Genomic DNA, 54944 nt, shown 5'->3' with positions numbered 1-54944 from the left:
GTATTCCGCTCCGTGTGCTTCCAGCAACCGCAGGGCCCTCGCACGGACCTCTGGATCGATTTTCTTGGGCATGTGCTCATCCTTCCTGACTCAGAAGGAAGCGGCATCAAACCTAGGGTGATTCATATCGTCATCGGTGCGGTCTCGTCGTCACTGGCAGGGGCGCTGGGTATTGGCGCGTTTCCTTTGCTGCTCATGGCAGTTTTCGTTGGGGTGTGGTCGTCCTTTCTGTGGTTCGGCAGCACACGCGTCCCGCTGCGTCCGATGCTGTGGGGCGTCATGACCGCGAACGTGGTGGTGGCCGGTTTCGTCGTTGGGCTGGCCTTTGTAGTGCCCAATCTTGTACTGGTGGTTGCGGTCGTCGCTGTGGCAGTCGAAATGGTGGGTTTTGCCGTCAGCCAGGCCTGTGCACTGTGGCGTGTGACGGCCTGACCTCCCGCGGCCGCTATCGAGCCCACAATCAAAACCCAACAGGGCTGCTGAGTACAGCTGGAACCCACAACCAGCCCATGATCCGTCAGGGATCAGCGGCGGTTCCGTTCTTGGTGATCCCTGCCGGTCGGTTTTCGAGCCTTACGTCGTCCCTGGTTCGGTTTTACGTGAGGGGAAACGCAGTTCGGGTCGTCGAGCTGTCAGGTCCATCGGTGCGATCTGCAGGGCGGACGGTGGTCGGATGACTCAACCCCTGGCCGCGACCAGATCCAGTGCGATATCGGTGATCAGATCTTCCTGTCCGCCCACGAGCCCTCGTTCACCGACTGCGAGCAGTATTGCGCGAGTATCGAGTCCGTACTGTTTCGCTGCCGCTTCGGCGTGACGTAAGAAGCTCGAGTACACCCCGGCATACCCGAGGGTGAGAGTTTCACGGTCTACCTGAACCGGGCGGTCCTGCAGCGGACGCACGATATCGTCCGCGGCGTCCTGCAAGCCGAAGAGATCGCAGTTGTGCTTCCACCCGTTCAGGTCTGCGACGGCAACGAACGGCTCGATCGGACAGTTACCAGCCCCCGCTCCGTGACCTGCGAGCGACGCATCGACCCGCATGACTCCCTCTTCCACTGCCACAACCGAGTTGGCCACCGACAGCGACAGATTCTGGTGAGCGTGAATACCGATTTGGGTATCGGCCTCGAGCACGTCCCGATAGGCACGGACGCGGTCACGGACACCATTCATCGTCAGCCGGCCACCGGAATCAGTGACGTACACACAGTGCGCGCCATATGATTCCATCAATTTGGCTTGCTCCGCCAGCTGCGCCGGCTCGGCAAGATGAGACATCATCAAGAATCCGGATACATCCATCCCCAGCTCGCGGGCTTTGCCGATGTGCTGAGCTGAGACATCGGCTTCGGTACAGTGCGTCGCCACCCGTACCGAGGTGACTCCGAGCTTGAAGGCGTGCTCGAGTTCCTTCACTGTCCCCACGCCGGGAAGCAACAGTGTCGTCAGCTTCGCCCGATTCACCACCGCAGCAGCGGCTTCGATCCACTCCCAATCGGTGTTACTCCCTGGGCCGTACGTCAGACTGTGGCCCGCCAAGCCGTCACCGTGGGTGACCTCGATGGCATCGACACCGGCATTGTCGAGGGCGCTCGCAACGCGCGCCACGTTCTCTGGGGTGATGCGATGCCGCATCGCGTGCATGCCGTCGCGCAATGTGACGTCCTGGATGTACAGGGCGGCACCGTCGGCCGCGTTCGGACGTGTCTTCTCGGTCATCGTGCTGCCTCCAGCGTCGTGTTCTGGGCGATTCTCTCCGCGACCTGCAGTGCAGCGGAGGTCATGATGTCGAGATTGCCCGCGTAGGCCGGCAGGTAATGGGCGGCGCCTTCGACTTCGAGGAACACCGATACCTTCCACAGGCCCGGGCCCTTCTCCACTCCTCCGGTCAGCGTCGCGACCGACTCGGCATCGTCGAGTTCGGTGAACTGCACGTCCTGCTTGAGCCGATAGCCGGGTACGTATGAGGAAACCTTGAAGACCATCGCCAGAATCGATGCCCGCACCTCGTCCTGGTCGGGATTCGATACCAACGCCAACACGGTGTCGCGCATGATGAGCGGCGGCTCCGCCGGGTTGAGGACGATGATCGCCTTGCCGTGTTCGGCGCCGCCGACCTTCTCGATGGCTTCGGACGTCGTCTCGGTGAATTCGTCGATGTTCGCGCGTGTGCCGGGCCCTGCGGACTTCGAGGCGATCGACGCGACGATCTCCGCGTAATGCACCGGCGTGACTGCCGAAATGGCGGCGACGATCGGGATGGTCGCCTGACCACCGCACGTCACCATGTTCACATCCGGCGCGCCCAGGTGTTCGTCCAAGTTCACCGCAGGCACCACATACGGCCCGATCGCCGCGGGCGTCAGATCGATGAGCCTTTTGCCGTACGGGCGCAGAGCTTCCTCGTTCGCGACGTGCGCTTTGGCGGAGGTGGAGTCGAAGATGATGTCGATGTCGGCGAAATCCGGGTGATCGATCAACCCTTGCACACCGGAATCGACTGTGCTGATGCCCATCCGGCGCGCTCGGGCGAGTCCGTCGGATGCCGGATCGATGCCCACCAGAACGGCGATCTCGACATTCTCGGCGATGCGTTTCAATTTGATGACCAGGTCGGTGCCGATGTTGCCCGATCCGATCACCGCTGCTTTGGTCCGGCTCATGTTGTCCTGCTTTCGTTTCGACGAAAAGAGTGTCAAGGGGTGAAGGTCGCGGTGACGTCTCCGATGCCGGAGATGGAGGCCCGGTATGTAGATCCCGGCGTGACGGGCACCATCGGTCCCAGCGCGCCCGAGAGGATCACTTCGCCGGCTCGAAGTGGCGAGCCGTAAGCGAGGCTGGTGTTCGAAAGCCACGCGAGCGCCTCCCATGGACTCCCGAGGCAGTCCGATCCCTTACCAGCAGAGACTGGTTCGCCGTCAGCTGTCATGGTCATGGTGACCTCGGCAAGGTCCGGGGCGTCGACCCGAGGCAGCGAGTCGCCCAGCACGTAGAGACCCGAGGACGCGTTGTCGGCGACGGTGTCTGCGAGACTGATGTTCCAGCCCTCGATACGGCTGTCGACGATCTCGAACGATGCGAAAACCTGATCGACGAACGCCGGGGCCTGGGCTGCTGTGATTGATTCGGTGATGTCTGCGACCAAGGTGAACGCGATCTCTGCTTCGATGCGCGGCTGCAGCAAACGTGAGGTGTCGACCGCGCCGTCGCCGGAGCAGTCGAAATCGTCGAGAAGCACACCGAAGTCCGGCTGATCAACGCCCATCTGCTTCTGCACCGCAGGCGAGGTGAGTCCGATCTTCCGACCGACAACTCGGCGCCCGGTTTTCAGAAGCAACTCGATGTTGATCGACTGAATTCGGTATGCGGCGTCGATGTCCTCGCGGCCGATGAGATCGCGGACCGGTGTGCAGGGGGTTGCAGTGTTCGCTGCCACCCGGAGCCGGTCAGCAGCCGTGCTGATCACGTGTTCTTCCACCGTTGTCATGCGTAGAACGCTAGGCGTCCGGCACCACGCGGCCTAGGATCCATCCCATGAAACGGGATGATATGTCGTTGCTCGAGCGATACACCCTGATTCTCGACTCGTTTCCAGCAGGTGATGCACTTGGTCTTGACGACATCACCACGAGAACGGGTCTGCCCCGTTCGACCGTGCACCGGATGTTGGTCGATCTGACTTCCGTCGGTTGGGTTCAACGTACGGACAAGAAGTTCGAACTGGGAATCACCCTGTTCGAACTCGGTGAAAGAGTGTCGATCAAACATCGACTGAGAACAGCGGCAATGCCCTTCATGCATGATTTGTATGCGGTAACCGAACATACTGTGCACCTGGCCGTCAGAGACCAGATGGACGTCGTCTACGTCGAGAAACTGCAAGGCCACACACCGATGGCGCTCCCCTCTCAGATTGGAGGCCGCTTGCCACTCACGTGCACAGGAGTCGGGAAGGCGTTGCTCGCATTCGAAAGTCCGGAGTTTCGCGACGCGGTTCTCGCCCGACCCCTGCGCTGTTACACACCACACTCGATAGCCGATCCGAAAGTACTCGCTCGGCAACTCGATGAAATCCATCGCACCGGAGTGGCAATCGAACGCGAAGAAGCTGTCGAAGGCGGATGTTGTGTAGCGTCACCGATTTTGCTCGCCGGTAAGCCGGTCGCGGCGATGTCGGTATCGGTCCCCACCGCCGGTTTTCGACCTGAACTTCTGGCACCGGCGGTCAGAACCGCAGCCCTGGCACTTGCCCGTTCACTCTCCAGGGCGAATGTGCGATCCGACGGTTGAGATTCGTTCTTGCGCGCACAGTCGACTGTTCACTCAGCCGCAGACACTCGTGATCAGGCAGCGAGTGTGTGCCCGGTCGCACCGGATCCGCGAAGAATTTGCTGCCACTGCACCCGAGCAGCGGCAGGGTCGGCGTCGACGCCGAATGCAGTTGCCTGGGCGAGTAGTTCGAGCGCAGCGCCCGCGGAGATGAGACCGACTCTCTCTCGGTGGGAGATGGCGGTGAGCTCGGCTCGGGCGTGAGCGGGGGAGTAGCCGCACAGCTGGACGAGGGTGTGGACGTCGGTGTCGATGTGGCGGGCATAGGCATCGGACATGGTGTCTCCTCTTCCAGTGGGGTCCGTCCATCCTCTGCCACCCGGCCAGTGATGTGAACGGTTGCGATCACCGTGATTTATGACCGCTATATGTCCGTGGGAGCAGAGGCCGATCGGTGTGCGCGTCGACCACGAGGTCAGCCGGTGCCCGTCACGTGCAAAAACTTTGCAGGTTGATCTCACACGTAATGGTGACGGTGATTTCTTACATGTTTTTTCGTCGATGCCGTGGTCTCTGCTTGACTGGTCGTGTCACTGCGGGCGCGAGGGGGTCGGCTCGGTAGACGTACCGGGCTGCGGTGACGCTCGATCTTGAAGAAGGCGCGCCCAGACCATGCGACAGTTTTCACGATGGTGGAACCACCCTGCCGACTACGACTGGACCGTTGCGTATCACCGCCGGGATCCTCTGCTGCGCTACATGCATGTGGCGCTATGGTCGTGGTGCTGGTTGTATGCCGTGCTCGCTCTCCTGGCGGCGCATACGCCTGCCGGCACTCCCGACGGCGTCGGTCGAGTGATCGCGTACGCGCTCGCCGCTACCGCCGCCGCCATCGGATTGGTATGGCTGCGAGGACCATGGCCGTCCCGACTCCTGTCGCGGGTGTTCGTGGCCTACCTCGAAATCGGCGCGGTCGTGCTGCTGCTGTTGCTTCACGACCCGTTCGTGGCGCTCCCGTGTTCGGCGGCACTCGGCGTTATTGGCAGATATATCGTGACGTTCCACAGTCCGCGGATGTTTGTCGCGCATCAGGGACTGTCGGTGACGGCTGTCGGTGTCCTGTTCTTCGGTGCTGTCACCGCTCCCGACGCCGATGTCGTGCTCGCTTGCGCGTACCTCGTCGTACTGACGCTCGTGCTGTTCTCGGCGCCGATACTCGCAAATTTTGTCCTGCTTCTCCTGCGGCGCGACGCTGCGTCCGCGTCCTACGACCCACTGACCGGCCTGCTGAACAGGCGTGGATTCGATGTTGCGATCGCCGAACGGTTGCGCGGCCCCGCCACGGTGATGGTGATCGATCTCGACGATTTCAAGCTCGTCAACGACGAATTCGGGCACTCGCACGGCGACGTGGTGCTGAGGGAGGTCGCGGATGCTCTGCATTCGGTGTTCGGTCCGCCTGCTTTCACCGCGCGAACCGGCGGCGAGGAGTTCGTCGTGCTCGATCAAGGCACCGCTGCCGAGGCGATCGAACGTGCGCACCGGCTTCGACTGCGTTTTCACGATCGCGAATCCGGTGGAACGACGGTGAGCATCGGCGTCGCCCATATCGGTGCGGACGCGTCCATCGGCGAATTTCGACGTGCCTGCGACAGGGCCGATGCTGCGATGTACACGGCGAAACAAGCTGGCGGCGACTCGATTCACGTCGACGACATGCATGAAAACCTCGGTGAGGGCCAGTCGTAGCACGACCCGCCCGGTGGGTCGCTGAAGATCCACCGCAGGACGTACGTGCCTGCAGCCCTTGGCTTCAAGGACCACCGAGACGATGACGGGCTAGCCAGGCAGCTTCGCGACGGTCAGCAACACCGTGGACGCCTCGATCGCTTCGAGCGCATGTCGGGAATTCGGGACGACGATCAGGTCTCCACCGGAGCCTTCCCACGCGTCCTCGCCTGCGGTGAGACGGACGCGGCCGTGCAGAACCTGAAGCGTCGCCTCACCGGGATTCTCGTGTTCGCTCAGGGTCTGACCTGCAGCGAGGGCAATCATGGTCTGACGCAGAACATGTTCGTGCCCCCCGTACACGGTGTGAGCGCTGCGTCCACTGGACGCGCGTTCGGCACTCGCGAGCTGTTCGCGGGCCAACGCCGTCAACGACATTTTTTCCATGTGAACTCTTCTCTTTAGTCGATGAAGCTGTATTACAGGGACTGTCTATAGCCGAAGAACTCGTGGTCTTCGTTGTAGCCGCCGAAACCGCCACCGACAGAGTCGAAGCTGGCGACGAACTCCACGCCTTTGATCCATTTGACCTGTTTGAACCCGAGCTGTGTTTCATTGCGCAGCCGCAGCGGCGCTCCATGTCCGAAGGACAGTGCCTCACCGTTCATGTCATAGGCCAACATCGATAGGTGGTACGCCATCTGATCGATTGGGTGGGTGTCGTAGTAGACGCCGCCGTCCGGGCCGTCTCCAAGAGAGTAGAACACGACCCACTTAGCTTCGGGATGTGGGCGGACTTGGTCCATGATGGTCTGCATCGACACTCCACCCCACTTCGCGACGCCGGACCATCCTTGGATGCAGAAGTGCTGGGTGATCTGTTCATGGGAGGGCAGGGCGCGGAGTTGTTCGAGGTCGAAATCTCGAGGGTTCTCCACGAGACCATTGACCCGTAGCCGATAGTCGACGAAGTTGTTTTCGCGTAGAGCGTGAAACTCGTCGGAGTCGGGATAACGTCCGTTGTGCCAGAAGTACGGCGAAATATCGGCTTCGGTGTACTCGCCGGGCCTGGCGTCGACATGTTCGAACAGGCGCTGAACTGGTCCGATCAACGCGAACCCGACTCGCTGCACGAGTCGCGGATGTCGCAGCGTGATGGGAGTTGCTGCAACCCATCCCGCGATTACGACGACCATCGATAGCGCGAAGATACCGAGGCCGACCCAACTCTGGTCATCTCGTGCGGCGTATATGTGATTGAGGTTGCGGAGCAGACCGGTGGCGAAAACCATCGCGACATGGACGACGATGAAGATCAGGAACCAAATCAGCACCAGGAAATGCAGCGAACGGGCAGTTTGGATGCTGAATATCTTGCTGATTCGGCGAAACCGAGTGGACAGTGCAGGCGACATTCCCAATCCCGTGATCATCGCTGCCGGCGCTGCGACGAATACCGTCAGGAAGTACGCCAGCAGTTGCAGGCCGTTGTAGGCGACCCAATGGCCCTCGAGTGGCCAGTCCAGCGACAGGTACTGAATGAGCACGGAGACGGCATTGGGGAAGACGTCCCAGCTGGTCGGAATCAAATGCCGCCATTGCCCGGTCGCGAACAACAGCACATAGAAAATGACACCGTTGAGCAACCACAGCATGTTGGTGCCCAAATGCCACCACCGCGCCAAACCGATCGAGTGCCGAATTCCGGGTAGTCCGACATTCCCCGGCAGGGAAATCGAGTCTTGCTTCGCAGTCCACAACGGATCTGGAGGAACGGGCTTCTGGATTCGGAACCAGTCGCGGCCCGGGGTGCTGTTGCGGGTCCAGTAGAGCCGCGGGTGATCGGTGAGGATCTGCACTCCCGACCGAATGATGAAGATCATCAGGAACAGATTGAGGAAGTGCTGCGCGCCCACCCACGCGGGCATGGCCGAGGCCTCGCCTGGCGCGGCCTTGGAGGTGCCAGGATACTCCTCGATGAAATGCTGTCCAAAGTCATTGCTGCGCAAGCCTTGTGCTGCGGCCACCGCCGCGATGAGGACTACGAATCCGATCGGCAGCAACCACAGCAAGTTGAACCAACGGTTGGTACCGATCCGCATCCGTGGAGCGACGCCGCTGGCCGGCTGCACCGAACCAGCCCAGGTGGACGGGTCGACCAGATCTTCACCCGACGTCAATTGGGAGCGAAAGCTCTCGTGGTCCTGCGGCGGCTCGATCATCAGCGCACGTCCAAACGTTGCGAGGAAAGGTCGCAGATGTCGTCGCCTACAAGCCCCCCTCGATAGGCTCACCCTAGTCTCGTGAGCTGACTCTCGCGCCGTGGCATCTATTTGCGTGACGACCATGTATTTGAGTGACGCCCATGGACACGCGCAAGCTGCCATCCACGTGGCAACTCCCGCATTTCGAACACCACACATGTTGTCTCTACGGCAGTGGGTCTGCCGAAATCGGTAGGGCACTGAGGGTCCGTACCACGGCGTCGAGGGCGTCTGCTTCGACGTCGGCGCGGGTGAACGCCGGCGTGCGAACATGCCCTGACCGGGATGACCATCCGGTGATCACGTGATCGATCTGCTGGTCAGTCAACGCCCCGCGCGTCTGCGCTCGTAACGCCGACGCTGCGATGCGATCACCCGGGGCGCGCAGCAGCCACAGTGATGGTGATTTGATCTGGAGGCGGGCTCTTTGTCGGGTTCTTCGAGCTCCATCGGCAGGGGTGTCACCCGCAGCAGTCGCAGCGGTGCTCATCCGATTCAGCTCGCTCGGCTAACGGCGACGCGCAGCAGGTATCTCCCTTCCAGGCATTCACACCCTCCTTCGTGGCGAGACCGGCAATGACCAGGGCCGCCAGCGGGTCGGCCCACGACCAGCCGAAGAGACTGTTGAGGAGCAATCCGATCAGGAGGACGGCCGAGAGGTAAGTGCACAGCAAGGTCTGCTTGGAGTCCGCAACGGCGGTGAGGGAACCCAACTCGCGTCCAGCCCGGCGCTGCGCCCATGACAGCGTGGGCATGATCGCCAAACTAACTGCAGCAAGCGCAATTCCGATCGGTGAATGCTCGGCGGCACCGAGACCGAACAGTGCGCGCACCGCATCGATACTGACGTAGGCGGCGAGCCCGAAGAACGAGAACGCGATGATCCGCAGCGCGACCTTCTCTCTGGTCTCGGGGTTCTTGGCGGAGAACTGCCACGCCACAGCCGCTGCAGAGGACACTTCGATGATCGAGTCCAGGCCGAACCCGACCAGCGCGGTGGACGACACCCGAGCACCCTCGCCGATGGCAATGACCGCTTCGACCACGTTGTAGAGGATGGTTGCGGCGACGAACCAGCGTATTCGCGTGGACAGTGCAGCGCGCCGCTCGGCGGAAGGCGGACCCACCGTCGAAGACATGTTCAGGTCGGCGGGCATCAGCAGCAGTCCTCGCTGGTCGATGCCGGGCAGCAGGTTGGGTCGACAGCGAGGACAACGTGCAGCAAGTCGTCCAGCGCCTTCCCGATGTTCGCATCGGCCAATTCGTATCGGGACCTACGTCCGTCCGGTACGGCAACGACCAAACCGCAGCCACGCAGGCATGCAAGGTGATTCGACAACTTCTGCCGCGTCACGCCCAGCGCGTCGGCCAGTTCGGCTGGGTATCTCGGCGTGTCTTTCAACGCCAGCAGTACCTGGGTTCGGGTTTCGTCGGACAGCGCGTGGCCGAATCTCGACAGCACCGAAACGCGGGTCATCAAGTCCATAGCCGAGATAATACATTGAAAGCTGTATTCAGGGAATCGTGAATCCTTCATGTCTTCGGGTGGCCGAACTGCCCGGCCTGTCCGGCGGACGAGTTCGCGCTTGCGGCGCGGCCACGCACATCACGTCGAGGTCCCTTGCGGACACCGCGACTCCTGGTTGACGTCATCGAGCAAGGCAAGCAATCCAGCCGAGTGGGTAAGCTCCCCAGGGTGACTGCGACCGCTGTTCGACGCCTACTCGCGTCCGTCACCATTGCCCTCGGTGCTTTCGTCGCGACGCTGGCGCTGACGACGATGGTGTCGCGTCACTTGATTTTCGTGCCCGACAGCAATCGCTTCGATGTCTTCTTCTCGGGCGCCCGGTCGGCATCCGCGCTGGGTGCGATTGTCGCAGTTGTCGTCGCGACTACGGTCAGGAGTCCGAGAAATGTTTTCGTTGCACTGGGATTCGGAATCACCCTGCTGCCCATCACTGTTCTGCTCGAGACCTCCTCGCAATTACATCAGCGCGGACTCGCCGGCGGACTGATGCTCGGGGGCTGCGCAGCACTCACCGGCACGCGCGACCGTCGTATCCTGCAGTGTGCCTTGGCGGTCGGCGTCGTGTCTGCGTTCACTGCGGCAGGGCCTCTGGAGTTCAGTCGAATTCCGGAACGATACGCCGACTACCTGGAACCAAGTCCCCAGATCTACCTCCTCGTCTTCTTGGGTGTCTTCGCGGCCCTTCTGGTGCTGTCGGGGGCGCTGTCGATGTTCGACGCACCACTAGTCGAGAGTCAAGGAACCAGCCGGGTACTGCTGATAGGCATCACTGTTCCCGTCGCATGGCTTGTGCTGTATTGGCTGTCCGTGCGCGCGGTAGGGTCGGTCGGCTCCGGCGGGGCGATACAGGATCGGTGGTTGCTCGGACTGGCGATCATCCCGCTGCTCGTCGGCGCGGCTTTTGCGCTTCCCGGTGTATCGGGCTCCGTCGTCCTTGCAGCCCTTGCCTATCTGGCGACATCTTCGACGACGGCCTTCGGAGCGTCGGCGGCCGTGGCGTCCATCGCCGCGCTGCTCGCCGGTGCCGCCGTCGGGTGGCGTCGGCTATCGCCGTTGACGGGAATGGGTATTCTTGCGTTGGTCGCCGTCGCCGGAATATTCAGCGGATATCCTCTCGACGTGATCGACGGGGTTGCGAATATTCTTCTTCTGCCCTTCGCAACAGGGTTGATCTTTGCTTCCTTGGTGCCGACGACGTCGCCAGCGCTGACGATTTCGGTGACGACTCCGATCGTGATATCCATCCCGATCGGCGGCGACTTCGGTTGGACCGCCTACACTCCGCTTACACCGATCGAACGAACCTTCTGGCCGAACACATGGCAATGGGCGTCGTCGGGCGTCGCCGTTCTGTCGGTCCTGGTCGCGGGAGCTGCACTCGTTCTCTTGCAGAGACTTCGAGGGCGTGAGTCGGCCGCCGCATGAAGTACCGAGTGGCACGACCTGGATACAATAACCACGACCCTGCACATCCCGAGGCGCGGTGAGTGCATCGCGTCTTGAGGTGAGGTTGCTCTAGGGTCGAGACATGGAAACCGAGGTCGAGTTGGCCTACGCCGCCCGGGCGGTTGAGTATGTAAGCCTTTTCGATTCGATGGACTCCGTTCATCCATCCGATCGCCAGGTGGTTACAGATTGGGCAACACAGCGTGACGGTCCCCTGATCGATGCAGGCTGCGGCCCTGGCCAGTGGACGAACTATCTGTCAGGCCTCGGATGTGATGTGCGCGGAATCGATCTGACTTCTGGGTTCATCGAACACGCTCGTAAAACGTATCCTGACAGGCGCTTTGACGTAGGGACGCTGACCGCGCTCGATACTGAAGACCGCAGTGTGGCCGGAGTGCTTTCCTGGTACTCGCTGATTCACCAGGAACCGGGCAACGTGCAGGATTGCCTGGTCGAGTTCGCCAGGGTGATCCGAACGGGAGGCGGGCTCCTTGTCGGGTTCTTCGAGGGACCATCGGTGGAGAGCTTCGATCATGCCGTCGTGACCGCATATCGTTGGCCCCTGCCTGTGATAGCCGAACTCGTGGGGCTCGCAGGCTTCGAGGTTATCGAAACCTACACTCGCACAGAGCCAGAACACCGCCCGCACGGTGCTATCAGCGCGATTCGCCAGTGAATGCCTGAGTCGCATAGGACCATGCTGGTTTCCTGATCGGCTCGTGATCGCTCGGTCGGCGCCTCCTCGCGCTGACCGCGGTCACCGCTACTACTGCGGGGTCAACCTCCGAACACCCCAGTAGCCCAGCAGTGCAACGGCTCCGCTGACCAGCAGCATGAGCCCGGTCTCGGTAGCTTGGAAGCGCCAGTAGCTACTCTCGGCGTGATACTCGATTTCGAAACGATCGATACCCTGGGCGCGGATGCAGTTGTCGAAGGCATCGGATTCGGCTGCGTATTCCGCCTGGAGCCGGCTCTTGTACAGCTCGTCGTCCTCGCCTTCTCGCTGTGTGCGGTCCGACGGTTCAGTTGCGCAGCTATCGAAGTCGGCTTTCATTCGTGAACCCGCGGCGTCGACGTAGCCCGCTTTCACCACCCACGTCCCGTCGTCCGTGTAATACGGGTTCGGTGGGTATGACGACGAACGCGAGAGTCCGTCGATCGGTTCGGCCAGGGCGACGGGTTCCGCATAGTCGTCGCGCACCACCAACGTCAGCACCACGGGCACTGCCAGGAACACGAAGAACGTGGCGAGCATCGCCAGGATGACGTGGCGGAACAGGATCGCTGCGGTGCTGGCCACCAGCAGCGTCAGCAACGTGTACCCGCCGAGGGCGAAGCCGGTGGTCTCGAAGTGAGGAAAGTCGAACAGCGAGAACTGAATCGAATGCATCGGATCGTCGGCGCGGTAGTCGCGGGAATTGGGTCCGACGGTGGATGCCAACCTCAGCGCCATCCCGAGCCCCACCATCGCCAGCGAGATCGGCACGAACACGACGGTCACCCGGGTGAGGTACCACCGCGCTCGGCTGGTCGATTGCGTCAGCCCGACAACATGAGTCCGCTGCTCGATGTCTCGGCCGAAGGTCGGCGCTCCGACGAAAATGCCGAACCCCAGAGGCAACAGCAGTGCGAACAGTGTGGTCAGGGTGAACGCCGTCTCCGATCGGCACGGACCCACATCGTTCCATCGCGAACAGATACTGCCGAATTCCCATGACTTTGTTTCGTTCACGGCAAATGTAGAGGCGATCAAAGTGACAGCGATCATCACTGCGACGATTGTCAGGGAGACAATCAGAGCGCTCCGATGCTGCCGCCACACCGACCAGATCAAGGTCGGATCCGCCTCACCAGCGGAACCGATGCCAGGGTCAGAACGATCGAGAGCAGCAGGCACAGTGCAGCTTCGGTGAGTTGGAATCGCCAGAACAACCGATCCTCGTGGTAGCGATTCTCGAAGTGGTCGATGCCGTTGGCCCGCAAGCATTCGACGCGGGCCTGCATGGCCTCGCGGTTGGCTGTGCTCACCCGATCATTATATGCAGCAGTAGTTTCGGTGTCGTTGGGCTCGGGCCATTCGTTGGGCAGTGAGGTGCAGAAGTCGTAGTCGACAACGATCGTCCGACCTTCGGTGTCGACGAAGTCGGACCCGACCGTCCACCGAGGATTGTACGAGTTGAACGAGGACGAATAGTTCGACGACGAGTAGCCATCGGCGGAAAACCTCTCCTCGAGCGTGAGCTCTTCCACTTGCGTTGTGGCGTAATGCTGCCGAATCTGAACCGGAAACAGGATCAGAGCAGTGACGATGACGACGAGCGTCGCGATCATCGCCCCGATCGTGTTGCGCAGCACCAGAGCCGCGGTGCTACCGATGGTCAGGCCCAGTGCTGTATAGCCCGCGGGTACCAGTCCCGACATACTGAGCGACGGGAACTCGAGCCTCGAATCCGTGTACCCGGCGAATGTGAATCCGCCCGAGAACGAGTGGAACTGCGACCAATACGCCACCAGTCCCAGGATGAGCATCGCGAGAACCACCGGGGAGAATACGACGAGTATCCGCGTCCAGTACCAACGCTGCCGGCTCACGGACTGGGTGAGGCCGAGGACGTGAGTCCGGCGCTCGATGTCTCGGGAGAACACCGACACCCCGACGAAGACACCCAGCATGACAGGCAAGGCGATCGTCGCCAATTTCGAGAGTGTCAGCGTCGATCCGAGCAGGCACTGCGTCGTCGACACACCGAAGCAGTCGAAGAGCCCGAATCCACCGGAGCGGTCGCCGAGGGCCAACGTAAATGCGGCGATGACGAGTGCCAGCAGTAGCGGCGTCAGCACACCGGCAAGGATGGTTGCGCGGAATTGCCGCCACGTCACCCAGATCACGAGCCGCTCCCAGCGCTGAGATGGGCGAGGACGACGTCGTCGAGCGTGGCACTGTCGATCTGCCACCCAGTGGTGTGCTGCGGCCGCACCCCTCGGACGACCACTGTCGTACCTCCAGTCCCGAGTTCTTCGGAGATCACCGTGCCCACTCCGACGACTGTCGACGGGTCGCCAGTGCCGGACAGCACGTAATGCTCTGCGGTCAGTTCGTCGAGGGAGCCGGACAGTTGAATTCTTCCGCCCTGCAACAGCATCAGTTGATCGGCGACGTCGGCCAGTTCGGCGAGAACATGAGAGGACATCACGATGGTGGTTCCGTTCTCCGCGGCATCGCGCATCAACGTCTGCGCGACGGCGCGTCGGGCAACAGGGTCGAGATCGGCCAAGGGCTCGTCGAGCAGCAGGACTTCGGGTCGACGGCCCAGCGCCAGAGCCAGGGCGACGCGAGTGCGGTGGCCGGGGGACAGCGATTTGATGCGAGTGGACTTCGGTACCCCGGCGGCATCTACCAGTGCCGTCGCGTAGGCGTCGTCCCATTGCGTGTTGGTTGCGCGTCCGAACCGCAGCGTCTCGGCCACCGTGAACCGTGCATAGAGCGGCTTGTGCTGCGCCAGATAGGACAGCCCGGGTGCGATTCCCTGCTGGCCGACGGCATGTCCGAGCACCGAGATGGATCCACGGTCCGGCATCAGTAGTCCGACGGCAAGCGACATCAACGTCGATTTGCCTGCACCGTTGGACCCTACGAGCGCGGTGATGCTGCCTCGCTGCACGTCGAAACTGCAGGCATCGAGCACCTTTGTTCTCCGAAACGACTTGTCGACGTCCGTCATGGACAGGACCGTGTCGGTCATCGTTCGCCAGCTCCTTCGGTGTCATGTAGAGCGGGGGGATGTAGAGCGGTGTCATGTAGAGCGGTTGGGTACCGGTTGTCGAGTGCGGAGGCGACAAGCGCCTCGAGATCGGATCGGTCCAGACCTGCTGCGTCGGCGTGTGCGACCCACCGATCCAGTTCGCTTTGTAGTGCGGCCTTTTCGGCCATGCCCGGTTTGGCGAGCGAGGTGACGACGAATGTCCCGATCCCTGGCCGTGGTTCGACCAGCCCGTCGCGTTCGAGTTCGCGATATGCCTTGAGCACGGTGTTCGGGTTGATCGCGAGGGCGCCGACGACGTCCTTGGCGGTGGGCAGCTGGTCACCGACCGACAGTTCGCCGAGGCGCAGTGCCTGTTTGGTCTGCAGGACGAGCTGAACGTACGCGGGGATGCCGGAGCGCCGGTCTATCCGGTACGCGACCATATGTGCACCATTCCACTAGTGGGTTAGTGGAATGACTGTAAACCAATCGGTCGGGTTTTCTTAGTGTTCCCCCGGACCTTGGGCGGCAGGTTCGGTTTCATCAGCCCAAAGACTGACTAGCGATGCGTAATTCGTCGAGCGCGGCCACAGTGAACGGTGCGAGAGCGGCGTCGGGGCTGTGGTCATCTTTGGACCACTCGGCGTACGCCCGCTTGAACGCGAGGACGCCCATTTCGGCTGCGAGGTGCGCGGTGGCCTCGGGCACGCCCCGGGCCACGAGGGCGTCCGTCATCGCAGTCGCGAGACCGACGCTCTTGAGTGCGTCGCGTTCCTGAAGTTCGCTGCTCGCTGCGATGGCTGCTTGCAGTCGAGGGGCGAGTTCGCGGTTCATCTGGCCCATCGCGCTCGATGCGCGCTCCAGTCCAGAGGCCACGGCGTCCAATGGACTGGCGCCTGCAGGTGCTTCGCCGACGCCCTCGGCGAGCAGTGTGCTCAGTGTTTCCTGTCCGGCGACGAGCAATTCGCGCTTGTCGGGGAAGTAGCGGAAGAACGTACTTTTCGTGACGCCGGCACGCTCGGCGATCTGCGCGACGGTAGTGGCGTCGTACCCCTGGTCGGCATACAGATCGACTGCCGCGACGACGAGACGCTCGCGTGCTCCTGGTTCCCATCGTGCCATGGACCGATTCTAAGCGATGGGACAAGAGTCCCATCGGGTGCTACGTTGATGGGACATAAGTCCCATCACTTTCTCGGAGGATCCTCATGCGCGTATTTGTCACCGGAGGCACCGGTTTGATCGGATCTGCCGTCGTCGCCGAGCTACTCGACAACGGCCACACTGTCCTGGCTCTCGCCCGGTCCGACGCCTCGGCCAGTGCGGCCACCGCGGCAGGCGCGGAGCCGCTACGGGGAGGGCTTGCCGACCTGGAAGTGCTTCGCACCGGGGCATCCAAGGCCGACGGAGCTATTCACCTGGCGTTCAGTAATGACTTCAGCACCGCCGATGCCGTCGCCCGTTCGGTCGCCGAAGAGACCGCGGCCATGATGGCCATCGCCGAGGAGTTCGTTGGCAGCGATCGCCCGTTCGTTACCGTGTCCGGTACACCGTGGATACCGGGCCGTGCCTCGATCGAGAGCGACCCATTGCCGATGGATGGACTGGTCGGCGGCCGTGGTCGCACGGTGACGGCAGTGTTGGACTTCGCCTCGCGAGGTGTTCGTGCCTCGGCTGTGCGAATGCCGCGGACCGTGCACAACGAGGGCGACGGCGGATTCGCCGGTTTGCTTACCCAGAATGCCCGTCGAACAGGTGTTTCCGGCTATCCGGGCGATGGCACTCAGCGTTGGCCCGCCGTGCACGCGCTCGACGCGGCAACTCTCTTCCGGATTGCGTTGGAGCAGGCGCCTGCCGGTAGTGCGTGGCATGCCGTCGCCGACGAGGGCGACGCGGTGCGGGACATCGCTACAGTCATCGGCAGGCGTCTGAATCTTCCGGTCGAATCGGTCGCGGCAGAGGTCTTCGGTCCGCTTGGCGAGATCTTTGCAACCGACCAGCCGTCATCCAGCGCTCACACGCGTGAGGTTCTCGGGTGGAAGCCGATGCACCCGAGCCTGCTAGCAGACCTCGAAAACATTGCGCCCTGAGTGCAGAATCGGAACCCACGAGCTCTTCGCGTGAGGTCGGGCGCTGCGCGCAACGTGGCCGTGGGGGAGGCCGACAGCGCCGCCATGGTGTCGGATAAGTCGCGGAGCGGACGCACGTGAGGGTCGCAGATTCGGGCGATCTTGCCAGCGGCAACCGCGCTGCCCGCGTTCAGTCAATTGGGCATGGCGCAGATTCTCATGGCTATTCGACACGATTTATGCAGCGTCGGCCAGACCTGCAGTCTGCACGGCGACTTGTAGGAGAGATTTTCTGCTTGGTGCTTGTTTATCGTCTGTTCATGCCTCGTTGCCCCAGCGGCGAACTGGTGATTACTGCTCGGGTGTGTGAGACCGACAAACTGTCTATCCGGTGGTGAATGCCGCCGCGCACGTTATCGCCGTGCGTTCATCGGAGCTCGAACAACGGCTATCCACCGCTACCCTTTGACGGATCGGATGTTCGGTTTCGAGTTGGTAGGGACGGGAAGACAACGCTATGCGGATCACTGTGTTCGGGACCGGCTACCTCGGCGCGACCCATGCTGTGTGCATGGCCGAGCTTGGGCACGACGTACTCGGAGTTGACGTCGACCCGGCCAAGCTTGCCAAGCTCGAAGCCGGTGAGGTTCCGTTCTACGAGCCCGGGCTGGAAGAGGTTTTGCAGCGCAACATCGCCGCGGGCCGTCTGCGCTTCACCTCCTCTTACCAGGAGGCAGCTGACTTCGCCGATGTCCACTTCCTGGGCGTCGGCACTCCCCAAAAAAAGGGTGAGTTCGCTGCCGACATGATTTATGTCGACTCGGTCATTGAGACTCTGGCACCTCTGCTTACCAAGCCTGCCGTCATCTTCGGTAAATCCACCGTCCCCGTCGGCACGGCCGCGCGTCTCGGCGTGATGGCTCGCGAACTCGCCCCTGCCGGCGAGGGTGTGGAAATCGCCTGGAACCCGGAGTTCCTCCGTGAGGGCTATGCAGTCAAGGACACGCTGCATCCCGACCGTCTGGTCCTGGGCGTAGACAAAGCGCGGCCGGGCAGGGCCGAAATTCTGGCTCGCGAGGTCTACTCGCAGCTTCTCGACGAGAAGATTCCGTTTCTGGTCACCGATTTGGCGACTGCAGAGCTGGTCAAGGCTTCTGCCAACGCATTCTTGGCTACCAAGATCTCGTTCATCAATGCCATCGCGGAGGTCTGCGAAGCGTCCGGTGCCGACGTGAAAATCCTCGCGGACGCGATCGGCCACGATGACCGGATCGGCCGCAAGTTCCTCAACGCGGGTATCGGATTCGGTGGTGGTTGCCTGCCGAAGGACATTCGCGCGTTCATGGCTAGAGCGGGTGAGCTGGGCGCCGACCAGGCACTCACCTTCCTTCGCGAGGTCGACAGCATCAACATGCGCCGGCGCACACGGATGGTGGAACTCGCGCGCGAAGCCTGCGGTTCGCTCCTAGGCGCTCGCGTTGCCGTCTTGGGTGCGGCGTTCAAGCCAGATTCCGATGACGTCAGAGATTCACCCGCTCTCAACGTCGCCGGTCAGATCCAACTCCAGGGCGCCGCGGTCAGTGTGTACGACCCGAAAGCTATGGAGAATTCGCAAAAACTGTTTCCCACGCTCAGCTACAGGTCGTCTGTGTTGGACGCGTGTGAGGGAGCCGATGTAGTGCTGGTCCTAACCGAGTGGGCAGAATTCAAGGCACTGAAGCCAGCTGACCTCGATGGTGTGGTTCGGGTCAAAACCCTGATAGACGGGCGCAACTGCCTGGACCCGGAGGAATGGCGGGCCGCGGGATGGACATATCGCGGTCTTGGGCGTCCGTGACGGGTGTGCTGCCTGCTTGACTTCGTAAAACAGTTGGTGACGCTACAGCGTCGCGCAAAGAGATCTATTGTCGTTCAATCGAATTAATAACCAAAGTCGCGCCGCTGAAATCCATGAAAAACCGTCAGAATGACTGATTGACAATACCGGCCGAGCGTCAGGTGGGTTTCGCAGTATCAATAGGACGATTATGTGAATATCGATCGATCTTTCTTGTTTCCGTCAGGTAAACGATCGCGGCAGAGCCGCCGCGGTTGTGAGCAAGTGCAGAAAACTGTTGCCGTGCAGTGCTATTGAACAGAATATACCCCAGCTGTTGAGGCTGTAACGAAAGTCGAATTCTGTCGATGCACTTTGCGTTGGGAATTCTCTCCAGTACGCCTTCACGCGTGTTCGTAAGTGTGGTAAACAAAGAGGGGTCGACGTAATCATTCTGTGATGTGAACCACTTGGTGAGTCGTATCCCGGTCGACGTGAGAAAATTTGAATGCTCGAGTAGCGGACGAGGGACCGGTCTCTTCACGTCAATGCAGATGTGGCTGGAGAAGGTTCGAAATCGAACCACGACCGACGGTCGCAAACTGCCGGAGTTGATCTAGGAGGGGGAGTCGGTGGCAACACTCGGATCAGTGCAGCAGACTCCGCAGCGGTTGACTGCTGAGAAGCAAGCCTGGCGCGTGCGACGCCTGACGTCTCGCCGCGTGTGGGAAGACCAATACATCGACAGGCTTCGAGTGACGGACGTCGTCGCGATCGTGCTGTCAGTCGGTTTCGCGCAGATGGTTCGCTTCGGCGAAATCCAGGCCGACGGCATCAGAGCAACGATGAGTTACACCGGAGTGTCCGTCGCGCTGGCCGCACTGTGGATCGCATTTCTCGCGATCTTCCGCACCCGTTCACCCCGGGTCATCGGAAACGGTGCCGAGGAGTATCGCCGAATCGTTTCGGCGACGTTCCGCCTCTTCGGCGTCATCGCCATCCTCTCCTTACTTTTCAAAGTCGACATTGCCCGGCTGTACCTGGCCATCGCACTACCGGTCGGACTTCTGACCTTGCTTCTGAGCCGTTGGCTTTGGCGCAAGGGTGTGGCGTCGCAGCGAAGCAAGGGCAAGTACCAGACAGCTGTCCTCATCGTGGGTAGTCGCAAGGCGGCTGTGTCGATGGCAAAACAGTTCGAGCGATCTCCCGCGGCCGGTTACAGCGTCGTCGGGATGTGCCTGCCAGGTTACGAGCCGAAGCGTGACTCCGTATTCGTCGACGGATACGCGATCCCCGTGCTCGGCGATGAGCACAGTGTGGTCGAGGCCATCGAGGCTTCGGGGGCCGACACAGTCGCAGTGACAGCCACAGAGCATCTAGGCACCAAAGGCATTCGCAAGATGGTGTGGGACCTGGAAAAGAAGAACGTAGACTTGGTAGTTGCACCAGGTGTGGTCGATGTTGCCGGCCCCCGCTTGGTGATGCGTCCTGTGGCGGGCTTCCCTCTCATTCACGTAGAGAAGCCTCAGTACAACGGTGCTACCCGCTTCAGTAAGACTGCGTTCGACTTCGCGTTTGCTGCTGCGGTAATCCTAGTCATCTCCCCGGTGCTGCTGTTGACCGCACTTGCGGTGAAGGCGACGAGTCGCGGGCCGGTCTTCTACAAGTCGGAACGTATGGGCATCGACGGCAAGCCGTTCCCGATGATCAAGTTCCGCAGCATGGTGCAGAACGCAGACAAGCAGGTCGACACGTTGCTCGCTCAGAACGAGAGCGAGGGCGGCGTTCTGTTCAAGATGCGTGATGATCCTCGGGTCACGAAGGTCGGCAAGTTCATGCGGCGCTCCAGCATCGACGAGCTTCCCCAGTTCCTCAACGTCCTCAGACGTGAGATGAGCGTTGTCGGCCCAAGACCGCCCTTACGCCGAGAGGTTGAAACGTATGACGGAGACGTTCGTAGACGACTTCTTGTCAAGCCAGGTATCACCGGACTGTGGCAGGTCAGCGGGCGTAGCGATCTTTCATGGGAAGAGACTGTGCGATTGGATCTCTCGTACGTCGAGAACTGGTCGATGGTCGGTGATCTGCTGATCATTGCGAAGACACTGAAGGCCGTGGCAGGTAGTGATGGCGCGTACTGACCGGGTCTGATTTCCATATCTGGTGGCAGTTCGGTAAGACAGAAGGCGAGCCAAATTCTCAAAGGTAGGAAGGTTGGGGCGTTGAAGAAGAAAACCATCGCGATCATCGGCAGTCGGGGGTACCCGAGTTATTACGGTGGATTTGAGACATTGGTTCGTCGACTTGCGCCCTATTTGGCAGATCAGGGTTGGCAGGTGGCAGTGTACGGACGAAAGGGTGCCACTAGGCCTACAGATCCGTTGTTGGATCGCCGAGTCAAGTCAATCTTGACGCCAGGGATCGAAACCAAGTCATTGTCGACCCTATCGTCTGGACTGGGTTCGAGTTTGCACGCCGCTTGGGAAAAGCCCGATGCAGCTTTAGTTCTTAACGTCGCGAATGGGTTTTGGCTACCGGCATTGAAGTCTCGTGGAATACGAACAATTGTCAATGTCGATGGCATGGAGTGGGAGAGAGATAAATGGGGACGTACAGCGAAGAAGGTGTTCCTCGCTGGGGCGAAGTTTACCGCGCGTTATGCAGATGAGGTAATTTGCGATTCGATCGAAATCCAGCGGCGTTGGGATGACGAGTTTGGCCGCAAGGGGATCTTTATACCTTACGGGGGCGATACACCTCACGAAAACATAGGTGTCGGAGCACTTCAACCGAGAAAATACGCCTTGATGGTCGCACGGTTTGTGCCCGAAAATACTGTCGCGGAGTTCATAACTGCCGCCGAAAGAATCAGTCGTAGTCACGATGTAGTAATCGTTGGCAGCTCCGGATATGGAGGCGAATTGGAAGAACGTGTCAGGCAGTTAGATAAAGAATCAAACCGAGTTCATTGGATGGGCCACCTCAGTGATGACGAGAAGCTCTTTTCACTATGGAGTAATGCTGGCGCCTATTTCCATGGGCATAGTGTGGGCGGGACCAACCCCGCGCTTGTGCAGGCTATGGCATGCGGAGCGCCTATTGTCGCCAGGGACACGGTCTACAACCGCGAAGTAATCGGATCGGCTGGATTATTTTGCCAGCCACAGCCGACCGAGATTGCTAGCACCATAATAACGCTGTTGGGTGACTCAGATCAGCAAGAGAAACTGAGTAGTTCTGCGACTCTGCGCGCAAACACGGACTATTCTTGGGATGATATATGCCAAAGATATGACTTGGCCATAAGCGACTTGCTCGCAACGGCGCAGGGACAGTATGCATGAGCGTGGTTGATCGACTTGCGGGCAGACTAATTTCATCCGTGAAAGGCAAAGACTATAAGGTTGACTCTGGTATCGAGCCTTCCTATCTGCTTCGAATCCTCGCAAACCGAGCGCTAATGAGAGCCAATGGTATACGTTTATTCCGGAGAACGAAAGATGCTCCATTCGTAGCTATTAGCGCGCGGATAATCGCGAAAAAGAAGATTAGAGCACTAAAGAATGTAACCTTTTCAAGCGGATCTTTTGTCGATGCGATGTCTGTATATGGCGTCCGACTTGGCAGTAATACCACCATCGGAAAAAATACCCGAATTGAGTGCACCGGGAGTCTGCAACACCTCGGGAGCGGTCTGATTGTTGGTGACAACGTCGGATTAGGTACCGATTCGTTTTACGGTTGCGCTGGCGGAATCGAGATAGGCTCCGACACAATTGTCGGAAATAGCTGCTCGTTTCATTCCGAAAATCACATCTCTACATCACTCGACGCGCCAATTCGAGAACAAGGTGTTAGTCACAGCGGTATACGGATCGGGTCTGGTTGCTGGATCGGGGCGCGGGTAACAGTGTTGGATGGAGCGCAAATAGGTGATGGATGCATCATTGCCGCTGGCGCAGTGGTAGTGGCCGGTGCGTATCAACCGAACTCCGTATTCGGTGGAATACCGGCGAAATTGTTGAAGACGCGCTGATGGAAACCAAACGCTCTCTGAAAATACTGATCTCGCATCCGTCCCCCGATTTGTATGGGTCAGATCTCCAGCTATTGGAAACAATCGAGGGTCTGACTCATGCAGGGCACGCTGTGCACGTTGCGCTGCCTGCCTCAGGTCCACTCGAAACGCTTATTGCCGAGCGTGGAGGAGTGGTCAAACTTGTAAAATTCCCTGTAAGCAGGAAATCGCTACTCAGCCCAAGAGGATTACCAAAGTATTTTATTGATACATTTATTTCGCTATTTGCGATCTGGCGGATGATGCGAGCAATAAAACCCGAAATCGTCTATGCCAACACGCTGACTACCCCGGTTTGGTTTCTTGCCGCAAAGCTATACGGAGTACCGTTGGTTTGCCATGTGCATGAAGCAGAAGAATCAGCACGCAAGTCGGTTGCGTTACTATTGACAGTACCTCTTTTGCTTTGCAATGCTGTAATTGTAAACAGCAAGGCTTCTCGGCAGGTCATCGAAATGGCCGTCCCGAGACTTCGGTCTCGTATCAAGCTCATCTACAATGGAATTCCCCATTCGGGGCAAAAGCCCGCGCCGGTGGGTAACGGTTTCGCCGGCCAAACAAGAGTGGTCATGGTTGGCCGACTATCTCCGCGAAAAGGAACCGATGTCGCCCTGGAAGCCGTCGCGAAGCTGGTTCAAACCGGCAACGACGTATCACTCACGCTTTGTGGCGACATATATCCGGGGTACGAATGGTTCGCAGCTGAGCTGGAACGCAGAGCGAACGCGCCTGATTTGCAGGGCCGCATTAATTTTGCTGGCTACAGAGATGATGTCGCGAACCAACTGGCGCTATCCGAAGTTGTTATAGTGCCTTCTCTAACTGAGCCGTTTGGCAATGTAGCCGTTGAAGCGCAACTTGCAAACCGGCCAGTGGTTGCATCAAACGTGCAAGGATTGGCTGAGATTATTACTGACGGGTCAACCGGAATCTTGAGCGAACCTGGAAATCCAAGTGCTTTAGCAGACGCCATCTCCAAATTGATGACTGATCGTGACCAAGCGCAGAGGATGGCGGATGCCGCGTATGCATCAGCAACAAGGCGGTTCAGCGTTGCGCGATACCAAGCCGACATCGTTGAACTATCGGAACAGACAGCTTCTGGCAACTCAACCGGTGGTATAAGGCGGGCTAAATGAAAGAGACGATGGCTGCTAATGCAAAACCCAATTCGGGGCTGCCGCTAGGCGCTGAGGGTAAGGTTTCCGTCTCAGTGGTTATGGTCACCTACAACAGCAGAGCGTTGCTGGAACATATTTCCGCTGAACTGTTTGCCACCACCGGAATTGAAGTCATTGTGGTCGATAACGATTCTCAAGATGGTTGTGCTGATTTCATACGTACAAACCTTCCTGCTGTGCAGCTTATAGAAAGCGGCGCTAATCTAGGATTTGCCAAAGCCGTGAATATCGGAGTTAAGATTGCAAAAGGCGAAACGATCGTATTGCTCAATCCAGACGCGTCAATCAGCCCTCATAGTATTCTAGCTTTACATAATTTATTGAAAATTGACCCTGAAATTGGTGCCATCGCCCCCTTGCTTCACCATCCAGGCCGGCAGTTGGCTGTCCGAGAAGCAGGAATGAAGCCGTCGCTTTGGAGAATGTTCTGCCACTATTTCGGTTTATCGCGACTCGTCTCTGGTAATAGATATTTCCGCGGTATGTACATTCTTCGTAGCCAACAGTTTTCTACCATAGACGTGGACTGGGTATCAGGTGCGTGTGTGGCTATTCCGGCCCAGATTTGGAAAGAGCTCAACGGCTTGACGGAGCGCTGGTTTATGTATGCCGAGGATGTCGAGTTCTGCCTTCGAGTCAAAAGCTCCGGCCGGAGAGTCGTCTTGTCTGCCGAAATTCAGGGGGACCACGGTTTGGGGCAGAGCAACAGTGAGTCAGACGAGCGTCCAGGTTCAGAGTGGCTGGTTAACCTCTACGATCTGTATAAGACGGATATTTCCCGATCGAGACTCCAAAACGTGGCGTGGAAGTATGTATTCGCAACCGGCATGATCCTACGAGCGGCGGGGCACGCGGTCCGCGCTATATTGCAGCGAAGATCATATTTGGAAAATTCGGACTATATAAGGTTCGCTTTTTATAGCACAGAGGTACTTAGGCTCAGCTCGAAGGCTGGTCGACATGCCTAAAGTTGGCTACACCAGCATTGTTGGTCAAAAGAAGTTGATCTTCCCATTTGCGGGTGCACTGGTAATTCTGTTATTTATTGTCCCACTATTCTTGGGGTACATTACAGTGTTGGCATTGCTGGTGACCGCGACCCTTTTCTTGTTATCAACGGTCCATCCGAAATTTGCTATAACCCTTTGGCTGGTCGTATGTGCTTTCCTACCATTTTGGTTCGGAATAAATGACCCGTTCTACATGCCGGCGAGTTCTATTGCAGGCGTAGTGGTTTTAGGCGGCGCATTTCTAGGAGAGCGGTGGACACTATCCCGTATCGATCTCTCTATATATATATTCTGCGCGTTGTGCGTGGCGTGTGGCCTGGCTGGTATTTCTCGGCCGGGTGACGTGACCAACGTCGTGACACAGTGGTTGTTGTCTTATCTAGTTGGGCGGTTGCTAGTCCAGAGGGCTGGTCTTGAGTTCACATTCCGCGCAATTGCGATCATTTTTTCGGCAGCGGCATCATTTGCAATTCTAGAATTCGTTTTCGATTGGAATCCTTATTACAGCTTGGTAGTTGACAACACGCAGTATTTAGCTTGGGGGCATGAACAGGACCGGGGTGGCATTGTCCGAGCTGAGTGGGCCTTCGGCCACTCCATTGCATTGGGATGTTCGCTATCGCTCGCAATTCCGATTGTATTTGCCGCAAAGTTCCGCCCGCTCTATCGCGCGGCAATGGTTGCAGTTCTCTTGGGTGGGACGGTCGTATCATTCAGTCGATCAGGTATGTTGAGTGCCGTACTGGCAATCATATTGTCATTATTCTTTTACAAGAGTGGCACCCGGTCCAAGGGCAAAGCAGCATTGGTTTTTGTTTTCGTAGCGGTCGCGTGGTTTACAATCCCGAGCATCGTAAAAGTGTTTGGGGCGGAAGGTCGCCGCGCAACCATCTCATCGGATTACCGTCTTACTCTAATAGACTTGATACCATCGATGAATCCGTTAGGGCTCGCCAATGGGTATACGGAGCCGTCGCAGGGAGAATTCTATTTTCAAGGATATCAATCAATTGACAGCACGTACGTTCTGCTTGGAGTTAGCTTTGGATACGTAATCGCGGCGCTTGCATTAGTGGGCACAGGGTGGTTGTTGTGGAGCGTGTTGCGACGAACTAAATCCGCTCCGGCTGTATCTCTGGTTGCGGTCACACCCGCCCTATTTACCGTGGCTTTGATTACTCAATTCGGGTCCTTGGTGTGGTTCTTTGTCGGCATGGTTTCACTGGTCGACCATCTGGGGAAGAAAGAACTATCCCGTAACCCCGAGATTTCGTCAACATTAGCTAAAGCTGTTAGTTCAAAGCAGTCGATGGTTCCCTCAGCTATAAGCAACGCTTCAGTAGGAGACGGTAATGCCAATAGAGAATAGAACGCGTGTCCTCGTGCTATGGGCAGATCCGCGCGCAGAAAACTTGGGATTGCAAGCTCTCGCGGCGGGGGCGGAAGCTGTTGCAGGCAGGGTGTGGGGACCGTGCGAGGTCATCTTCCACACACACAACTCCGTTGGAACGCCACTAACGAAGAGGTCGGTAATGCGCGATTTCGGACGGCGAAATGGTGCGATTACGGCGATGTTTCGCGACTTCGATGTTATTCTCGATACCGGAGGTGGGGACAGTTTCACCGATATATATGGTATTCGTAGACTGCTTCTGATGAGCTATGTGAGAAGGGCCGCCGCGAAAGCTCGGCGACCACTCGCTATGACACCGCAAACAATCGGGCCCTTCGAGACACGGCTTGGTCGCATAGTCGGGGGTCTGATGCTGCGCAATACAAAGGTGGTGTGCACACGGGATCCGGAGAGTAGCAGCTGCGCGAGATCGCTCGGCCGAGACCCTGATGTCGAGTCTACGGACATGGCTTTTGCCCTCGGTGGTGTACAACGTAGGCAACAATATGACGTAATAGTCAATGTGTCGGGTTTGCTTTGGAATGCAAACCCACATGTTGACCATCTTAAGTATCAGAATGACGTGGTTAGTCTTATACAAAGATTAGTCGCTGCTGGTCGCAGAGTCAGTCTGTTAGCTCACGTTCTGGATTCGCCGTTGTTGGACAACGATGTTCCAGCCGTCAGAGAAGCTGCGGACGCTTGTGGTGTGCCGGTGGACGTCCTCATTCCCGGAGGCTTACAGGAAGTGCGAGAGATGTTGGCGCAAGGAAATGTCCTGATTGGTTCGAGGATGCACTCCGCGATCAATGCTCTTGGCGTCGGCACTGTCGCGATATCATGGTCCTATTCGCGTAAATTTGCGCCACTGATGAAGGCCATAGGTTGGGATCACACAGTGGACCTAGCGTCCGTCGCGGACCCTGTTGGTGTCACGCTCGAAAAACTGGAGCTAGCTGAGTTCAGTAAGATGCAGCGCTCTGCAGCGTTGGTCGGTGTTAGCACTGCTTCTCGTATTGACACACTCGTGAATTACAAGGGGTGGTCCTTGATGTCTAATCCTGATCATGCATCCCGATCGAGTAGCGCGTCATGATGAGGGGTATTTCGTCCAAATATCTTCCTTATCAGTCTGTTTTCGGCCGTTTGATTGAGCGACTCTATGAGAAATTGCCACTTCGATCGAAACTGCTTCAATTGGTGGTTGGTATGGAAGGTGGTCAGATGTATTCGGCGACTTTGCGTAGGATTCTTTCAAGGTATTTCGGTGTTGAGGTAGGTAATTATAGTTACGGATCGTTGCTCCAGCCTGGCAATGCTGACCGATTGACGGAAATCGGTCGCTATGTATCAATTGGCCCGGGAGTGCGCAGAATCGGCGCGGCGCACCCGCTTACAGACATAAGCATGCACCCGTTTTGGTATAACGCAGCACTGGGTTTCGTCGATTCGAGTGCGGATGTATATCGCTCTAAATGTTCGGTAGGGCATGATAGCTGGATTGGTGCAAACGTGGTCATTCTTCCAGGATGCACATCAATCGGAATTGGTGCGGTGGTCGGAGCGGGATCGGTTGTAACTCGCGATGTGCCGGCGTTCACCATAGTTGCGGGTAATCCGGCCAGAATAGTTCGGTCTCGGTTCGACTCCCAAATCGTGGATCGTGTTTTGGCTTCAAACTACTGGGAGCTTGAGCCTGCGTCGGCTCAACAACTTCTGGCGTCGTTAGCGACCAGTGGCGAAACATCGAAAGGCTAGCGCGGTTACCGTGCCCAGCTTGAGTGTAACGCGGTTTAATTCGCCGCTCCTGATATCCGTCAGCCGTGTGTTGATGATGTTGATTGCCCTTGCGACGGCTCCGATCATCTCAAGGGAGTTGGGGCCCTCAGGTCGTGGGATTTACGCTTCGTGCTTGGCGGCGCTTAGCCTTACCCCGGTAATAGTTGGTCTTGGTGTACCGATGGCCGTGCGTCGAATGGCATCGGTGAGCGATGTGCGGCCAATTCTTCGAGTTGTGTACAGGGTCGTCCTATTGTTGGTATTCCCCGCGTTCGCGCTCGGCGCGATCTCGTCAATTTTCTTGATTCCAGGACTGTCAATGGTAGAGCGCAGCTGGTTTTTGGCGGCTGCTGCTTGCTCTGCGTTTTTCGTGCTCGTCCTGTGCGTTCAGAGCATTTTGATCGCACAACACAGATTTGTCGAAATCGCGTGGCTTCAATTTGTGCAACCGGGCGTGATTGCGATTACTGTCCTTGTAGGATGGTTACTGTTCCATGTTTCGTTGCAGCTTTTGCTGGTTGCATACATTGCCGGAACTTTGGTTGCTGCTTTGTCGTCCATTTTGCAGGTCAGGGTTTCCTTTTTTGGGAGTCGACTTTCGATGAAAACCCTGAGTGTGGAGGGGGTGCGATATGCGGGAAGCCAAATCGCGGAGACCGCGAGTAATACGGTTGTATTACTGTTTGCAATTGTAGCAATGGGCGCTGCCCAGACTGGATTTCTCTCGGTTGCGATTACCCTTGCTTCGCTCCCTCTTGCTGGTGGTTACGCGATTGGGTCTGGGGTGTTCAAAAGTGTCGCGTCGGCGACCCCGGCCGGGCTTCTTTACGTACGCGCTTTGGCGGTTCGAACAGCGGCAATAGGCGGTATGTTGGTCGCGTTACTATTAGTTCTTGTAACTCCATTTATTGTGCCGTTTTTATTTGGATCGGAGTTTGAGGATGCTGTAATTCCGGCGATGGCGCTAATATGCTTTTCGCCAATCGTTGTGGTGAACTACGTTGCGACTCAGGTGCTGGGCGCGGAGGGGCGTGGGGGCCAGATGAGCACATGGCAAATTTTGGGTGCGGTGTTAAGTGTTTTGGGATTGTTTCTCTTCTCGCCAGCTTTCGGCGCACTTGGAGGCGTGTTCGGTGTAGCTAGCGGGTGGTTGGTGACCTTCTGCGGTACCTTGTTTGCACTTCGAGTCGGCCCGTCAGTGCTCAGATTTCGAGTCGCTGATATCAAGGCGAGCTTTGATCTGTGCGTAAAGGGTAAGGTATAGATGGATAGTTCGTCAGTCTCTTGTTTGGCGTGAACGTATGAACGTACCCGCGGCCGCCCGAGCTATCCGTCTCTTGGCTGTGAAAGTGATTCTAATTAGCGAGTAACCGCGATATACGGGTATCCGCTTGCCTGCGAGCCGCCGGCCGAATAGACGTCCGGCAAGTGTCAATTTGCGATCAGTCTGGAGTGGTTGTACGGCAGCAGCAGCATGTAAGTCCAGTGGTGATCGTGAAATGATTCCTTCAGATGCCGCGAGTTCTAGGATTTCGGCGCCTCTTTTCGTCCTCGCTATCACTACCGATCTGCCTTCGGCATTTTCGAACACCGGATACCCTCTGCTATCTACATCCCAATAATCGCCAACTGCAATGTCGGAGTGGCCACCTGTACCGTCTACGCAGAGTTTGCAACGCCATTGAACTGTTCGGCCTAGGTATGTTCCCCAGGACTCGTCGTAGGACATTGTTCGAGTTTGTCCATTCCGGAGCCCGATACGAAATGTGCCTGGCCAGCCGTCGCCGCGGTATTTTAGGGAGGTAATTTCAGGCGGTGGTGCTTGCAGGAGTTCTGCCAGAGAGTCTGTTGCAAACTGGCTGGGTGTTCCCGCGCAAAAGAACGACAGTATAATCGGGCGGTCGGTAGGGCTGATTTTCATGGCGTCTGACAGCTGTACGATCGCTGAGGCCTCGCATGGCTTCCCGACAATAGTAGTTTCTGCAAGGAGGTTCATGTTCAATAATGGAGTATTGGCTACGGGGGCATACCGGGATCCGGCGGCCGCTAGTGCCGCATCGCGAGACGTGATGTTCAGTGGAACCGTTCTCCGGGGGTCTGTCTCGTCACCTTTACTGGCTATGACTGTGGTTGAACGTTTTGTATCAATTAGCCAATTGCTTAAGGCGGTAATAACTCCTGCGCTACTGCCGGCATTTCGTACTTCGGGATCGATGGCCCATGCGACCCAGCTTGAAACATAGGGCCCGAAAACGTCATCCTGTCTAAGATTCGCGGATTCCGGTGCGATCACCCTAATGCCAGGGCACATTTTTTTGAAGATGGCAGCCTCGCGAATAGCATTCGCTCCATCGGCATCCTGCGGCGCGAGTTGAGGCCGTAGAAATCCATCTTTGGCGATTTCGAGACTGATTCGAGTGGAAACCAAAGCGCATCCACCGCATCCACTGCAATTGTCATTTTTGAGTACTGTGGCTACTGCAGATGCGAGTGGGTCGGTATTCAAGTTTAACCCCCTGGGACGTAGAATTGATTTCGCGCGGGTTCTGAGAGTGTACCTTGCAATGCGACTTAGTGGCTCGGTGCCCGACCTTGTTGGTTGGGGCATTGCTCTGTTGGTGGAAGATGATTTGCGTGCTTATTTGGCCGGGGGAAGCGAAGTCCCGCGAGGTCTGGAAGACTGCTGTCTCATGCGGGGAATCATTTTGGCGGGCGGGACAGGTTCGCGTCTTCATCCGATCACGATGGGCGTCAGCAAGCAGCTCGTCCCGGTCTACGACAAACCAATGATTTACTATCCACTCTCGACGCTGATCCTGGCAGGCATCCGCGACATCCTGATCATCACCACACCCCAGGACCGCGACCAGTTCCAGCGCCTCCTCGGCGACGGCTCCCAATTCGGCATCAACCTCACCTACAAGGTCCAACACGAGCCGAACGGTCTCGCCCAGGCCTTCGTCCTCGGCGCCGACCACATCGGCACCGAGGGTGCCGCGTTGGTGCTCGGCGACAACATCTTCTACGGCCCCGGCCTCGGCTCACAGCTCGGCCGGTTCAGCGACATCGACGGCGGCGCCGTGTTCGCGTACCAGGTCAAGGACCCCTCCGCGTACGGCGTCATCGAATTCGACGCCGACGGTACAGCGATCTCGCTGGAGGAGAAACCCAAGGTCCCCAAGTCCAATTTCTCCGTCCCCGGCCTGTACTTCTACGACAACGACGTCCTCGCCATCGCCCGCGACCTGCAGCCGTCGGCTCGTGGTGAATACGAGATCACCGACGTCAACCGTCACTACCTCGACGCAGGCAAGCTCACCGTCGAAGTCCTCCCCCGCGGCACTGCCTGGCTCGATACCGGTACTTTCGATTCCCTGCTCGACGCCTCGAACTATGTACGCACCATCGAGCAGCGCCAAGGCATGAAGATCGGCGCCCCGGAAGAGGTGTCGTGGCGCCGCGGGTTCATCACCGACGACGAACTGCGCGAACGCGCGGAGAAGCTGGTCAAATCCGGATACGGGCAGTACCTGCTCGAACTCCTCGATCACGGTAAATGAGAGATCTGTTTCGATGACTTTTCGTGAATTGAACATCAAAGGTGCCTACGAGTTCACTCCCCGCCAGTTCGGGGACGATCGAGGTGTGTTCTTCGAGTGGTTCAAATCCTCCGCCTTCGCCGAAGCCGTGGGACATGAGCTTGAACTGCAGCAGGCGAACTGCTCGGTCTCCGCAGCCGGAGTGCTGCGCGGCATCCACTTCACCGATACCCCGCCCGGGCAGGCGAAGTACGTCACCTGCGTCAAGGGCGCGTTTCTGGATGTGATCGTCGATCTGCGCGTCGGGTCTCCGACGTTCGGGCAGTGGGACAGTGTGCTCATCGACGATGTGGACCGCCGCGCGGTCTACCTCTCCGAAGGCTTGGGGCACGCGATCTTGTCGCTCGAGGACGGTTCGACGGTGATGTATCTGTGCTCGATCGAGTACACCCCGACCTTGGATCGGGATGTGAATCCCCTCGATACCGGCCTCGGGATCGACTGGCCCACCCTCGCCCTCGACGGCAGCCCCCTCGAGTACCAACTCTCCGACAAAGACCGCGCTGCGCCGTCACTGGCGCAGGCCATCGAGGCCGGCTACCTGCCGAAGTTCGACGGCTGAACAATTCCGAATTGCAGCGTCCGTCATGCCGTCCGCCCGGTGGTTCCGAGGACTGTCGGGTGACAGGTCCGAACTTAACCTCGCGCTGATCGACTGCTCATTCGCTTGAACAAGAAGTCTTTGATTCCCTGTGCAAACGCATGTGCGTTTGCACAGGGAATCGGATCAGCACTGCGGAACGTCGACCATCACCGTCGGCGTATCAATGAGCGGCTGGACCGGGACAACCGCTTCACCCGGCACCGAGGGCTCTTCCAATTCCCAGGTGACAGTGGATGATTTGCCGGGAGGGATGGTGAGGTACGCAGCCTTGACGGGACGTCCGAGTTCGGTTCCGCCCTGGACCGCGAAGGCATTGACGCCGTCGACCGACATCTTCGTGATCTTGGCGCCCTGCGTTCCATACAGGTACGCGATCGATTCGTTCGAGCCATAGGGAACACCCGGCTGGAAGGTGCTGGCGACGTACTGGGTTAGCCCATCGGGGTTGACGTTGTTGGTCAGCGTGGCCGTCACCGTCGACTTGCGGGTGTCGCCGGTGCAGGACTCGGCCGTATACGAGATGTCGCGTGTCAGATAGTAATCCAGCTTGTTACCGCCAGCATTGTTGACGATCACATTTGCGTAGGGCGCTGGGTCTACGGGCAGTGTATGGCCGACCTTGGTGTCTGCGAGGATCTCTTGCTCGGCCGGATCTGCACTCCAGACCGAAAGGCGGCCCTCACTCCCGGCGCGGCCGACAGCGTCGAGCAACTGCCTGGTCGGGGCGACTCCGGTGGTCATCTTCGTGACCACCGCGGCCGCGATTTCCTGCAAATATGCTTTGCGAGCGACCTGGTCGTCACCGAATCGTGAATATGCCGTCGACAGAGTCACTTCCACCACATTGTCACCCGAGATAACCTCGCCGTCGGCGAGAGTCACCGGCCCCGTCGCATCGAGGATGTAGCTCAGCGCGACCGGATCGGTGGCGATGGCGCCGTTCAGTTGCTCACCTGTCTGCTCCGTCCACATCGACGACCAGATCTGGCCCGCATACGGAAAGTTCGGGCTCGCATTGGAATTGCGGAAATCTACGGTCGTGTTGCGCGGACCCCACAATGCTCTGTACTCGGGTCCGAGGTCGATGGGTTGTTTGGCGAACTCGAGCTCGTTGTTGCTGCCGAGCGTATCGACGCGCGCGGTGCCGTTCTCGGCGCGGATGATGCCGTATCCGCCGAGCAAGCCGCCAGTCCCTCGGGCCTCGGCATTGGTCTGGAACGCCAGGAAGTACGAGCGGGGACCGTTCGCGCCCATCATCGTCGGAACAAGACGACTGGCGGTGTAGGTATTGGTGAGCAGGCCGGCCACATCGTGTGTCTGGTTCTCGAGCTGCACCCGAGCGTCCTGAACGACGCCGAGGTAGGCCGGATCTTCGATCGCCTGAGCGCGAGCGTAGAGATCCTCGGCAGCAGCCGATGTCTGCGCCAGCACAGGTTCTGCATCGATGAGGGCCTGAAGGTTCACGCGCCCACCACCTTCGATGACGGAGTCCGGCGAGATCGACGCGCTGGCCTCCGACGCGGGCTCGAGAACGTCGACGGCGAGGCCCTTGACCACATCGCTGATGTCGGCGACGGTCTGCAGTGGGCTACCGAGGAACGGGATGGAAGCGGCGATATCGAACGGGATCGAGGAGGCGGCGTCCTGCGCCTTGGTTGCCGACGCGATTGCGTCCGCGGCCGCCGCCTGGGCTCCGGGGACATCACCGTCGAGCAACGCGTTTTTGGCCGATGTCGCGGCATCGCGCGTCGTCTCCAAGTTCGATTTTGCAGTCAGCGCTTCATAGCCGAGCCACACCACGAACGCGATCAGAATCAGTACGACAACCAGTAGCGTCCACAGAATGGGACGCTTCCTGCTCTTTCGAGGCGCCGGATGAGTGTCGGTACTGGTAGTCATGTCGCCTGGGCTCCTCAGGGTGGCCGTCGCTCGACGGTTGCTGCGTACTGATTGATCTTGCTCGTGGAAGAGTAGTGGGTCGCGGCCGAGAAAGCGCGGATGAGGTCTATGTAATTCACATGAATGACGTCTTCCGGAGCGAAACCTGCAATTGAATGAAAGCCGACCGACAAGTAGCGAAATCGTAACGTGATGGTGTCTGCAGTCGATACCAAGTAAGTCGTGTTGCGATATATCGACACCATCGAAGACTCGAGTGCGAACGAGGGGAATGAGTGGACGTAGTTGACGGCTCGGCCGATTCCGGAGACTCCAGAATTGGCTTGAGTGCCGCGGACAGGGCTGCGAAGGCAGCGTTCGACCGTGTAGTGGCGGCATCTACCCTGCTCGTTCTTGCGCCGGTCCTGCTGGGCTGCTGGACCTGTGTGAAGGTGCAGAGTCCGCGACGCCGTGCCGTCCGCGCTCTCCCCCGAATGGGTTTCCGAGGTCGGCAGTTCGGCCTGTTGAACTTTCGCGCGCCCGGCCCTGACTGCGACGACAGCCACATGACCCGCCATGGCCTGGTCCACCTGCCGGAACTGCTGAATGTGATGCGCGGCGACATGAGTCTGGTGGGCCCACGACCACGGCCGGTGAAGGCACCTCGTTCCGACCGTTCGGCAAGCAGTCGGTCCTCGACCGGGCACAGACCGACTGGGGTAGATCTACGGCCTGGCATGACCGGACTGTGGATGCTGATGGACCGCACCGAACTGACCCCAGACGATCTCGCCACGCTCGATCACGAGTACGTAGCGTCGTGGTCGCTCGCCCGCGACATTCGTATCTTGAGACTCACTGCGGCGAGGGTTCGGTACCGAAGAAAACCCAACTGACGCGTCTGTGCGAATAGCGCAAAACATGCGTCCAGACCTTTTTCTGGACGCAATCCGAGATATAGCCGAATTGGCGACGTTACATAGTCGAAATATATCCGGACCATTTCCGGCAAAGTGGAGCAGAGAGCGCCTATCCACTAGTTTGTACCGAGGGGGCGCTGAGATCAACGGTGCTGAGCGACAATCGGTGGAACCACCATCAACCCGTCGTCGGTGACCGTTGAAGAGGGGTAGCAGGTGCCAGAGGTAAGAGCGTTCGGTTCGGGTCATTCTGCAGGTTCCACTCCTGCCGGTCCCGACATCGACCACGGCTACTTTCCGCTCTCCGCTGCCCAGATGAACATCTACTTCGCGCAGAAGCTCGCTCCGGAAGTACCGTTCACCGTCGCGCAGTACGTGGAAATCCACGGCGACATCGACCCCGCCACGCTGATCCGCGCCACCGACATCGCCTGCCGCGACCTCGAGTCGCCCGGGGTGCGGCTCACCGAGATCGACGGCCAACCACTGCAGCGATACGACGACAACGTTCCCTACGCCATGACCTACCGCGATCTACGAGGCGAAGTAGATCCCGTCGCCTATGCGCAGCAGTACATGGACGAGCACTACAAAAAGCCCCTCGACCTCGTTCGCGATCAACTCATCGTCTCCGAGATCATTCAGGTCGGTGACGCGCACTATTTCTGGTACAGCCGTGCGCACCACGTCGTCATGGACGGACTCGGTGCGATTTCCGTGCAGGAGCGCACCGCAGCGGCTTACACGGCGATCGTCACCGGAACCGAGCTTCGCAAGACACGGGCTGTCAGTGTCCGCGAGATCTACGACTACGAGGTGGCCTACCCTGGATCCTCGCGTTACGAGACCGACCGCCAATACTGGCTCGGCCGCCTCGATGGACACTCCGAAGCGCCGCGACTCGCTGGAACGCCGCGATCCGGCGCCGTCCCCAGCAGGGTCTCGGTGAGCGTCGGCGACGTACTGGACCCCGAGATCTCCGCGGCGATGGCTGACGTTGCCCGCCGCTACAACTCTTCGGACGTCCCGGTGGTGCTTGCCGCCTTCTCGCTCTACCTCGCCAGAATGACCGACACCGAGGACGTCATGCTGAGCCTGCCCGTATCGGGCAGAGCCACAACCAAACTGCGCGACTCCTCCGGAATGATGTCCAACATCGTGCCACTGCGCATCGGCGTCGAGTCCGGCGTGACCGTCGAGGAACTTCTACGACGTATCCAGGTGGAACTCACCGGAGCCCTGCGGCATCAGAGGTTCCGCGTCGAAGACATGCAGCGTTCCGCCGGAAGCAGTGTCAGTAGTGCTGCTGGGCGCGGAGTATTCGGTCCGACGGTCAACATCATGATGTACAACAGCACAATTCGGCTCGGCGACGTCATCGGCGAGTACCGTGTGCTCTCCAGCGGACCGATCGACGACATGATGGTCAACGTCTACCCCGGAGTTGCAGGCGCCAGCACCCGCGTCGACTTCCTCGGCAACCCTGCCGTGTACAGCACCGAAGAGCTAGCAGCGCATCACGCTCGCTTCCTGGATCTGCTCCGCGCAGTGGTCGAGGCGCCAGACGGACTGTCGGTATCGGACCTGCAGGTGCAGGGCGCCGTGCCTGCGGACATCGAACTGGCCGACACCCGCACCGCCGCTCCTCAATTACTGACGACTCTGCTCGCGAGCACTGCCGTCATCTGCGCGGATGGCGTCGACCATTCAGCCTCCGAGTTGACGAACGTGTCGAAAGACGTTGCTGCCCAGCTTGTTGCGCGTGGCGCTGCTCCCGAGGTGCGCATAGCGGTGGCGCTCGACCGTTCGTATCACTCCGTGCTGGCCATGTGGGCCGTCGCGACTGCAGGCGCATCGTTCGTGCCGATGGACCCGGCGGATCCCGCCGATCGCATCGCATCGCTGATGCGGGATGCGAACGTAAGGTTCGGGATGACCAGCCGGGCAAAGGTCGAAGCACTCCCCGGTACCTGGATCGCCGTGGAGGATCTTCTCGCTGCCCAACCTGTCCTGAATGAGCATCAGCTGCCGGAAGTCGATCTCGACAACGAGGCCTACGTCATCCACACCTCCGGTTCCACCGGAAAACCCAAGGCCGTCAGCATCACTCACGACGGGCTGTCTCAGCTCGCCGCAAACGTGATCGAACGGTACGGGGTGACCGGGCGGTCGCGCGTGCTACACCTCGCGTCCCCGGTGTTCGACGCGTCCGTGCAGGAAATTCTGATGGCGTTCTCGGCGGGTGCAACGTTGGTGATCGCTCCCGCGGACGTGTACGCCGGTCCCGCGTTGGCCGAACTACTGGCCAGCGAGCGCATCACGCACCTCGTGACCTCGCCGACGGTGTTGGCGACCCTGGCCCCAAGCGACCTGGATTCGGTTGAAGTGTTCGACGTCGGCGGTGAAGAATGCCCACCCGCACTCCGCGACCGATTCGCCTCGACCGAGCGGACCATGCTCAACGCATACGGGCCCACCGAAGCAACGGTCGTGGCGACGGTGTCGGCGCCGATGGCTGCCGGGGAGCGCATCACCATCGGCGGACCGCTGCCGGGAGTGCGCGCTGCGGTACTCGACTCCCACCTGCGGCCCGCGCCGAGCGGCGGAATCGGCGAGCTCTACCTCGGCGGCGACGGCATCGCCCGAGGATACGACGGCCAGGCCGGTCTCACAGCGGAGCGGTTCGTTGCCGGCCCAGGTGGTGTGCGGCTGTATCGAACCGGAGATGTTGTTCGACGGTCCATCGATGGAGTCACCCTCGAATACCTCGGCCGCAGCGACTCGCAGGTACAGCTGCAGGGCCGCCGCCTCGAACTCGGTGAAATCGAAGCGGCAGCAACAAGTTTCTCGGGCGTGACCGCTGCGACGGCCGCGGTCCGTGAGGATCGACTGATTCTCTACGTCACCGGCACGAGTGACGGCCTGGACGCACACCTGCGTGACCACCTTCCCGGATGGATGGTTCCACGCCACATCGTCGTACTTGCAGCGATGCCGATGACCGCGGGCGGAAAGCTCGACAGACGTGCACTACCGACGCCGTCCTTCTCGGTGGCCAGAGAATTCGTCGAACCCCGGACCGACACGGAACGTCTGGTCGCAGCCGTGTTCTCGGAGGTTCTGGGTGCCGAACGTGTCGGTCGCGAGGACACGTTCTTCGAACTCGGCGGCGATTCACTGAGCGCGACGCGCGTACTGGCGAGGCTGGGTACCGCGGTGTCGCTACCCGCGCTGTTCGACGCTCCGAGCGTCGCAGCGGTGGCGGCCGCGATCGACAGTTCTCTGGCCCAGCCCGTGTCGCTTCAGCTATTGGACACTGTTCTGCCCGAGCGGATACCACTGTCCTACGCCCAGCAACGGATGTGGTTCCTCAACCAGTTCGACGCCAGTTCGCCCGCCTACAACATGCCCGTAGCGGTGCAACTGCAGGCACAGGCCGATCCGGTACTGGTGATGTTCGCGCTGCGCGACGTGCTGGAACGTCACGAATCGCTCCGCACCTACTTTCCCGACGACGGCAACGGGCCACGCCAGGTGGTGCGCCCGTCGGATTCGGTTCTCGTCGACATTCCCACGCAGACAGTCACTGATCTCGATGACGCCATCGACGCCTTAGCGGCAGCGGGATTCGACGTAGCAGCCGAAGTGCCGATCCGCGCAGCCATCCTCGCGCCCGAGGGGCGAGCAGAGATTGTTGTGGTCATCGTTCTTCATCACATCTCGATCGACGGTTGGTCGATCGACCCGCTGGTGCGTGACTTCACCATCGCGCATGCTGCCCGCAGCGCAGGGCACGCGCCGACGTGGCCGCGTTTACCCGCTCAGTACAGCCAGTACGCGGTGTGGAACCGGGCTGTAGTCGACGCCGTTGCGGACGAGCAATTAAATTATTGGACAACGGTATTGGGAGAGCCCGGCGGGATGCTGGCAGAACTGCCGACGGACAGACCGCGTCCTGCAGTGCAGTCGATGACCACCGAAGGTGTGCCATTCCGTGTCGATGCCGACCTTCACGAGCGCCTCCGCGACGTTGCGCGGACGTTGAACGCAACCACCTTCATGGTGGTCCACGCCGCGTTCGCCGCTGCGCTGAGTCGTTTCGGAGACTCGCCAAGAACCATCGTCGGATCGCCCTCCGCGGGCCGTGGACACGAGGCGCTCGATGACATGGTCGGCATGTTTGTCGGCACGGTTCCACTGGCGGTGACGGTGAATCCGAACGGCACCTTCACCGAGCTCGTCGCGGCCGTGCGGCGCACGGACCTCGATGCCTTTGCGCATGCGGACCTGCCGTTCGAGCGGATCGTCGACGCGCTTGCAACCGACCGATCCCTCGACCGACACCCGCTGTTCCAGGTCATGCTCGCGTTCGACAACGTGCCCCACCAGTCGGTGGAGGATCTGCCGGTCTCGGTACTCCCGGTAGAGACGCACACCTCCGAATTCGACCTCAACCTCGTACTCACCGAAACGGCCGACGGCATGGCCGGGCAGATCGAATACGCGGTCGACCTGTACGACCGGAGCACTGTCGACGGTTTCGCGAAGGTATTGCTCGGCGTGATCAGCGCCGTTGCCGAGAATCCTGATGTGATCGTCGGCGATCTGGCAGTGGCAGAACGGGAACGTGCGCCTGCCGCCGCGCCTCGCGGAACTCTGGTGGACGTACTCGGGACTGCTCGAGATGTCGCGCTCGACGGCGTCGAGCGCGTGACGTATCACCAACTGGACCAGCGCTCGAACAGGCTTGCACGCCTGCTCATCTCGCTCGGTGCCGGGGCGGAAAGTCTCGTCGCGTTGTCTCTGGAGCGGTCGGCCGACTACATCGTCGCATTGTGCGGCGTCGCGAAATCCGGTGCAGCGTTTGTCCCGATCGATCCGCACTACCCCACGAGCCGAAGAGAACTCATGCTCGACGGGATCACACTCGGGTTCGGCGGCACCGAGGCCGGCGTCCGCTGGATCAACGAGTCCGACGCCGCGGAATTCAGCAGCGAACCCATCGCCGATGGTGATCGCACGGCGAACCTGCTGCCCGAGCATCCGGCGTACGTCATCCATACCTCCGGCTCCACCGGCACCCCGAAACCGGTCACCGTGACACACGGCAGCGTTCATGCGCTTGCCGAACAGGTTGTTCCGCGCTACGGCGTGACTCCGGATTCTCGGGTGCTGCAAGGATATTCGACCAACTTCGATGCAGCGATTCTCGAACTCGTTCTTGCCTTCGGGGGCGGGGCCACCATGGTGATCGCACCACCGGAACTCGTCGAGGGCGACGCCATTGCGAGCTTCCTCACCGAGCAGTCGGTGACGCACTACCTGTCGACGCCTGCGGTGCTGGCCACCGTCCCTCCCGTCGCGGGTATCACCACCATTGCGGTGGGAGGCGACGTACTCGGATCGGACGTGGTCCGGGAGTGGTCTCCGGGTCGCCGAATGTTGAACGCCTACGGCCCGACCGAGGCAACCGTCGTCGCGACGTTGACCGACCCCCTCGATTCAGCCGGTCCGGTGACGATCGGGCGCCCACTCGATCACGTGTCGGCCCAGGTGCTCGACCGCAGACTGCAGCAGGTTCCGGTGGGCGGTGTCGGCGAGCTGTACCTGGGAGGCTCAGGGCTGGCACGCGGCTACGGCACCGGAGCCGCGCTGACAGCTGAACGCTTCGTGGCCGCGCCCGGCGGTGTGCGCGTCTACCGTACCGGCGACCTCGTCCGGCGCGGCGCCGGCGGTGTGCTCGACTACCGCGGCCGCATCGATACACAAGTCCAGATACGGGGCGTGCGAATCGAACTCGGCGATATCGAAGCTGCCCTGGCCGCGCATCCCGACGTGCGCGGCGCAGTCGCATCAGTGAACGACAACAGAATCCTCGCCTGGGTGGTGGGCCTCGACGAACAGGCCGCCAAGCGGTGGCTTCTCGAGAAGCTGCCGCTCGCCATGGTGCCGTCCGTGATCACACCGATCGATCGGATTCCCCTGACATCGAACGGGAAGGTCGACGTTGCAGCATTGCCGTCGCCGCTACCGGCCACAGGAGATCCGACCGCAGTGCGGACGCTGGCCGAAGAGGTCATCCTCGGCATCTTCGCCGACACCCTCGGTGTGTCCGATCCGTCCGCGGACTCGAACTTCTTCGTCCTCGGTGGAGACTCACTCGTGGCCAACCGCGCCGCCACGAGGATCGGCGCGGCACTGGGAACCCACGTTCCCGTGCGAACGCTCTTCGAATCACCTACCGCGCACCTACTCGCCGCCGCCGTCGAGAAGCTGTCAGAAGAATACGTACCGCTGCCAGCGTTGGTGCACGACGTCGGAGCCCGAGCTCAGTCGCTTCTCGCGCCCGCCGAACGCCGACTCTGGGTGCAGAACCGGTACGACCCGACCTCGACGGCCTACAACATCGCCTTCGAGCTGCCGCTGCCGCCCGACACGGACCTCGATGTCCTGCGCACCGCCATCGCCGACGTCGTGGAGCGGCACATCCCGCTACGCACCGTCTACCCGTCGACCCCCGCTGGGCCCGCCGCCGTGCTGATCGACGCGGAGACGGTGGTCTCTTCGATGAACGAGCGGCACTCGGATGCAGCAGCGCTGGTGACCGAAGGATTCGACCTGACGGTCGAGCCGCCGGTGCGGATGGCGGTGACCCGGCGCGGCGACGAGTTGCTGCTCACCGTCGTCGCGCACCACATCGCCGTCGACGGCTTGTCTCTCGCTCCGCTGGCTCGTGATGTCGACGCAGCGTTGACTGCCCGGTTCGCAGGGGTCGTCCCCGAGTTCACCCCGCTTGCAGTCGATTACGCGGACTACCGAGTGTGGCAGCAGGACGTCCTCGCCGCCGTCGCCGCAGAACAGCTCGACTATTGGCGAGTTGCCCTCGCCGGCCTGCCCGAGTACCTCGATCTCCCGACGGGTACCCCGAATCCAGCTGAGGACGCCACACCGATCGAGTTCGGCGTCGACGCCGACACTCTCGCCGGCATACGGTCCCTGGCCCACCGGCTGGGAGCTACCGTCTTCGTCGTGGTGCATGCAGCCCTTGCCGCCGTGCTGGCCGAGGCGAGCGGAACCCAGGACATCGCCATCGGTACGCCCGTGTCCGGAAGAACCGAATCGGCGCTCGACGACCTCGTCGGAATGTTCGTCGGCACTGTCGTATTGCGAACCGCCGTTGCGCCGACCATGACGTTTGAAGAGTTTGTCGTCGAAGTCCGAGATCGCGACCTGGACGCATTCGCCAACGCATCGGTGCCGTTCGAATGGGTCGTCGATGCTGTGAATCCCGCGCGCACCGTGGACAGCCACCCGCTGTTTCAGGTCCTGCTTGCATTCGGGCAGCTCGACTCACCGACATTCGAATGGGGCGGCGATGCCTCGACACCGCGTCGAATCGAAATCGCGTCAACGCAATTCGACCTCGAAGTGGTCGTCGAAGCCACTGCCGACGGCCTGTTGGGACGACTCGGCTACTCCGGGGAACGGTTTTCGCGTTCTGTCGGCATCGGCCTTGCCGAGCGGTTGACGGCAGTGCTCGAACTGATCGCAGTCACACCCCAGGTCGAACTGGGAAGCGTCGACTTCGTCGTAGCCGACCGAAACGCTGTTGGCCATCGCGACGGAGCCGACGAGTACTACACCCTCGGGGCGCTGTTCGGGCGGGCCGCTGTGCAATGGCCGGACAATGTCGCCGTCATCGACGGCGACATGTCGATGACCTACAAGGAGCTTGATCGTCGGTCAACATGCTTGAGCAACAGTCTTATTCGGGCAGGTGTCGGATCGGGCAGTGTGGTAGCGGTCGCCCTGCCGCGGTCGGCGGAGCTACTGATCGCACTCTGGGCGGTGGCGAAGACCGGCGCAGGGTATCTGCCGATCGACCCGACACAACCCGCGGCCCGAGTCGAGGAAATCTTGACGCATGCTCGCCCTGCTACCGGAATCGCATCGGCAGGTTTCGCGTCGGCGCACGAGGGCTGGCTGGATATCGCGGGCCCGTCGGAGGGTACGCCTGCGACGTCCAGTCTCGTCGAGAACCTCTCCCTACCACAGCTTCTCGACAGTGTCGCCTACGTCATCTACACCTCGGGATCAACTGGGGTACCCAAGGGTGTGCGGGTGACGCACCGAGGAATTGCCGACCTGGTCCAAAGCCAGCGAGAATTGTTCGACGTCGAACCCAGCTCACGCGTTCTCCACTTCGCATCGCCCGGCTTCGATGCCTCCGTGTTCGAGATGCTCCTCGCCGTCGGGGCAGGCGCGGCGGCAGTGATCGTGCCTGCCGAGGTATACGCCGGACGCCAACTCGAGGCGCTGATCGACAAGCATTCCGTCACCCATGCGTGCCTCACGCCGACGGTTCTGCAGGTGACCGATCCGAACGCCACCCCGTCCCTCCGCGTTGTCATCATGGCCGGCGAGGCCGTGAATTCGCAGCTGCTGCAGCGTTGGTCGCCCGGCCGAGCAGTGTTCAACGCCTACGGCCCGACCGAGACAACGATCATGGGTACCTGCACGACGAAGCAGCCGCGAGGAGGCGTCGTGACCATCGGCGAGCCCGTGCGAGGGTTCGATGCCGTCGTTCTCGACGCTCGTCTGCGTCCAGTCGGTGCCAACGTGGTGGGTGAGCTGTTCCTTGGCGGTGCAGGGCTCGCGCAGGGGTACATCGGTCAGCCGGGTCTGAGCGCAACGCACTTCGTGGCCAACGCACTGGGAACGCCTGGCGAAAGGCTGTATCGCACCGGCGACCTCGTTCGTTGGATCGAGATGGACGGACGCTCCGAGCTCGAGTTCGTGGGCCGGGCAGACTCCCAGGTGAAGATTCGAGGACACCGCGTCGAGCTCGCCGAGGTGGAAGCCGCCGTGCTGAGGCATCCTGATGTCCAGCAGGCCTGCGTCGTCGGGCATGCAGGAACACTCGCGGCGTACGTCGTCGGGGATGCGGAACCGCGCGCCGTGCGAGCCTTCCTGGCTCGGACAGTGCCTGCGTTCATGGTTCCCAGTACGGTGACGGCCGTCGATGCTCTTCCGATTACGCTGTCCGGCAAAGTTGATGTGGCCTCGTTGCCGACGCCGTCGCTGCCGTCGGCGGAGTGGATCGCGCCGTCGACCCCGCTCGAACTCCTCGTTCGCAGCGCCTTCGCCGACGTGCTCGATGTGCCGGTCGGCAACATCGGCGTCGACGACAACTTTTTCGATCTCGGTGGGCACTCGCTGTCTGTAGTTCAGGTGACAGATGCACTGGGGGAGGAGCTCTCACGCCCCGTTCCCGTCAGCGCACTGCTGATGTTCCCGACGGTCGGGGCCCTTGCGTCGAAGCTGGAGGCGGGAGCGGACGGTGTTGCCGCCGATAGTGATCTTACGAGCGGTGTCTTCGACGTTCTGTTGCCGCTACGCGCTGATGGCACAGGAGCGCCGCTGTTCTGCGTGCACCCCGCCATCGGAATCGCGTGGAGTTACCTGGCTCTGCTCGGTGAGACGGATCGCCCCGTGTACGGGCTGCAGATACCTGGCATCGCTGACGACGAGCAATCTCCTTCGTCCATCGAGGAATTCGCGAGCCGGTACGTCCGCGAAATTCGGGCCGTTCAAGCCCACGGGCCGTACCACCTGCTCGGGTGGTCGCTCGGCGGCGTCATCGCACACGCCGTGGCAGCGGAATTGCAAGCCGAGGGTGAAGAGATATCGATGCTCGTGGAAGTCGATTCACTGCTGTCGGCGCCCGCAGATGCGGCAGAGTTCGGCATCGAAGATTTGGCTTCTCAACTCGGAGTCGCGGGCAGCTCCTTCGAAGGCATTGCGGCGCAACTTCGTTACGACAGAAGTGAACTCGGATTCCTTGGTGCAGGTCACCTCGAGAAGATGTACGCCCCGGTCGCCGAAGCGCCGAGGTGGGTGTCGTTGTATCGGCCTCGGGTATTCAAGGGCGAAATGACCTACATGGCCGCCCGGGACTCGATCGGTGCGGGCCAATGGAACGACTTCGTCGACGGGCCGATCACGGTCCACCGCGTCGACGTCGAGCACGAGGACATGTTGGGTGAAATAGGCGCCCGCGCAGTAGGCCGAGTAATCGGCACAGTAGCGGTCACGGAAGGAGTGGCACGATGAGAGCTCTCGAACCGTACGTGGAAAACGTGCAGGCTCACTACGATCTGTCGGACGAGTTCTTTCGACTTTTCCTCGATCCGAGCATGACGTACAGCTGCGCGTATTTCGAACGCGACGATATGACGCTCGAAGAGGCGCAGATTGCCAAGATCGACCTCGCTCTCGGAAAGCTGGATCTGCAACCGGGCATGACATTGCTCGACATCGGCTGCGGCTGGGGAGCATTGGCGCAGCGGGCGGTAGAGAAGTACGACGTGAACGTAATCGGTCTGACGCTGAGCCAGAATCAGTTCGACCATGCTCGCACCGTCTTTGCGGACCAGCCGCGCACCCGAACCGTCGACATCCGGCTGCAGGGCTGGGAAGAATTCGATCAACCGGTGGACCGCATCGTCAGCATCGGTGCGTTCGAGCACTTCCGGCGGCAACGGTACTCGGCATTCTTCGAGAAGTGCCGCTCGGTGCTACCGGCGGACGGCCGAATGTTGTTGCATACCATCGTGATGAGACCCATCGCGGAGGTACTGGCAAGCGGGGTGGTCTTCACCCGAGACGACGCGCACTTCGTGCGTTTCATCATGCGGGAGATCTTCCCCGGCGGCCAGTTGGCGCAGTCCGACATGGTGGTCGCCAAGTCCGTGGAGGCAGGCTTCGGTGTCGAACGCCAGCATGCACTCGGCCCGCACTACGCGCGCACGCTCGACGAGTGGACCGAGAAACTGGTCGCTGCTCGCGAGGATGCGATCGAGCTGTCGTCGGAAGAGAACTACGACCGCTACATTCACTACCTCACCGGATGCTCGTCGCGTTTCAAGGACGGCCGGATAGACGTCGTGCAATTCACGCTGAAACCGGAGTCGACGAGCATGAGTTGACGCACCGAGAAGGCCGATGCATGTAACGATAGAACAGCTTACGAACTCATTAGGGAGCCCCAAGTGGAAATCCAGGACTACCTCCAGATCCTGCGAACACGATGGATGATCATCGTCGTAACGGTTGCAGTCGCGGTGCTGGGGGCACTCGCTGTTTCTCTGCTCACGACGCCGACCTATCAGTCGTGCAGTCGAGTCTTCGTCTCGACGTCGGGCGGATCGACCGTGACCGAGTCCTACCAGGGCAACCTGTTCTCGCAGCAGCGCGTTGCGTCGTACTCCGAGCTCGTTACCGGTGAGACGCTCGCCGCACGGACCATCGACGAGCTCGGTCTCGACATGTCCCCGTCTGCGCTTGCCTCGAAGGTGACGGCGAAATCCACGCCGGACACCGTGTTGCTCGACACCTGCGTCGTCGACGATTCACCCGCTGTGGCCCGTGACATCGCCAACTCCCTGGCGACCCAGCTGACCACTCTCGTGCGTGAGCTGGAAACCCCCGAGGACGGCGGATCACCCGCAGCCGGAGTCCGGCTGGTGGAGCAGGCACAGGAATCGGCGACGCCGATCAGCCCGAAGACCACACGCAACCTGGCACTGGGCGCGGCTGTCGGCCTGCTGCTCGGCATCGCTCTGGCGGTGCTGCGCGATCGTCTCGACAACACCATCAAGTCGCGTAGCAAGCTCGAAGCCGTCGCCAAGACACCGCTCGTCGGATCTCTGCCCTTCGACAAGACGCTCAAGGAAGCCGCGATCGTTCAGTTCGGCGTCGCGCACTCGCCGAGCGCCGAGGCATACCGAGAGCTCCGCACCAACCTCCAGTTCCTCGAAGTCGATCACCCGCCGCGCGTCATCGTCGTCACCAGCGCTGTGCCTGCCGAAGGCAAGACCACCGTGGCAGTCAACCTTGCGCTCGCACTCGCCGAGGCCGGACACCACGTTGCGCTCGTCGAGGGCGATCTCCGACGCCCACGCGTCTCCAAATACATGGGTTTGATCGGTTCCGTCGGCCTGTCCACGGTTCTCGCCGGTCAAGCCGGCCTGTCGGACGTGATGCAGCCCACCAGTTTCGAAGGCCTGGAGGTGCTCGCGTCGGGTCCACTGCCGCCGAACCCGTCCGAGCTGCTCGGCTCGGAAGCGTCGAGGCGGATCATCGAGGAACTGCGCGGTCGCTTCGACTACGTCATCGTCGACGGCGCACCTCTGCTGCCCGTGACGGACTCTGCGCTGCTCACCACCCACAGTGACGGCGCGCTCATCGTCGCGCGATTTGGACATACGAGCGAAAGCGAGGTCGCCCGGGCTGTCGGAAACCTGGAAACGATCGGCGCGCACATCCTCGGCGCCGTGTTCACGATGATGCCGAGCGGGCGCAAGGGCGGCGACAACTACTCGTACTACTACGAGACGGACAAGTCGATCCCTCGTCAGACACCCCATCCTGTAGCACCGGGAACGGTGTCGACAGCATGGGATGGAACCAGTTCGACTCCGGAACCCGCTGCACCCGAGGCACCCACCGCGGCGCATGGCGCCGCAAGATCAGCGGCCGGTGCCGCGTCGACGTCGGTCTCAACCCGCACGTCTGACTCGACGCCGCAGAATGGCACCGCACCCACGTCCAGAAGATACAAAGAGTGAGAACTGCGGCAATAGTTGTCGGTGTTGCGGTCGTCGGCATCGCATGTGCGGCGCCTGCAGCCGCAGCACCGAGTGCAGTGGTCGGGCCCGGAACGGGATACGTCACTACCGGAGGGCTCGACGACTTGACGGCATGTTCCTTCGCCGCAGTCGGATACGACGCCGCAGGCCGACTCATCGGACTGACGGCAGGGCACTGCGTGCTCCGCCCCGGGCTGCCCGTCACGCTGATCGGCAATCCGGGGGCAGGTCCGGTAGGAACCACCGTCTCCGCGCACTGGGGTCCCGACTACGGCGTGATCGAACTGGACCCGTCCAAGGTGATCCCGGTGCCGTCGACGGGAGGAGTCACCGTCACCTCCATCGGTGATGCTGTGCCGGGGCAACCTGTGTGCAAGAGCGGTGCAGCGACCGGAACCACCTGCGGCACCGTACTCGAGGTGCGGGCGGACAGTGACATCCTCACGGCGACGCCGACACTCTGGGCAGATTCCGGGTCCGGCCTCGTCAGCGGTACAACGTTGGTGGGTATCGCCAGCCACGCGGATTCGGTACCGGTGCTCAGCCCGACGGCCTATGCATCGGCGTCGGCATCGTTGGCGCAACTCAACTCTCGGGGCGGAGTGGGAGCGGGATTCGTGCCGGTCGGGTAGTGCGCTTACCGGCCATACCCCAACGCCCGCCGAACAGCGAGCGCCGCATCGAGGCTCGGATGTTGGGGGTGGCCGGGCAGCGTCAGATAGATTCCGCCGTCGACCTTCTCGATCGAGACCTCGTCGGGCATTGCCCGACTGTCGAGTTCGATGTCCTCGCTCAGATACGTCAGCCAGCCGACCGGGATTTCCCGGTTGGCCGCCCTGTGCTTCTGTGCCCGCAGGAACCTCTCGGAGACGGTGGTTCCGTGCTGGGGCTCCCAGCTCGACACGACGGCTTTCAGTGAGCCCGAGACAACCGTCGTCGACGGTGAATCGTGCCGATCACCGAATGGGGAGTCGGCGAGATCTAGGGAAAGATGGTTTCCGCGCCGAGAGGTGACCCCGCAGCTCAGTGAATAGGGGAGCGGACGGTCGTGGTGCAGCCGGATCAGGCTGGGGCTGAAACCACCGCCCGGCACGACACCGGCAGAGCGGCCGCGGACGGCACTGGCTTCGACGAGCGCGGTGAGGCCGTCGAGATCGCCCGTGACCGGAATCAAACCATCGCGGCCGGTGATGTTCTCCGGCATCGTGAACCAGCCGGAACAACCCGCAGCCTTCGACGGGATGTCGCGAAGCGACTGCTGCAGACGCCGGGCGCAGCCGCTCGCAGTCTCGGCCCTCGACGCCCAAGAGGCAGTCACAGCCAGCGATTCGACGTTCACAATTGACTCACAATCGGTTAGACGCGCCACCGGCCCAATCGGTTCCATCCGCCGTGGATCGTTAGCGCGACGTTGTAGATGCGGCGAGGGGCAAGTGAAAGTCGATGGAACCGATTGCCCTCCTGGTGCGTCGAAGCTGTATGTAGGGGCGGTGACGGCGCCAACTGCGATCGAGGGAGCAGAATGCTGAGAGTCGACTCGGATTCGTTGCGTGCGCTGGCGTCGGGACTCACGGACCGAGCCGACGACATCAGCGAACTGGACCCGGTAGCCGTGGTCGAACCCAGTGCCAACGCAATGCCCCAGTCGGCGTTCGGCGCCGCGGCGGCCAATACTGCTCTCCCCATTCTGGCCGCGTACCAGGCGATGGCCGAACGCATCCAGAACATGGCCGACGCCGCGACGGTCAGCGCCCACAGTTACGAGCAGGCAGAAGCTGCATTCCGCGCGCAACTGACGCAGTACTTGAACGGCAGATGATGGCGGCCTCGGTCTCACAGGTGCGCGGATGGACCACGTCCGTACTCACCGAGGTCGCTGCAGACGTCGTCGACATCAACGAGAGGTTCGACGACACCGTGAAACACGTCGAATCGGTCACGTGCGACACTCTCGCCAACTGGGAAGGGGACGCATCCGTCGCCGTCGCCGCACGGACACTCGCTGAACGTATGGCTGGCAGCTACCTCGTCGCCGCCGTCGACACGTACTCCAAAGTGTTCGGGAGCGCCGCCCGAGAGCTTGGCTCGATACGAGATTCCGTGGTCGCTGCAGTCGATACAGCCCTCGCTGAGGGCTTCGACGTAGCCGACAACGGACACGTCATCGCGCCGACCAGCGCCACCGGCGATATTGGCCTCGACGTCGTTCTACAGGCAAGTTTCGACGACAGGGCGCACGGCATCGAGTCACTTCTGCGGCCGCTGTTGGCGGACGCGGCCGTCATCGACTGTGCGTGGGCGTCGCGGCTGCAGGACGCCGTCGATGCGATCCGCACTCTCGTCGACGCGCCCGCTGCCTCCGAGGGCTACAGCCGGGCGGTGCGAGCCGTGCTCGACGGTGATACCCCGCTCCCCAACGAACCCGCAGCGATGGCCGAGTTCTGGCGTGGACTGACCGACGCCGAGAAAGACGGTCTCGCCGCCTGGGACCCCACCATCGGCAACCGCGACGGCCTACCCGCCGTCGACAAATCGCGCTACAACCTCGCGCACCTCGGAACCCTCGTCGACGATGCCCGGGTGCATCTGAACCTGATCGAGTCTCGCCACCCGGACTGGATGCGAGACGAGAACCTGCCGCGGCGGGGGGAGCGAGCGGACGAATACTCTGGGTGGCTCGACGAACGCGAGGCCATGGCCGGGAGCATCGCAGGCTACGACACCGTCAGAAGCCACCTCGACCGCGCCGGCGTCGATACCTTCCTGATGAACATCGACCACAACGGCAGGGCTGCACTGGCATTGGGCAACCCCGATACCTCGGGCAACGTCGCCACATATGTGCCCGGCACCTCGTCCTCGCTCGCGACCATCGGCGGCGACATGAGCCGCATCGCCGGCCTCCTCGACAGCTCCAACGCACACAGTGCGGGCCCCAATTCCGTTGTCGCGTGGCTCGGCTACACCGCGCCACCCGATTTGGTCGACACCGTCGCCGAAAAGTACGCCGACGCCGGAGCGCCCAGACTCGACAGGTTTCAGGACGGCCTGCGGGCTGCACATTTCGGGCCCCCGTCCCACAACACCGTCATCGGACACGACTACGGCAGCACCGTCATCGGACACGCCATGCGCGACAACGCATCACTCGCCGTCGACAACGTCGTATTCGTGGGAAGCCCGGGAGTGGGAGTCAGGCGCGTCGACGAACTCACCCTCGACGGAGTCGACCCCTCCGAGAACGGCCGACGGATATTCGCCACCGCCGCGGCAGCGGATCCGGTGACCTGGGGGGACGAACTGATGCCCGAAGCGCACGGATTCGACCCGACCACACCCTATTTCGGAGCAACAGTGTTCGACAGTGAACCGGGAACATCCTTCTCGATACCAGGGCTCGGAGACATCGACTTCTCACCGTCGCTGCACAGCGATTACTTCGAAACCTGGAGTCCGAGCCTGGACACGATGGGCCGCATCATCGCCGGCCGAGGACCTGCCCGATGAACGAGTCGTTGACGTCGAACGTGGCGCTGACAGAGTCGATTCAGACGCTGGCGAGATCGTTGGCCGCGCTTCCTGTAGGCGTATCCCTGGTGCGCGTGCATCCCGAATTCCCGCACGCACACATGATGTTCGGACGATTCGAGCCGTGCTACGACGACAATATGACCGTCGAAGGCCCGGTACGGTTCACGGCCAGGTTCTGGGTGACGGGCAACGCTGGGCCAAGCAATGCGCAGGCCCTGCTCGACCGCTGGCGTGAATGGGAATGGGACGTCTACGACTCCGCCGAAAACGGCCGCGACACCACGCGCGTGGTGTCACCCGAGGGTTACAAGGTGATCGCGCAATTGAGCGTCGACGGCCACCTCAGCGTCGGAGTGTCCTCGCCCTGTTTCCCGTTCGAGAACGGTGAAAACCTCGACAATCCCGGTGCTCCCGCCGCCATCGAACGGCGATGAGCCGGGGGGATAGCTAGTTCTCGGTGAGCCGGATCTTGACGAGCACCTGGTTTCCATTCCTGGTCGCAACGGCATGCCCTGATCGTTGGACGCCGTCGAGTTCGATACTGATGGGCCCGCCTTCCGGATAGAAATTGCGCCACCAGGCCTTCTTGTCCGGAAAAGCCACCGCTACAGACACCTCGTCGCCGCGACGTTTGTAGCTGATGGGGATGCTGAACGTACGGCCCGACTTCCGGCCGGTGTAGGTGATCTCGGTGATGGCACCGGAGATGTATTTGCCGATGATCGGGGCCTTGAGCAGAGGGCGGACGAGGGCGTTGAACCCGACGGCAGCGCGTTGGAATGTGTTCATGGGTCGATACTGCCACCCGGTGTGGTGGTTCGCGTAGGGAAGGAACTGCGCGGTATGTTCAGTGTCTGCTCGGTACCCAGAAGGGGTGAGAATGTGAAAAAGCTCGTGACCGCGGCACTTCTTCTCGCGCTGGGCGCGGCGGGCCTGTTCAACGGCATCGCCCTCGTTTCCGACCCGTCGGGCGGGACCCTCGGGCTGAGCGTGGACATGTTGCCCGAGTGGCACACATGGGACTACCGGTACTCGGGGATGTTCGTGCTCGTCGCGCTCGGACTGGCGCCGTTGGTGTGCGCGGCAGCAGTGATCGTTGACGTCCCGCGGTCGAGGGTGGGCGCAGGCATGATCGGCCTGGTGGTGATCGGGTGGATACTGTGGCAGATCGTGGTGCTCGACGTCGATGCCCCGCGTGCGCAGATCACGTTGACAGCGGTCGGTGTGATTCTGGTGCTCGGTGCCGCGGAGTATCTGAAACGCTCCGACGATCGGTCCTAGGGCTCCGGCTCGAACATATCCTCGATGGTGCAGCCGAACGCGTCGGCTAGACGGAATGCGACCGGCAGGCTCGGGTCGTAACGTTCCTTCTCGATCGAGATGACGGTCAACCGCGTGACGTCGATCCTCTCGGCGAGTTCGGCTTGAGACCAACCCTTTTCGGCACGCCGGCGTCGTACATCGTTCTTCATGTCTGGGTTGAGAGGGTGCGGCGACGCTGCAGCGTGTACCTGGCCGTGGCCGAGGCGAGGGCGCAGAGCAGCAGTCCGATCAGGAGGAGTTGTGTCGGCGGTTCGGCGCCGGTGACGGACACAGCGGCCAACGTGAGGCCGATGGCGCAGATCAAGTCGGTGGCGGTTCCGCTCATTGCCGTGTTCAGCCATCTTGATTCGACGTCGTCGTCCGACGGCCCCTGTCGCGGAGTCGTTCTCGGAGCGACAAACACGATCCACCCGATGGCGAGGCCGGCCGGCACAGTGCAGATACCGAATACCGCCGCAGGTAGGGCGGGGGCAACGGGCGTGAATAGCCATGTGGCAGTGGCTATTGCGGCAGCGGTCGAGAGCGCGGTCAGTAATGCGCAAATCCAACGGATGGTCACTGTTCCCCCTATGTATAGTCAGCTATACGTATAGTACCCTATACACAGGGGCATGGTGCACTGCTCAGTGAGCGCCCTTCGGTGGCCGAGCTTCCATGAACATCTGGAGGAACGACGACTCCGCGGCCGCACGGATCTCGATGTGTTCGTCCTGGTCGGCGAGCTGATCGTCTGGTGACCGCTCCTGAGGTGTCATCGGCCGGGGAGGTGGTCGACGATCAAATCCTGGGCGCCGAGAGCTTCGAAAATCATGCGTACGGGGCGGGTGGGAGCGAAGATGCGCACAACGGTTTCGGACACCGATGCTGCGTCGATGACGGCGTTTGCTGCGCCGGAATACATGAATGCCACGCCCGAGAGGTCGACCACGACGTCGGCTCCGAGGGCAAGCAGTTGCTCGAGTTTGTCCATCAGTGCCATCCGTGCGCTCATGTCGAGGTCGCCGGATGCGCGCAGGATGGCAAAATTGGGGGAATACGATTCGATATCGACCGTGTAGCGGTGGAGCTGATCCATCGACATCGCGACGGGGTGGACGGACAACGGATGTGTTGCGGTAATCATCGGCTGGTCCTTCGTGTCGTGAAGTTGGTGCCGGTTTCCTGCCGGCGAGATCAACTCTGTCAGTCGAAGGTAACTTCGGAATCTCGTGTTTCATCACGGTGATGCAACCGAAAGGTAACGAGATGATAACGGGCTATGAGATCGGTTTGTAGTGCAAAGCTTTCAACCACAGTCCGCACAAAGGTCGGCGACGGAATCCGACGATGTAGCAAGGTTTCCCTCGCAGGTTCTTCTCGCGCGCGAGAACAGAAGGATTGTGCGACCAGGACCAGCCTCGTGTAGTCGAGACAAGCTGAGCTGCAAGCTTTTCGACGACTGTGTCCGCATCTGCATTCACCGGTACCTCGCCGGTGAATGCGCCGAACGCCCCAGACAAGGAACAGCCCAAGTGCAGTGCCAGGCTTGTCGCCCGAGGTAGGACGAAGTGCAGGTGAGTGGCCGACGACGTCCGAGACAGAGCCTCGAACACCTCGGCCTCCCAGTTGTCGTCTTCACCTCCCGCGGTCAGCAGTACCGCTGCGATTGCAGTGATGCTCCCAGTCGCGGGGAGTGTCGGCACGGCGTGCGCGTGAGCACCGAATTCCATGGGTCCAATAGTGAACCATCGGACCGGACTTGGTGTGAGATTGACTCGAGCGGTTCTTGTCGGTGGGGCGTTGTAGCTTCCTACCCATGCAGAAGTTGGGGGACTACCGCAGCGCCGACACGCTCACCGATCAGGAAATCAGCTCCGCCATCGTCGAGCTCACCCACACCGAAAACCGACTCGCAGCAGACAAATACACACTGCTGGCCCACTTCGCCCGCCGCGGCCTCAACCTGAAACAAGGACACTCGAGCCCCGCACACTGGCTCGCCACCGGAACCCGAGTGGCCCACTGAATCACCCTAGGTTTGATGCCGCTTCCTTCTGAGTCAGGAAGGATGAGCACATGCCCAAGAAAATCGATCCAGAGGTCCGTGCGAGGGCCCTGCGGTTGCTGGAAGCACACGGAGCGGAATACGC

Annotated in this window: 50 protein-coding genes; 28 read left to right on the top strand and 22 right to left on the bottom strand. The window is 60.6% G+C overall.

The window, feature by feature from the left end:
- The coding region (locus QMK17_RS24065) for a hypothetical protein (protein WP_283511813.1) at positions 1 to 432 on the top strand (432 nt) is incomplete at its 5' end.
- A 246-nt stretch (positions 433 to 678) separates the two neighbouring features.
- Here the strand turns inward: QMK17_RS24065 and dmpG are convergent.
- The 3 genes from dmpG to QMK17_RS24050 are packed head-to-tail and all read right to left on the bottom strand — an operon-like array spanning position 679 to position 3490.
- Positions 679 to 1722: a 4-hydroxy-2-oxovalerate aldolase gene (dmpG, locus tag QMK17_RS24060; RefSeq protein ID WP_283511812.1), complete on the bottom strand. Its 1044-nt coding sequence runs from the start codon at positions 1720 to 1722 to the stop codon at positions 679 to 681.
- Positions 1719 to 2666, bottom strand: coding sequence for an acetaldehyde dehydrogenase (acetylating) (locus tag QMK17_RS24055; protein WP_283511811.1), 948 nt, complete (start codon positions 2664 to 2666; stop codon positions 1719 to 1721). Before QMK17_RS24055 ends, dmpG begins: the two co-directional genes overlap by 4 nt.
- Positions 2667 to 2698: 32 nt before the next feature.
- Positions 2699 to 3490 carry a 2-keto-4-pentenoate hydratase gene (locus QMK17_RS24050; RefSeq protein WP_283511810.1) on the bottom strand — a complete coding sequence of 264 codons (792 nt, stop codon included), beginning with the start codon at positions 3488 to 3490 and terminating at the stop codon, positions 2699 to 2701.
- Between the two features lie 47 nt (positions 3491 to 3537).
- On the opposite strand from QMK17_RS24050, the gene QMK17_RS24045 reads away from it, so the two are divergent.
- Positions 3538 to 4293 carry an IclR family transcriptional regulator gene (locus QMK17_RS24045; RefSeq protein WP_283511809.1) on the top strand — a complete coding sequence of 252 codons (756 nt, stop codon included), beginning with the start codon at positions 3538 to 3540 and terminating at the stop codon, positions 4291 to 4293.
- Positions 4294 to 4346: 53 nt separating this feature from the next.
- Here the strand turns inward: QMK17_RS24045 and QMK17_RS24040 are convergent, their stop codons facing one another.
- The gene (locus QMK17_RS24040; protein ID WP_283511808.1) at positions 4347 to 4610 is read right to left on the bottom strand and encodes a hypothetical protein; all 264 of its coding nucleotides are present in this window, start codon (positions 4608 to 4610) and stop codon (positions 4347 to 4349) included.
- 334 nt (positions 4611 to 4944) lie between these two features.
- Here QMK17_RS24040 and QMK17_RS24035 point away from each other — a divergent pair, with 334 nt between their 5' ends.
- On the top strand, positions 4945 to 6021 hold the full coding sequence (locus QMK17_RS24035; protein ID WP_283511807.1) for a GGDEF domain-containing protein: 1077 nt from the start codon (positions 4945 to 4947) through the stop codon (positions 6019 to 6021).
- A gap of 90 nt (positions 6022 to 6111) precedes the next feature.
- Here the strand turns inward: QMK17_RS24035 and QMK17_RS24030 are convergent, their stop codons facing one another.
- The 5 genes from QMK17_RS24030 to QMK17_RS24010 all read right to left on the bottom strand — a co-directional run bounded on the left by QMK17_RS24030 (position 6112) and on the right by QMK17_RS24010 (position 9750).
- The gene (locus tag QMK17_RS24030) at positions 6112 to 6447 is read right to left on the bottom strand and encodes a cupin domain-containing protein (RefSeq protein WP_283511806.1); all 336 of its coding nucleotides are present in this window, start codon (positions 6445 to 6447) and stop codon (positions 6112 to 6114) included.
- A gap of 32 nt (positions 6448 to 6479) precedes the next feature.
- Positions 6480 to 8222, bottom strand: a complete 1743-nt coding sequence (locus QMK17_RS24025; protein ID WP_283511805.1) for a molybdopterin-dependent oxidoreductase — start codon at positions 8220 to 8222, stop codon at positions 6480 to 6482.
- Positions 8223 to 8430: 208 nt separating this feature from the next.
- Positions 8431 to 8754 (bottom strand): hypothetical protein, encoded by a 324-nt coding sequence (locus QMK17_RS24020; RefSeq protein ID WP_283511804.1) that lies wholly within the window; start codon positions 8752 to 8754, stop codon positions 8431 to 8433.
- On the bottom strand, positions 8726 to 9403 hold the full coding sequence (locus tag QMK17_RS24015) for a cation transporter (RefSeq protein WP_442972826.1): 678 nt from the start codon (positions 9401 to 9403) through the stop codon (positions 8726 to 8728). The genes QMK17_RS24020 and QMK17_RS24015 overlap by 29 nt, the downstream gene beginning before the upstream one ends.
- A 17-nt stretch (positions 9404 to 9420) precedes the next feature.
- A complete protein-coding gene (locus tag QMK17_RS24010; RefSeq protein WP_283511802.1) occupies positions 9421 to 9750 on the bottom strand; it encodes an ArsR/SmtB family transcription factor in 330 nt (109 codons plus the stop codon).
- A gap of 210 nt (positions 9751 to 9960) precedes the next feature.
- Between QMK17_RS24010 and QMK17_RS24005 the strand changes: the two genes are divergently transcribed.
- Together QMK17_RS24005 and QMK17_RS24000 are read left to right on the top strand one after the other, a co-directional pair.
- On the top strand, positions 9961 to 11217 hold the full coding sequence (locus QMK17_RS24005) for a hypothetical protein (protein WP_283511801.1): 1257 nt from the start codon (positions 9961 to 9963) through the stop codon (positions 11215 to 11217).
- 103 nt (positions 11218 to 11320) lie between these two features.
- On the top strand, positions 11321 to 11917 hold the full coding sequence (locus QMK17_RS24000) for a class I SAM-dependent methyltransferase (protein ID WP_283511800.1): 597 nt from the start codon (positions 11321 to 11323) through the stop codon (positions 11915 to 11917).
- Between the two features lie 90 nt (positions 11918 to 12007).
- Here the strand turns inward: QMK17_RS24000 and QMK17_RS23995 are convergent, their stop codons facing one another.
- From QMK17_RS23995 to QMK17_RS23975, 5 genes are all read right to left on the bottom strand, one after another.
- On the bottom strand, positions 12008 to 13009 hold the full coding sequence (locus QMK17_RS23995) for a hypothetical protein (RefSeq protein WP_283511799.1): 1002 nt from the start codon (positions 13007 to 13009) through the stop codon (positions 12008 to 12010).
- A gap of 62 nt (positions 13010 to 13071) precedes the next feature.
- A complete protein-coding gene (locus tag QMK17_RS23990) occupies positions 13072 to 14130 on the bottom strand; it encodes an ABC transporter permease (protein ID WP_283511798.1) in 1059 nt (352 codons plus the stop codon).
- Entirely contained in the window at positions 14127 to 14984 is an 858-nt protein-coding gene (locus tag QMK17_RS23985; protein WP_283511797.1) for an ABC transporter ATP-binding protein, read from the bottom strand. Before QMK17_RS23985 ends, QMK17_RS23990 begins: the two co-directional genes overlap by 4 nt.
- A complete protein-coding gene (locus QMK17_RS23980; protein ID WP_283511796.1) occupies positions 14981 to 15427 on the bottom strand; it encodes a GntR family transcriptional regulator in 447 nt (148 codons plus the stop codon). Before QMK17_RS23980 ends, QMK17_RS23985 begins: the two co-directional genes overlap by 4 nt.
- A gap of 100 nt (positions 15428 to 15527) precedes the next feature.
- Entirely contained in the window at positions 15528 to 16106 is a 579-nt protein-coding gene (locus QMK17_RS23975; RefSeq protein ID WP_283511795.1) for a TetR/AcrR family transcriptional regulator, read from the bottom strand.
- An 86-nt stretch (positions 16107 to 16192) separates the two neighbouring features.
- Between QMK17_RS23975 and QMK17_RS23970 the strand changes: the two genes are divergently transcribed.
- The 11 genes from QMK17_RS23970 to QMK17_RS23930 all read left to right on the top strand — a co-directional run bounded on the left by QMK17_RS23970 (position 16193) and on the right by QMK17_RS23930 (position 29574).
- Positions 16193 to 17074: an SDR family oxidoreductase gene (locus tag QMK17_RS23970; RefSeq protein WP_283511794.1), complete on the top strand. Its 882-nt coding sequence runs from the start codon at positions 16193 to 16195 to the stop codon at positions 17072 to 17074.
- 496 nt (positions 17075 to 17570) lie between these two features.
- On the top strand, positions 17571 to 18890 hold the full coding sequence (locus QMK17_RS23965; RefSeq protein ID WP_283511793.1) for a UDP-glucose dehydrogenase family protein: 1320 nt from the start codon (positions 17571 to 17573) through the stop codon (positions 18888 to 18890).
- 629 nt (positions 18891 to 19519) lie between these two features.
- Positions 19520 to 21010 (top strand): sugar transferase, encoded by a 1491-nt coding sequence (locus tag QMK17_RS23960; protein WP_442972825.1) that lies wholly within the window; start codon positions 19520 to 19522, stop codon positions 21008 to 21010.
- Positions 21011 to 21091: 81 nt separating this feature from the next.
- Positions 21092 to 22213, top strand: a complete 1122-nt coding sequence (locus QMK17_RS23955; RefSeq protein ID WP_283511792.1) for a DUF1972 domain-containing protein — start codon at positions 21092 to 21094, stop codon at positions 22211 to 22213.
- Positions 22210 to 22905, top strand: coding sequence for an acyltransferase (locus QMK17_RS26540; RefSeq protein WP_442972824.1), 696 nt, complete (start codon positions 22210 to 22212; stop codon positions 22903 to 22905). The genes QMK17_RS23955 and QMK17_RS26540 overlap by 4 nt, the downstream gene beginning before the upstream one ends.
- Positions 22905 to 24086: a glycosyltransferase family 4 protein gene (locus tag QMK17_RS23950; protein WP_283511791.1), complete on the top strand. Its 1182-nt coding sequence runs from the start codon at positions 22905 to 22907 to the stop codon at positions 24084 to 24086. Before QMK17_RS26540 ends, QMK17_RS23950 begins: the two co-directional genes overlap by 1 nt.
- The gene (locus QMK17_RS23945) at positions 24083 to 25096 is read left to right on the top strand and encodes a glycosyltransferase family 2 protein (protein WP_283511790.1); all 1014 of its coding nucleotides are present in this window, start codon (positions 24083 to 24085) and stop codon (positions 25094 to 25096) included. The genes QMK17_RS23950 and QMK17_RS23945 overlap by 4 nt, the downstream gene beginning before the upstream one ends.
- Complete coding sequence (locus QMK17_RS23940; protein WP_283511789.1) at positions 25089 to 26507, top strand: hypothetical protein; 1419 nt, start codon at positions 25089 to 25091, stop codon at positions 26505 to 26507. The genes QMK17_RS23945 and QMK17_RS23940 overlap by 8 nt, the downstream gene beginning before the upstream one ends.
- Positions 26491 to 27627, top strand: a complete 1137-nt coding sequence (locus QMK17_RS26535) for a polysaccharide pyruvyl transferase family protein (RefSeq protein ID WP_442972823.1) — start codon at positions 26491 to 26493, stop codon at positions 27625 to 27627. The genes QMK17_RS23940 and QMK17_RS26535 overlap by 17 nt, the downstream gene beginning before the upstream one ends.
- Positions 27624 to 28289 (top strand): CatB-related O-acetyltransferase, encoded by a 666-nt coding sequence (locus tag QMK17_RS23935; RefSeq protein ID WP_283511788.1) that lies wholly within the window; start codon positions 27624 to 27626, stop codon positions 28287 to 28289. Before QMK17_RS26535 ends, QMK17_RS23935 begins: the two co-directional genes overlap by 4 nt.
- Before the next feature lie 226 nt (positions 28290 to 28515).
- A complete protein-coding gene (locus tag QMK17_RS23930) occupies positions 28516 to 29574 on the top strand; it encodes a hypothetical protein (RefSeq protein WP_283511787.1) in 1059 nt (352 codons plus the stop codon).
- A gap of 12 nt (positions 29575 to 29586) precedes the next feature.
- On the opposite strand, the gene QMK17_RS23925 is transcribed toward QMK17_RS23930, so the two are convergent.
- Positions 29587 to 30621, bottom strand: coding sequence for a Coenzyme F420 hydrogenase/dehydrogenase, beta subunit C-terminal domain (locus QMK17_RS23925; protein WP_283511815.1), 1035 nt, complete (start codon positions 30619 to 30621; stop codon positions 29587 to 29589).
- Positions 30622 to 31000: 379 nt separating this feature from the next.
- Here QMK17_RS23925 and rfbA point away from each other — a divergent pair, with 379 nt between their 5' ends.
- Together rfbA and QMK17_RS23915 are read left to right on the top strand one after the other, a co-directional pair.
- Entirely contained in the window at positions 31001 to 31870 is an 870-nt protein-coding gene (rfbA, locus tag QMK17_RS23920) for a glucose-1-phosphate thymidylyltransferase RfbA (RefSeq protein WP_283511786.1), read from the top strand.
- Between the two features lie 13 nt (positions 31871 to 31883).
- Positions 31884 to 32471, top strand: a complete 588-nt coding sequence (locus QMK17_RS23915) for a dTDP-4-dehydrorhamnose 3,5-epimerase family protein (protein ID WP_283511785.1) — start codon at positions 31884 to 31886, stop codon at positions 32469 to 32471.
- A 165-nt stretch (positions 32472 to 32636) separates the two neighbouring features.
- On the opposite strand, the gene QMK17_RS23910 is transcribed toward QMK17_RS23915, so the two are convergent.
- The gene (locus QMK17_RS23910; RefSeq protein WP_283511784.1) at positions 32637 to 34412 is read right to left on the bottom strand and encodes a DUF4012 domain-containing protein; all 1776 of its coding nucleotides are present in this window, start codon (positions 34410 to 34412) and stop codon (positions 32637 to 32639) included.
- 275 nt (positions 34413 to 34687) lie between these two features.
- Between QMK17_RS23910 and QMK17_RS23905 the strand changes: the two genes are divergently transcribed.
- From QMK17_RS23905 to QMK17_RS23885, 5 genes are all read left to right on the top strand, one after another.
- The gene (locus tag QMK17_RS23905) at positions 34688 to 35287 is read left to right on the top strand and encodes a sugar transferase (RefSeq protein WP_336620186.1); all 600 of its coding nucleotides are present in this window, start codon (positions 34688 to 34690) and stop codon (positions 35285 to 35287) included.
- 240 nt (positions 35288 to 35527) lie between these two features.
- Entirely contained in the window at positions 35528 to 45424 is a 9897-nt protein-coding gene (locus QMK17_RS23900; protein ID WP_283511783.1) for a non-ribosomal peptide synthetase, read from the top strand.
- Complete coding sequence (locus QMK17_RS23895; protein ID WP_283511782.1) at positions 45421 to 46299, top strand: cyclopropane mycolic acid synthase family methyltransferase; 879 nt, start codon at positions 45421 to 45423, stop codon at positions 46297 to 46299. Before QMK17_RS23900 ends, QMK17_RS23895 begins: the two co-directional genes overlap by 4 nt.
- A gap of 63 nt (positions 46300 to 46362) precedes the next feature.
- Positions 46363 to 47940, top strand: coding sequence for a polysaccharide biosynthesis tyrosine autokinase (locus QMK17_RS23890; protein ID WP_283511781.1), 1578 nt, complete (start codon positions 46363 to 46365; stop codon positions 47938 to 47940).
- Positions 47937 to 48593: a hypothetical protein gene (locus QMK17_RS23885; protein ID WP_283511780.1), complete on the top strand. Its 657-nt coding sequence runs from the start codon at positions 47937 to 47939 to the stop codon at positions 48591 to 48593. The genes QMK17_RS23890 and QMK17_RS23885 overlap by 4 nt, the downstream gene beginning before the upstream one ends.
- A 5-nt stretch (positions 48594 to 48598) precedes the next feature.
- On the opposite strand, the gene QMK17_RS23880 is transcribed toward QMK17_RS23885, so the two are convergent.
- Positions 48599 to 49279 carry an Imm52 family immunity protein gene (locus tag QMK17_RS23880; protein ID WP_283511779.1) on the bottom strand — a complete coding sequence of 227 codons (681 nt, stop codon included), beginning with the start codon at positions 49277 to 49279 and terminating at the stop codon, positions 48599 to 48601.
- 204 nt (positions 49280 to 49483) lie between these two features.
- On the opposite strand from QMK17_RS23880, the gene QMK17_RS23875 reads away from it, so the two are divergent.
- Genes QMK17_RS23875 through QMK17_RS23865 form a run of 3 tightly spaced genes read left to right on the top strand, consistent with a single transcriptional unit; the run spans position 49484 to position 51926 of the window.
- A complete protein-coding gene (locus QMK17_RS23875; RefSeq protein WP_283511778.1) occupies positions 49484 to 49780 on the top strand; it encodes a hypothetical protein in 297 nt (98 codons plus the stop codon).
- A complete protein-coding gene (locus QMK17_RS23870; protein ID WP_283511777.1) occupies positions 49777 to 51468 on the top strand; it encodes an alpha/beta hydrolase in 1692 nt (563 codons plus the stop codon). The genes QMK17_RS23875 and QMK17_RS23870 overlap by 4 nt, the downstream gene beginning before the upstream one ends.
- Positions 51465 to 51926, top strand: a complete 462-nt coding sequence (locus QMK17_RS23865; RefSeq protein ID WP_283511776.1) for a hypothetical protein — start codon at positions 51465 to 51467, stop codon at positions 51924 to 51926. The genes QMK17_RS23870 and QMK17_RS23865 overlap by 4 nt, the downstream gene beginning before the upstream one ends.
- Before the next feature lie 13 nt (positions 51927 to 51939).
- Here QMK17_RS23865 and QMK17_RS23860 read toward each other — a convergent pair whose 3' ends face one another.
- Complete coding sequence (locus QMK17_RS23860) at positions 51940 to 52281, bottom strand: hypothetical protein (protein WP_283511775.1); 342 nt, start codon at positions 52279 to 52281, stop codon at positions 51940 to 51942.
- Positions 52282 to 52374: 93 nt separating this feature from the next.
- Between QMK17_RS23860 and QMK17_RS23855 the strand changes: the two genes are divergently transcribed.
- A complete protein-coding gene (locus QMK17_RS23855) occupies positions 52375 to 52773 on the top strand; it encodes a hypothetical protein (protein WP_283511774.1) in 399 nt (132 codons plus the stop codon).
- On the opposite strand, the gene QMK17_RS23850 is transcribed toward QMK17_RS23855, so the two are convergent.
- The 4 genes from QMK17_RS23850 to QMK17_RS23835 form a co-directional block, all read right to left on the bottom strand.
- A complete protein-coding gene (locus QMK17_RS23850; protein WP_283511773.1) occupies positions 52770 to 52964 on the bottom strand; it encodes a helix-turn-helix transcriptional regulator in 195 nt (64 codons plus the stop codon). The two genes, QMK17_RS23855 and QMK17_RS23850, sit on opposite strands and share 4 nt — an antisense overlap.
- Positions 52961 to 53374: a hypothetical protein gene (locus QMK17_RS23845; RefSeq protein WP_283511772.1), complete on the bottom strand. Its 414-nt coding sequence runs from the start codon at positions 53372 to 53374 to the stop codon at positions 52961 to 52963. Before QMK17_RS23845 ends, QMK17_RS23850 begins: the two co-directional genes overlap by 4 nt.
- Before the next feature lie 192 nt (positions 53375 to 53566).
- Positions 53567 to 53938: an STAS domain-containing protein gene (locus QMK17_RS23840; protein WP_283511771.1), complete on the bottom strand. Its 372-nt coding sequence runs from the start codon at positions 53936 to 53938 to the stop codon at positions 53567 to 53569.
- A 133-nt stretch (positions 53939 to 54071) separates the two neighbouring features.
- The gene (locus QMK17_RS23835; RefSeq protein WP_283511770.1) at positions 54072 to 54524 is read right to left on the bottom strand and encodes a hypothetical protein; all 453 of its coding nucleotides are present in this window, start codon (positions 54522 to 54524) and stop codon (positions 54072 to 54074) included.
- 86 nt (positions 54525 to 54610) lie between these two features.
- Between QMK17_RS23835 and QMK17_RS23830 the strand changes: the two genes are divergently transcribed.
- Complete coding sequence (locus tag QMK17_RS23830; protein ID WP_283511769.1) at positions 54611 to 54820, top strand: hypothetical protein; 210 nt, start codon at positions 54611 to 54613, stop codon at positions 54818 to 54820.
- The last annotated feature ends 124 nt before the right edge of the window (positions 54821 to 54944 follow it).

It is taken from the genome of Rhodococcus sp. G-MC3, assembly GCF_030063335.1.
Classification (GTDB): domain Bacteria; phylum Actinomycetota; class Actinomycetes; order Mycobacteriales; family Mycobacteriaceae; genus Rhodococcoides.
The sequence above is the reverse complement of the archived record's forward strand: the minus strand, read 5'-3'. Positions and strand labels throughout refer to the sequence as shown.

Bases quoted from the DNA above. Each gene is read 5' to 3' on its own strand.
- QMK17_RS24040 (WP_283511808.1), bottom strand. From the start codon at position 4,610: ATGTCCGATGCCTATGCCCGCCACATCGACACCGACGTCCACACCCTC.
- QMK17_RS23980 (WP_283511796.1), bottom strand. From the start codon at position 15,427: ATGGTCGCGTACCGGATAGACCGGCGCTCCGGCATCCCCGCGTACGTT.
- QMK17_RS24020 (WP_283511804.1), bottom strand. From the start codon at position 8,754: ATGAGCACCGCTGCGACTGCTGCGGGTGACACCCCTGCCGATGGAGCT.
- QMK17_RS23910 (WP_283511784.1), bottom strand. From the start codon at position 34,412: ATGACTACCAGTACCGACACTCATCCGGCGCCTCGAAAGAGCAGGAAG.
- QMK17_RS24050 (WP_283511810.1), bottom strand. From the start codon at position 3,490: ATGACAACGGTGGAAGAACACGTGATCAGCACGGCTGCTGACCGGCTC.
- QMK17_RS26540 (WP_442972824.1), top strand. From the start codon at position 22,210: ATGAGCGTGGTTGATCGACTTGCGGGCAGACTAATTTCATCCGTGAAA.
- QMK17_RS23970 (WP_283511794.1), top strand. From the start codon at position 16,193: ATGCGCGTATTTGTCACCGGAGGCACCGGTTTGATCGGATCTGCCGTC.
- QMK17_RS24025 (WP_283511805.1), bottom strand. From the start codon at position 8,222: ATGATCGAGCCGCCGCAGGACCACGAGAGCTTTCGCTCCCAATTGACG.
- QMK17_RS24000 (WP_283511800.1), top strand. From the start codon at position 11,321: ATGGAAACCGAGGTCGAGTTGGCCTACGCCGCCCGGGCGGTTGAGTAT.
- QMK17_RS23935 (WP_283511788.1), top strand. From the start codon at position 27,624: ATGATGAGGGGTATTTCGTCCAAATATCTTCCTTATCAGTCTGTTTTC.
- QMK17_RS23850 (WP_283511773.1), bottom strand. From the start codon at position 52,964: ATGAAGAACGATGTACGACGCCGGCGTGCCGAAAAGGGTTGGTCTCAA.
- QMK17_RS23835 (WP_283511770.1), bottom strand. From the start codon at position 54,524: ATGGAATTCGGTGCTCACGCGCACGCCGTGCCGACACTCCCCGCGACT.
- QMK17_RS23865 (WP_283511776.1), top strand. From the start codon at position 51,465: ATGAACGAGTCGTTGACGTCGAACGTGGCGCTGACAGAGTCGATTCAG.
- QMK17_RS23830 (WP_283511769.1), top strand. From the start codon at position 54,611: ATGCAGAAGTTGGGGGACTACCGCAGCGCCGACACGCTCACCGATCAG.
- QMK17_RS23895 (WP_283511782.1), top strand. From the start codon at position 45,421: ATGAGAGCTCTCGAACCGTACGTGGAAAACGTGCAGGCTCACTACGAT.
- QMK17_RS24035 (WP_283511807.1), top strand. From the start codon at position 4,945: ATGCGACAGTTTTCACGATGGTGGAACCACCCTGCCGACTACGACTGG.
- QMK17_RS24010 (WP_283511802.1), bottom strand. From the start codon at position 9,750: ATGGACTTGATGACCCGCGTTTCGGTGCTGTCGAGATTCGGCCACGCG.
- QMK17_RS23945 (WP_283511790.1), top strand. From the start codon at position 24,083: ATGAAAGAGACGATGGCTGCTAATGCAAAACCCAATTCGGGGCTGCCG.
- QMK17_RS23950 (WP_283511791.1), top strand. From the start codon at position 22,905: ATGGAAACCAAACGCTCTCTGAAAATACTGATCTCGCATCCGTCCCCC.
- QMK17_RS23995 (WP_283511799.1), bottom strand. From the start codon at position 13,009: ATGATCGCTGTCACTTTGATCGCCTCTACATTTGCCGTGAACGAAACA.
- QMK17_RS23975 (WP_283511795.1), bottom strand. From the start codon at position 16,106: ATGGCACGATGGGAACCAGGAGCACGCGAGCGTCTCGTCGTCGCGGCA.
- QMK17_RS24015 (WP_442972826.1), bottom strand. From the start codon at position 9,403: ATGTCTTCGACGGTGGGTCCGCCTTCCGCCGAGCGGCGCGCTGCACTG.
- QMK17_RS23965 (WP_283511793.1), top strand. From the start codon at position 17,571: ATGCGGATCACTGTGTTCGGGACCGGCTACCTCGGCGCGACCCATGCT.
- QMK17_RS23985 (WP_283511797.1), bottom strand. From the start codon at position 14,984: ATGACCGACACGGTCCTGTCCATGACGGACGTCGACAAGTCGTTTCGG.
- QMK17_RS23840 (WP_283511771.1), bottom strand. From the start codon at position 53,938: ATGATTACCGCAACACATCCGTTGTCCGTCCACCCCGTCGCGATGTCG.
- rfbA (WP_283511786.1), top strand. From the start codon at position 31,001: ATGCGGGGAATCATTTTGGCGGGCGGGACAGGTTCGCGTCTTCATCCG.
- QMK17_RS23915 (WP_283511785.1), top strand. From the start codon at position 31,884: ATGACTTTTCGTGAATTGAACATCAAAGGTGCCTACGAGTTCACTCCC.
- QMK17_RS23870 (WP_283511777.1), top strand. From the start codon at position 49,777: ATGATGGCGGCCTCGGTCTCACAGGTGCGCGGATGGACCACGTCCGTA.
- QMK17_RS23925 (WP_283511815.1), bottom strand. From the start codon at position 30,621: ATGTGCCCTGGCATTAGGGTGATCGCACCGGAATCCGCGAATCTTAGA.
- dmpG (WP_283511812.1), bottom strand. From the start codon at position 1,722: ATGACCGAGAAGACACGTCCGAACGCGGCCGACGGTGCCGCCCTGTAC.
- QMK17_RS24030 (WP_283511806.1), bottom strand. From the start codon at position 6,447: ATGGAAAAAATGTCGTTGACGGCGTTGGCCCGCGAACAGCTCGCGAGT.
- QMK17_RS23940 (WP_283511789.1), top strand. From the start codon at position 25,089: ATGCCTAAAGTTGGCTACACCAGCATTGTTGGTCAAAAGAAGTTGATC.
- QMK17_RS24055 (WP_283511811.1), bottom strand. From the start codon at position 2,666: ATGAGCCGGACCAAAGCAGCGGTGATCGGATCGGGCAACATCGGCACC.
- QMK17_RS23860 (WP_283511775.1), bottom strand. From the start codon at position 52,281: ATGAACACATTCCAACGCGCTGCCGTCGGGTTCAACGCCCTCGTCCGC.
- QMK17_RS26535 (WP_442972823.1), top strand. From the start codon at position 26,491: ATGCCAATAGAGAATAGAACGCGTGTCCTCGTGCTATGGGCAGATCCG.
- QMK17_RS23875 (WP_283511778.1), top strand. From the start codon at position 49,484: ATGCTGAGAGTCGACTCGGATTCGTTGCGTGCGCTGGCGTCGGGACTC.
- QMK17_RS24045 (WP_283511809.1), top strand. From the start codon at position 3,538: ATGAAACGGGATGATATGTCGTTGCTCGAGCGATACACCCTGATTCTC.